53 protein-coding genes (2 of these 53 cut by a window edge) are annotated in these 57671 nt (G+C 72.6%); 37 read left to right on the top strand and 16 right to left on the bottom strand.

Annotation, left to right across the window (positions count from 1 at the left end; translation table 11 throughout):
* Positions 1-87: the end of a 4'-phosphopantetheinyl transferase family protein gene (locus tag ABD332_RS34140; protein ID WP_344506552.1), read on the top strand. Its footprint begins 636 nt before the window's first position; the window shows 87 of its 723 coding nt (coding positions 637-723); its start codon lies beyond the left edge, outside the window; it ends in the stop codon at positions 85-87.
* 70 nt (positions 88-157) lie between these two features.
* Here the strand turns inward: ABD332_RS34140 and ABD332_RS34135 are convergent, their stop codons facing one another.
* Positions 158-877 carry an AfsR/SARP family transcriptional regulator gene (locus ABD332_RS34135; RefSeq protein ID WP_344506550.1) on the bottom strand — a complete coding sequence of 240 codons (720 nt, stop codon included), beginning with the start codon at positions 875-877 and terminating at the stop codon, positions 158-160.
* A 172-nt stretch (positions 878-1049) separates the two neighbouring features.
* Between ABD332_RS34135 and ABD332_RS34130 the strand changes: the two genes are divergently transcribed.
* The 4 genes from ABD332_RS34130 (at position 1050) to ABD332_RS34115 (ending at position 4169) form a co-directional block, all read left to right on the top strand.
* Positions 1050-1568 carry a TlpA family protein disulfide reductase gene (locus tag ABD332_RS34130; protein ID WP_344506548.1) on the top strand — a complete coding sequence of 173 codons (519 nt, stop codon included), beginning with the start codon at positions 1050-1052 and terminating at the stop codon, positions 1566-1568.
* Positions 1561-3366, top strand: a complete 1806-nt coding sequence (locus tag ABD332_RS34125) for an ABC transporter ATP-binding protein (protein WP_344506546.1) — start codon at positions 1561-1563, stop codon at positions 3364-3366. The genes ABD332_RS34130 and ABD332_RS34125 overlap by 8 nt, the downstream gene beginning before the upstream one ends.
* Positions 3367-3501: 135 nt before the next feature.
* Positions 3502-3984, top strand: a complete 483-nt coding sequence (locus ABD332_RS34120; RefSeq protein ID WP_344506545.1) for a S26 family signal peptidase — start codon at positions 3502-3504, stop codon at positions 3982-3984.
* The gene (locus tag ABD332_RS34115) at positions 3981-4169 is read left to right on the top strand and encodes a hypothetical protein (protein ID WP_344506544.1); all 189 of its coding nucleotides are present in this window, start codon (positions 3981-3983) and stop codon (positions 4167-4169) included. The genes ABD332_RS34120 and ABD332_RS34115 overlap by 4 nt, the downstream gene beginning before the upstream one ends.
* 82 nt (positions 4170-4251) lie before the next feature.
* Here the strand turns inward: ABD332_RS34115 and ABD332_RS34110 are convergent, their stop codons facing one another.
* The gene (locus ABD332_RS34110; protein WP_344506542.1) at positions 4252-4992 is read right to left on the bottom strand and encodes a rhomboid family intramembrane serine protease; all 741 of its coding nucleotides are present in this window, start codon (positions 4990-4992) and stop codon (positions 4252-4254) included.
* A 110-nt stretch (positions 4993-5102) separates the two neighbouring features.
* On the opposite strand from ABD332_RS34110, the gene ABD332_RS34105 reads away from it, so the two are divergent.
* Genes ABD332_RS34105 through ABD332_RS34095 form a run of 3 tightly spaced genes read left to right on the top strand, consistent with a single transcriptional unit; the run spans position 5103 to position 12555 of the window.
* Entirely contained in the window at positions 5103-10049 is a 4947-nt protein-coding gene (locus ABD332_RS34105) for a type I polyketide synthase (protein WP_344506540.1), read from the top strand.
* The gene (locus ABD332_RS34100) at positions 10046-11794 is read left to right on the top strand and encodes a fatty acyl-AMP ligase (protein ID WP_344506538.1); all 1749 of its coding nucleotides are present in this window, start codon (positions 10046-10048) and stop codon (positions 11792-11794) included. The genes ABD332_RS34105 and ABD332_RS34100 overlap by 4 nt, the downstream gene beginning before the upstream one ends.
* Positions 11795-11811: 17 nt before the next feature.
* Positions 11812-12555, top strand: coding sequence for an HAD family hydrolase (locus tag ABD332_RS34095; protein WP_344506536.1), 744 nt, complete (start codon positions 11812-11814; stop codon positions 12553-12555).
* Positions 12556-12576: 21 nt separating this feature from the next.
* Here the strand turns inward: ABD332_RS34095 and ABD332_RS34090 are convergent, their stop codons facing one another.
* Complete coding sequence (locus ABD332_RS34090; protein ID WP_344506534.1) at positions 12577-13338, bottom strand: ABC transporter permease; 762 nt, start codon at positions 13336-13338, stop codon at positions 12577-12579.
* Complete coding sequence (locus ABD332_RS34085; protein ID WP_344506532.1) at positions 13335-14066, bottom strand: ABC transporter ATP-binding protein; 732 nt, start codon at positions 14064-14066, stop codon at positions 13335-13337. The genes ABD332_RS34090 and ABD332_RS34085 overlap by 4 nt, the downstream gene beginning before the upstream one ends.
* A 156-nt stretch (positions 14067-14222) precedes the next feature.
* Between ABD332_RS34085 and ABD332_RS34080 the strand changes: the two genes are divergently transcribed.
* The 3 genes from ABD332_RS34080 (at position 14223) to ABD332_RS34070 (ending at position 16735) form a co-directional block, all read left to right on the top strand.
* On the top strand, positions 14223-15596 hold the full coding sequence (locus ABD332_RS34080) for a sensor histidine kinase (protein WP_344506530.1): 1374 nt from the start codon (positions 14223-14225) through the stop codon (positions 15594-15596).
* 159 nt (positions 15597-15755) lie between these two features.
* Positions 15756-16058, top strand: coding sequence for a hypothetical protein (locus tag ABD332_RS34075; protein WP_344506528.1), 303 nt, complete (start codon positions 15756-15758; stop codon positions 16056-16058).
* Positions 16055-16735 (top strand): response regulator, encoded by a 681-nt coding sequence (locus tag ABD332_RS34070; protein ID WP_344506526.1) that lies wholly within the window; start codon positions 16055-16057, stop codon positions 16733-16735. The genes ABD332_RS34075 and ABD332_RS34070 overlap by 4 nt, the downstream gene beginning before the upstream one ends.
* Before the next feature lie 466 nt (positions 16736-17201).
* Here ABD332_RS34070 and ABD332_RS34065 read toward each other — a convergent pair whose 3' ends face one another.
* Together ABD332_RS34065 and ABD332_RS34060 are read right to left on the bottom strand one after the other, a co-directional pair.
* Positions 17202-19988, bottom strand: coding sequence for an FtsX-like permease family protein (locus ABD332_RS34065; protein WP_344506524.1), 2787 nt, complete (start codon positions 19986-19988; stop codon positions 17202-17204).
* Positions 19989-20281: 293 nt separating this feature from the next.
* Complete coding sequence (locus tag ABD332_RS34060) at positions 20282-20734, bottom strand: S26 family signal peptidase (RefSeq protein ID WP_344506522.1); 453 nt, start codon at positions 20732-20734, stop codon at positions 20282-20284.
* 65 nt (positions 20735-20799) lie between these two features.
* Here ABD332_RS34060 and ABD332_RS34055 point away from each other — a divergent pair, with 65 nt between their 5' ends.
* The 6 genes from ABD332_RS34055 (at position 20800) to ABD332_RS34030 (ending at position 25691) form a co-directional block, all read left to right on the top strand.
* Positions 20800-21372 (top strand): MauE/DoxX family redox-associated membrane protein, encoded by a 573-nt coding sequence (locus tag ABD332_RS34055; RefSeq protein ID WP_344506520.1) that lies wholly within the window; start codon positions 20800-20802, stop codon positions 21370-21372.
* Complete coding sequence (locus ABD332_RS34050) at positions 21369-21884, top strand: thioredoxin domain-containing protein (RefSeq protein WP_344506518.1); 516 nt, start codon at positions 21369-21371, stop codon at positions 21882-21884. Before ABD332_RS34055 ends, ABD332_RS34050 begins: the two co-directional genes overlap by 4 nt.
* Positions 21881-23680, top strand: a complete 1800-nt coding sequence (locus ABD332_RS34045) for an ABC transporter ATP-binding protein (RefSeq protein ID WP_344506516.1) — start codon at positions 21881-21883, stop codon at positions 23678-23680. The genes ABD332_RS34050 and ABD332_RS34045 overlap by 4 nt, the downstream gene beginning before the upstream one ends.
* The gene (locus ABD332_RS34040; RefSeq protein WP_344506514.1) at positions 23677-24432 is read left to right on the top strand and encodes an AfsR/SARP family transcriptional regulator; all 756 of its coding nucleotides are present in this window, start codon (positions 23677-23679) and stop codon (positions 24430-24432) included. Before ABD332_RS34045 ends, ABD332_RS34040 begins: the two co-directional genes overlap by 4 nt.
* 75 nt (positions 24433-24507) lie before the next feature.
* A complete protein-coding gene (locus tag ABD332_RS34035; RefSeq protein ID WP_344506513.1) occupies positions 24508-24732 on the top strand; it encodes a hypothetical protein in 225 nt (74 codons plus the stop codon).
* 167 nt (positions 24733-24899) lie between these two features.
* Positions 24900-25691 (top strand): PH domain-containing protein, encoded by a 792-nt coding sequence (locus ABD332_RS34030; protein ID WP_344506512.1) that lies wholly within the window; start codon positions 24900-24902, stop codon positions 25689-25691.
* A 51-nt stretch (positions 25692-25742) separates the two neighbouring features.
* On the opposite strand, the gene ABD332_RS34025 is transcribed toward ABD332_RS34030, so the two are convergent.
* Entirely contained in the window at positions 25743-26288 is a 546-nt protein-coding gene (locus ABD332_RS34025; RefSeq protein WP_344506511.1) for a hypothetical protein, read from the bottom strand.
* A gap of 362 nt (positions 26289-26650) precedes the next feature.
* On the opposite strand from ABD332_RS34025, the gene ABD332_RS34020 reads away from it, so the two are divergent.
* A complete protein-coding gene (locus ABD332_RS34020) occupies positions 26651-30169 on the top strand; it encodes a M28 family peptidase (protein WP_344506509.1) in 3519 nt (1172 codons plus the stop codon).
* A 144-nt stretch (positions 30170-30313) separates the two neighbouring features.
* Positions 30314-31774, top strand: coding sequence for a M28 family peptidase (locus ABD332_RS34015; RefSeq protein ID WP_344506507.1), 1461 nt, complete (start codon positions 30314-30316; stop codon positions 31772-31774).
* A gap of 60 nt (positions 31775-31834) precedes the next feature.
* On the opposite strand, the gene ABD332_RS34010 is transcribed toward ABD332_RS34015, so the two are convergent.
* Positions 31835-32227 (bottom strand): hypothetical protein, encoded by a 393-nt coding sequence (locus tag ABD332_RS34010; protein ID WP_344506505.1) that lies wholly within the window; start codon positions 32225-32227, stop codon positions 31835-31837.
* A 687-nt stretch (positions 32228-32914) separates the two neighbouring features.
* On the opposite strand from ABD332_RS34010, the gene ABD332_RS34005 reads away from it, so the two are divergent.
* The 3 genes from ABD332_RS34005 to ABD332_RS33995 all read left to right on the top strand — a co-directional run bounded on the left by ABD332_RS34005 (position 32915) and on the right by ABD332_RS33995 (position 36730).
* Positions 32915-34000: a GH12 family glycosyl hydrolase domain-containing protein gene (locus ABD332_RS34005; RefSeq protein WP_344506503.1), complete on the top strand. Its 1086-nt coding sequence runs from the start codon at positions 32915-32917 to the stop codon at positions 33998-34000.
* Positions 34001-34308: 308 nt separating this feature from the next.
* Positions 34309-34860: a DUF1062 domain-containing protein gene (locus ABD332_RS34000; protein ID WP_344506501.1), complete on the top strand. Its 552-nt coding sequence runs from the start codon at positions 34309-34311 to the stop codon at positions 34858-34860.
* A gap of 454 nt (positions 34861-35314) precedes the next feature.
* On the top strand, positions 35315-36730 hold the full coding sequence (locus tag ABD332_RS33995) for a hypothetical protein (RefSeq protein WP_344506500.1): 1416 nt from the start codon (positions 35315-35317) through the stop codon (positions 36728-36730).
* Between the two features lie 12 nt (positions 36731-36742).
* Here the strand turns inward: ABD332_RS33995 and ABD332_RS33990 are convergent, their stop codons facing one another.
* Positions 36743-37675: a hypothetical protein gene (locus ABD332_RS33990; protein ID WP_344506499.1), complete on the bottom strand. Its 933-nt coding sequence runs from the start codon at positions 37673-37675 to the stop codon at positions 36743-36745.
* Between the two features lie 373 nt (positions 37676-38048).
* Between ABD332_RS33990 and ABD332_RS33985 the strand changes: the two genes are divergently transcribed.
* Positions 38049-39188 (top strand): hypothetical protein, encoded by a 1140-nt coding sequence (locus ABD332_RS33985; protein ID WP_344506497.1) that lies wholly within the window; start codon positions 38049-38051, stop codon positions 39186-39188.
* A 66-nt stretch (positions 39189-39254) separates the two neighbouring features.
* Here ABD332_RS33985 and ABD332_RS33980 read toward each other — a convergent pair whose 3' ends face one another.
* Positions 39255-41003 (bottom strand): protein kinase domain-containing protein, encoded by a 1749-nt coding sequence (locus ABD332_RS33980; protein ID WP_344506495.1) that lies wholly within the window; start codon positions 41001-41003, stop codon positions 39255-39257.
* Positions 41004-41143: 140 nt separating this feature from the next.
* Here ABD332_RS33980 and ABD332_RS33975 point away from each other — a divergent pair, with 140 nt between their 5' ends.
* The 8 genes from ABD332_RS33975 (at position 41144) to ABD332_RS33940 (ending at position 45771) form a co-directional block, all read left to right on the top strand.
* Positions 41144-41827, top strand: coding sequence for an FHA domain-containing protein (locus ABD332_RS33975; RefSeq protein WP_344506493.1), 684 nt, complete (start codon positions 41144-41146; stop codon positions 41825-41827).
* A 194-nt stretch (positions 41828-42021) separates the two neighbouring features.
* Complete coding sequence (locus tag ABD332_RS33970) at positions 42022-42288, top strand: hypothetical protein (RefSeq protein WP_344506491.1); 267 nt, start codon at positions 42022-42024, stop codon at positions 42286-42288.
* Positions 42288-42515, top strand: coding sequence for a hypothetical protein (locus ABD332_RS33965; protein WP_344506489.1), 228 nt, complete (start codon positions 42288-42290; stop codon positions 42513-42515). The genes ABD332_RS33970 and ABD332_RS33965 overlap by 1 nt, the downstream gene beginning before the upstream one ends.
* A 100-nt stretch (positions 42516-42615) precedes the next feature.
* Positions 42616-42906 carry a WXG100 family type VII secretion target gene (locus ABD332_RS33960; protein ID WP_344506488.1) on the top strand — a complete coding sequence of 97 codons (291 nt, stop codon included), beginning with the start codon at positions 42616-42618 and terminating at the stop codon, positions 42904-42906.
* 7 nt (positions 42907-42913) lie between these two features.
* A complete protein-coding gene (locus ABD332_RS33955) occupies positions 42914-43189 on the top strand; it encodes a hypothetical protein (protein ID WP_344506487.1) in 276 nt (91 codons plus the stop codon).
* The gene (locus tag ABD332_RS33950; RefSeq protein WP_344506485.1) at positions 43186-44313 is read left to right on the top strand and encodes a WXG100 family type VII secretion target; all 1128 of its coding nucleotides are present in this window, start codon (positions 43186-43188) and stop codon (positions 44311-44313) included. Before ABD332_RS33955 ends, ABD332_RS33950 begins: the two co-directional genes overlap by 4 nt.
* A complete protein-coding gene (locus ABD332_RS33945; RefSeq protein ID WP_344506483.1) occupies positions 44310-44912 on the top strand; it encodes a hypothetical protein in 603 nt (200 codons plus the stop codon). Before ABD332_RS33950 ends, ABD332_RS33945 begins: the two co-directional genes overlap by 4 nt.
* 43 nt (positions 44913-44955) lie before the next feature.
* Positions 44956-45771 carry a hypothetical protein gene (locus ABD332_RS33940; RefSeq protein WP_344506481.1) on the top strand — a complete coding sequence of 272 codons (816 nt, stop codon included), beginning with the start codon at positions 44956-44958 and terminating at the stop codon, positions 45769-45771.
* 92 nt (positions 45772-45863) lie between these two features.
* Here ABD332_RS33940 and ABD332_RS33935 read toward each other — a convergent pair whose 3' ends face one another.
* The 4 genes from ABD332_RS33935 to ABD332_RS33920 form a co-directional block, all read right to left on the bottom strand.
* Complete coding sequence (locus ABD332_RS33935; protein ID WP_344506479.1) at positions 45864-47255, bottom strand: MFS transporter; 1392 nt, start codon at positions 47253-47255, stop codon at positions 45864-45866.
* Between the two features lie 81 nt (positions 47256-47336).
* Positions 47337-48437 carry a hypothetical protein gene (locus ABD332_RS33930; RefSeq protein ID WP_344506477.1) on the bottom strand — a complete coding sequence of 367 codons (1101 nt, stop codon included), beginning with the start codon at positions 48435-48437 and terminating at the stop codon, positions 47337-47339.
* Between the two features lie 213 nt (positions 48438-48650).
* Complete coding sequence (locus tag ABD332_RS33925) at positions 48651-49325, bottom strand: cytidylate kinase family protein (RefSeq protein ID WP_344506476.1); 675 nt, start codon at positions 49323-49325, stop codon at positions 48651-48653.
* 168 nt (positions 49326-49493) lie between these two features.
* Positions 49494-50528, bottom strand: a complete 1035-nt coding sequence (locus ABD332_RS33920; protein WP_344506474.1) for an AI-2E family transporter — start codon at positions 50526-50528, stop codon at positions 49494-49496.
* Between the two features lie 533 nt (positions 50529-51061).
* On the opposite strand from ABD332_RS33920, the gene ABD332_RS33915 reads away from it, so the two are divergent.
* The 3 genes from ABD332_RS33915 (at position 51062) to ABD332_RS33905 (ending at position 54211) form a co-directional block, all read left to right on the top strand.
* Positions 51062-51943: a helix-turn-helix transcriptional regulator gene (locus ABD332_RS33915; protein WP_344506472.1), complete on the top strand. Its 882-nt coding sequence runs from the start codon at positions 51062-51064 to the stop codon at positions 51941-51943.
* 161 nt (positions 51944-52104) lie between these two features.
* Positions 52105-53139: a zinc-binding dehydrogenase gene (locus tag ABD332_RS33910; RefSeq protein WP_344506470.1), complete on the top strand. Its 1035-nt coding sequence runs from the start codon at positions 52105-52107 to the stop codon at positions 53137-53139.
* Positions 53140-53194: 55 nt separating this feature from the next.
* Positions 53195-54211 carry an aldo/keto reductase gene (locus ABD332_RS33905; protein WP_344506468.1) on the top strand — a complete coding sequence of 339 codons (1017 nt, stop codon included), beginning with the start codon at positions 53195-53197 and terminating at the stop codon, positions 54209-54211.
* On the opposite strand, the gene ABD332_RS33900 is transcribed toward ABD332_RS33905, so the two are convergent.
* Positions 54197-55738, bottom strand: coding sequence for an MFS transporter (locus tag ABD332_RS33900; RefSeq protein WP_344506467.1), 1542 nt, complete (start codon positions 55736-55738; stop codon positions 54197-54199). The two genes, ABD332_RS33905 and ABD332_RS33900, sit on opposite strands and share 15 nt — an antisense overlap.
* Positions 55739-55844: 106 nt before the next feature.
* Between ABD332_RS33900 and ABD332_RS33895 the strand changes: the two genes are divergently transcribed.
* The 3 genes from ABD332_RS33895 (at position 55845) to ABD332_RS33885 (ending at position 57305) form a co-directional block, all read left to right on the top strand.
* Positions 55845-56414: a TetR/AcrR family transcriptional regulator gene (locus ABD332_RS33895; RefSeq protein ID WP_344506465.1), complete on the top strand. Its 570-nt coding sequence runs from the start codon at positions 55845-55847 to the stop codon at positions 56412-56414.
* Positions 56415-56555: 141 nt separating this feature from the next.
* Positions 56556-56879 carry a GYD domain-containing protein gene (locus ABD332_RS33890; RefSeq protein WP_344506463.1) on the top strand — a complete coding sequence of 108 codons (324 nt, stop codon included), beginning with the start codon at positions 56556-56558 and terminating at the stop codon, positions 56877-56879.
* A gap of 102 nt (positions 56880-56981) precedes the next feature.
* The gene (locus tag ABD332_RS33885) at positions 56982-57305 is read left to right on the top strand and encodes a GYD domain-containing protein (RefSeq protein ID WP_344506461.1); all 324 of its coding nucleotides are present in this window, start codon (positions 56982-56984) and stop codon (positions 57303-57305) included.
* A gap of 67 nt (positions 57306-57372) precedes the next feature.
* Here ABD332_RS33885 and ABD332_RS33880 read toward each other — a convergent pair whose 3' ends face one another.
* Positions 57373-57671, bottom strand: partial view of a LamG domain-containing protein gene (locus ABD332_RS33880; RefSeq protein ID WP_344506459.1) — the 3' portion only. Its footprint extends 4279 nt past the window's final position; the window shows 299 of its 4578 coding nt (coding positions 4280-4578); its start codon lies off the right edge, out of view; it ends in the stop codon at positions 57373-57375.

The raw sequence follows: 57671 nt of genomic DNA, 5'->3' as shown, positions 1-57671 counted from the left end.
GGGTTCGCCGGCCGCTGGCTCGTCGACCGCGGCCTGGTCCTCACCGGCATCGCGGTCCCCGCCCACCGGCCCGCCTACGCCACCTGACCGCCGGCGTGCTCCACGGCCGGTGCTCTGGCCGGTGACTGCTCGTGCGTGCCGGCCGGCGGCACAAGCTTCACGGGGTCGCGCGCCGGCCGTCGACGAGGTCCTGGACGGGGCCGCTGCGCAGGATCCGGGTGTGCACCTCGCGCAGGCCCCAGCCCGGCTGCACACCGAGCTCGGTGTGCAGGTAGCGCCATGACCGCCGGTACACCTCCAGCGCATCGGCCTGCCGGCCGGCCCGGTAGTAGGCCAGCATCAGCAGTTCGGCAAGCCGCTCCCGGGTCGGCTGCTGCGCGGTCAGCTCGGTGAGCTCGGCCGCGACCTGGTCGTTTCGGCCGCACTGCAGGTCGGCCTGGGCCCGCAGCTCGATGGCCAGGGACCGTCGCTCCTCCAGGGCGAGGCCGACGCGGGCCCGCAGGTCGTCGCCGGCGACGTCGGCGAGCAGCGGGCCGCGCCACAGGGTGAGGGCCCGGGCGAGCGCGTCGGCGCGGTGGGCCGGGTCAGGCAGGGCCCGGGCCCGGTCGATCTCCGCGACGAACCGGTGCACGTCGACGCGTTGCGGGTCGACGTCGATGCGGTAGCCGGTGCTGTGCGTGACGATCTGCACGTCGTGCGGGCGCAGCCGGGACCGCAGGCGTGCGACGTAGGTGTGAACGGTCCGCCGTGCCCGCTCCGGCGGGTCGTCGTCCCACAGCAGTCCCTGGAGCCGGCTCATGCGCAGCACCCCGCAGGTCGCCTCCAGCAGGAGCAGCCCGAGCAGGCATCGCTCGCCGCGCCGCGGACCGAGGTCCACGGGTCTGCCACGATGCTCGATCTGTACCGGTCCGAGCAGCCGGAAATGCAGTTCGCCCCCGTGCGAATCCACCAATCTGCCCCCCGCGTGACGCCTGGTAGGAATCTGGTAACAGACCTTACTGATTCTTGCTGCAGCCATCCAGAGTCTTCGACGTCATGGAGGAGCAGCGATGCCCTACCTGGCCGCGGCCACCGTCCTCGCCTGCCTGCTCGGCGCGTTCAACCTGCTGTTGACGCTCGGCATCGTGCGCCGGTTGCGCGCCATGACCGGGGCCACCGCCGCGCACGCGCCGCAGGTCGTGGCAAGTCCGGGCGAGACACCGGAGCCGTTCCAGGCCACCACCGTCGACGGCGAGGAGCTGCGGGGCACCCCGAGCGGACTGGTCGGCTTCTTCAGCCCCGACTGTCCGGCGTGCACCGAGCGGCTGCCCGAGTTCGTCGCCTACGCCACCGCGGTCGGCCGGCAGCGCGTGCTCGCCGTGCTCATCGGCGAGCCGCACGAGCTCGGCGGGCTCACCGCCGATCTGCGCGACGTGGCCCGCGTCACCACCGAACCGGTGTTCGGGCCCGTGGCGACGGCGTTCGCGGTCACCGGGTACCCGGCGGTGGCGTTGCTGGACGACACCGGTGCCGTCACCCACAGCGGTACCGACTTCCGCTCTTTCCCGCGCGTGCCGGCCCGTGTCTGAGGTACGCGCCGGCGACGTCACGGAGGCGCTGCGAATGGGGCTGCGGGCGGCCCCGAGCGCGGTCCTGGCCATGGCGGGTGCAGCGCTGGGGGCCGGCGTCGGGCCGGTCGTGCTGGCCTGGCTGACCCGCGACCTGCTGGACCGGCTCGTCGCCGGAGCCGTCCCGCTGGTGCTCGCCTTCGCCGTCGCCGGGATCGGAGTGGCGCTGGCGTCCGTCCCGCCCGTCATGCAGTACACCTCGAACGAGCTCGACCGCCGACTCAGCCTCTGCGCGCAGGAGCGGCTGTTCTCCGCGCTGCAACGGCACGTCGGGCTGCAGCGGCTGGAGGATCCCACGTTCCAGGACCGGGTCCAGTTGGCCGGCACCGCGGGCCGTTCGGCGCCGGCACAGGTGGTGAGCGGATCGCTCGGCCTGCTGTCGTCGGTGGCGGCGCTCGCAGGGTTCCTGGCAACCCTGATCGTGCTGAGCCCGATCGTGGCAGCCGTCGTCGTGGCGGCGTCGGCGCCGGCGGTGGTGGCGCACCTGCGGCTCGGCCGGCGGCACGCGGCCGTCGTCACCGGCTCCGGCCACGCCCAGCGCCGGCAGCTGTTCTACGCACGGCTGCTCACCACGGCGGAGGCAGCCAAGGAGGTCCGGCTCTTCGGGCTCGGCGACTTCTTCCGCGGGCGGATGCTGGCCGACCTGGGGTCGGTGAACGCGGCCGAGCGGCGGGTGGACCGCAGCCGGTTGCGCACGCAGGTGCTGCTCGGCGCGCTCGGTGCGGTGGTCGCCGGCGGTGGCCTGGTCTGGCTCACCAGGCAGGCCGCCACGGGGGCGTACACGGTCGGTGACCTGACCGTGTTCGTGGTCGCGGTGGCCGGCGTGCAGGCCGCCGTTGCCCAGGGCATCGCGCAGGTCGCCGCGATGCTGGAGGCGCAGTTGCTCTTCGCGCACTTCCTGTTCGTCGTGCGTTCGGCACCGCTCGCCGGTACCCCGGAAGCAGCCCTGCGGCCAGCGCCACTGCGGGACGGGATCGTCGTGCACGATGTCTGGTTCCGCTACAGCGACGATCACGACTGGGTGCTGCGCGGGGTCGACCTCCGCATCCCGCAGGGCGCCGCCGTCGCGCTGGTCGGGCTCAACGGCGCCGGCAAGAGCACGCTGGTCAAGCTGCTGTGCCGGTTCCACGAGCCGACCCGCGGCCGGATCACCTGGGATGGCGTCGACCTGCGCGACCTCGACCCGGAGCTGCTGCGCCGGCGGATGGCCGTCGTGTTCCAGGACTTCCAGGACTACGACCTGCCCGCCCGGGAAAACGTCGGCGTCGGCGACGTGCGCCGGTTGGACGACCTGCCACGGATCACCGCCGCGGCCCGGCTCGCCGGCGTGCACGCGACCCTGGCGGCGCTGCCGGACGGGTACGACACGCCGCTGACCCGGCTGTTCTTCTGGGCCGGCGACACCGGCGACCCGAGGCTCGGCGTCCGGCTCTCCGGCGGGCAGTGGCAGCGGGTCGCGCTGGCCCGGGCACTGCTGCGCGACGACAGCGACCTCATGATCCTCGACGAGCCCAGCTCGGGCCTGGACGCGGAGGCCGAGGCGGAGATCCACCGGACGCTGCGCGCGCACCGGGCCGGCCGGGCCACCCTGCTCATCTCGCACCGGCTGAGCACCCTGCGCGACGCGAACGTCGTCGCGGTGCTCGACGGGGGACGCGTCGCGGAACTCGGCTCGCACGACGAACTGATGCGCGCCGACGGGCGGTACGCGCGGCTGTTCCGCCTGCAGGCGCAGGGCTACCAGCTGGAGCCGGCATGAGCGGGCCGGAGCGCAGCGGAGGGCTGCGAATCGGGATCACAGGGTGGAGCTCAGGCCGGCGCCGGAGCGCAGCGGAGGTGACGGCATGAGCGGGCAGCACAGCGGCCCGGTCCGCCCATCAGCGGAGGCGGCGGCATGAGCTACGCGGTGGCGGTGGCGCTCGCGGCGGGCCTGTGGTTCGTCGCCCGCCGGCTGTTCGGCGTGGTCGTCGTCGCCGGGCGCAGCATGGAGCCGTCGCTGTGGGCGGGCGACCGGCTGCTCGTCGCGCGGTACGGCAGAGCCGTGCCCGGGCGGCTCGTGGTGTTGCAGGGACCGCACGGCCCGATGGTGAAGCGGGTCGCCGCGCTGCCCGGCCAACGGTCGCCCTGGCAGGCCGGCGCGGTCGTGCCGGCCGGTCACCTGCTCGTCCTGGGCGACAACGCGGTGCTCAGCCACGACTCCCGCCAGCTGGGCCCGCTGCCCACCGCCGCGGTCCGCGGTTTCGTGCTGCGCCGGCTCACCGCCGCGCACCCCGTCGGCCGCGTACCGCGCGGGCCCGACGCCGAAGACTCCGGCCCGCGGGCCGGAACGGCGGGGGCGTCCGCTCCCGCCGTCGTCACCGACCTGGAGGAACCATGACCCGAATCGTCCGCCTGGCCGCCGACCGGCTCCTGGCCGGCCTGCTGCCCACCAGCACAGCCAGCGCGTCCTGCCTCCCGCAGTCGTACTGCGAGCCCTGCCCCAACTCGGGCGGCCGCAAGCGGCGGGTGAACATCATGGCCGACTGCTCGGTGAGCTACGGCACCTGTCTGCTCAGCTGCTGACCCGACCGCGTCGCGACGGCCGGTCCGACCCCGGGCACCCGGGGCCGGACCGGCCGGTCCGATCAGTGCCCGGCGACTCGGATCACGGGCGGCGGGGCGCGGGCGCCGGGCGGTCGTCGGTGACACGGCCGGCCCGGTGGCGGGGCGGGAAGAGCAGCAGGCCGGCGACGGCGCCGCAGAGCAGGGCGATGCCGTGCTGGTCCGGCCGGGCGGCGAGCGCACCGGCGCCGACCAGCGCGGCGAGGCCCGCGGCGAACGCGATCCCGGTGTAGCGGTCCCGGCGCAGCAGGATGCTCATCACCACCAGGACGACGGTCGGGGCCACGGTCGCGCCGACGACCCCGCCGAAGCCGAGCCCGGCCACGCACGCCACGTAGTACGGCACCACGAACGCGTGCGGGCGGGTCGCCGCGCCGGGGCGCAGGAGCAGCAGCGTCGCCAGGGCGCCGGCGAGGCCGCAGACGGCGAGGGAGTTGCCGGAGCCGGTCGGGTCCAGCCGCTCGCCGAAGGCCTCACCGGCCAGCCCGACCCCTATGTACAGCACGAGCCAGCGCAACGTGCCGAACCGGCGCTCGGCGATGACGCCGACGACGACCAGTGAACCGATGTTGAACAGGATCTGGCCCCAGCCCGAACCCTGCACGAGCAGCGGCGTGAACCACCGCCACCACTCGCCGTCGTGCAGCGCCGGGTAGTTGCGCCGGAACCGTTCCAGGACGTCGGGGTCGTTGAGCTGGGCCGCGGCACCGAGCGTGGTGATCAACGCGACGACCACGGTGGCGATCGGCAGGCCCGCGCGGCGGCGGGTTTCGACGGCGGTCACTACTCATACGCTACCGGTCGCGTGCTCGTCCCTCTCGGCGCGCTCGGCGAACTAGGCGTTCTCTTAACCGCGATCGCCGATGCTTCTGTACCGAGCATGGGAGGCGAGACGTGCAACCAGTGACGCAGGCGGACGTCGAGGCGTGGATCCTGCGCCACGTCGCGGAGAAGGTCGGCGCGGGCACGGTGGAGCCCGACGCGGTGCTCGCCGACCTCGGCCTGTCCTCCCGCGACGCCCTGGTGCTGCTCGGCGACCTGCAGCAGCTGCTGGGCCGGCCCGTCGAGGCGACCGTCTTCTGGCAGTACCCGACGGCGCGGCTGCTGGCCCGCCACCTCACCGGTACCGGCGAACCCGTGGCGGCGCTCGAACGCACGGCGAAACCCGAGGTGAACGAGCCGATCGCCGTAATCGGCATGGGCTGCCGCTTCCCGGGCGCCACCGGCCCCGACGCGTTCTGGCGGCTGCTGGAGACCGGCACCGACGCCGTCGGCGGCGACGTGCCCGGCCACCCGCCGCTCGGCCGCCCGCACGGGCTGCTCACCGACGTCGACCAGTTCGACGCGGAGTTCTTCGCCGTCTCCGGCAAGGAGGCCGGGCACGTCGACCCGCAGCACCGGCTGCTGCTCGAGGTCGCGTGGGAGACCCTGGAGGACGCGGGGGTCGTGCCGGCGAGCCTGGCCGGCACCCGCACCGGCGTGTTCGTCGGCATCAGTGGCAGCGACTACGGCCGGCTCATCGCCCGCGAGCCGCACCTGCACACCCCGTACTCCGGGACCGGCCAGGCGCTGAGCGTCGCGGCGAACCGCATCTCCTACGCGCTGGACCTCAAGGGCCCCAGCGTCGCCGTCGACACCGCCTGCTCATCCTCGCTGGTGGCGCTGCACATGGCCTGCCGCAGCCTGCGCCTCGGCGAGTCCGAGACCGCGCTCGCCGGCGGCGTCAACCTGCTGCTGGACACCGACGGCACCGACGTCTTCGAGCAGGCCGGCATGATGGCCGCCGACGGGCGGTGCAAGACCTTCGACGCCGCCGCCGACGGCTACGTCCGCGCCGAGGGCTGCGGCCTGGTGCTGCTCAAACGCCTCGACGCGGCGGTCCGCGACGGCGACCGGATCCTCGCCGTCGTCCGCGGGTCCGCGGTCAACCAGGACGGCCGCAGCAACGGCCTCACCGCCCCGCACGGCGGCGCCCAGCAGGACGTCCTCCGCGACGCCCTGCACGACGCGGGCCTCGCGCCCGGCGACGTCGACTACGTCGAGGCGCACGGCACCGGCACCCCGCTCGGCGACCCGATCGAGGCGGCCGCGCTCACCGCCGTCCTCGGCGACGGCCGGCCCGCGAGCGAGCCGCTGATGCTCGGCTCGGTGAAGACCAACATCGGCCACGCCGAGGCCGCGGCCGGCATCGCCGGGGTGCTCAAGGTCGTGCTGATGCTGCGGCACGAGCACGTGCCGGCCCACCTGCACCTGCGCGAACGCAACCCGCGCATCCCCGCGGACGCGCCGCTGACCGTGCCGTCCACCGGGCAGCCGTGGCGGCCGCGGCGCGGCACCCTCACCGCCGGCGTCAGCTCGTTCGGGTTCGGCGGCACCAACGCCCACGTCATCCTCCAGGCCGCGCCGGCCCCGGCGAAGCCGCCCGCGAACAAGGGCAACGTCCGCACCTCGCACCTGGTCACCGTCAGCGCCAAGACACCGGCGGCGGTCGCCGCGCTCGCCGCCCGGTACGCGACCCGCCTCGAACAGCGGCCCGCCCCTTCGCTCGCCGACCTCACCGCCTCCGTCCACACCGGACGGTCACACTTCCGGCACCGGGTCGCGTTCGCCGCCCGTACCGGCGAAGAAGCCGCCGGACAGCTGCACCGGATCGCCTCGGGGACGGCCCACCAGGGCCTGCACCCCGGCGAGCGTCCGCCCGGCGGTCCCGGCGGCATCGCGTTCCTGTTCAGCGGGCAGGGGTCGCAGTACGCCGACATGGGCCGCCAGCTGTACGTGACGAACGCCGGCTTCCGCGCCACCCTCCTGGGCTGCGACGAGATCCTCCGGGACCTGATCGGCCGCAGTCTCCAGACGGTGCTGTTCCCGGAGCCAGCCGAGCGGCACCTGCTCGACGAGACGCGCTACACCCAACCGGCGCTGTTCTGCCTCCAGTACGCCCTGGCGCGGCTGTGGACCGGCTGGGGCGTGCACCCCGGCCACCTGCTGGGCCACAGCGTCGGCGAGCTCGCCGCCGCCTGCGTCGCCGGGGTCTTCGACCTCGAGGACGGGCTGCGGCTGGTCGCCGCCCGCGGCCGGCTCGTGCAGGAGCGCAGCGCACCCGGCGCGATGCTCGCCGCGTTCACCGGCGAGGACACGGTCCGGGCCGCGCTCGCCGCCGTCGCCGACCCGAGCCTGGCGATCGCCGCGGTCAACGCCGGCACAAACGTCACCGTCGCCGGCACCGCCGAGGCCGTCGCGGCCGTCGAGGCGCACCTGACCGCCGCGGGGGTGACGGTGCGGCCGGTGAAGTCCACGCTCGCGTTCCACTCGCCGATGATGGCCGCGGCCCGCGACGCCTTCGCTGACGTCGCCGCCGCCGTGACCTACGGGGCACCGCGGATCCCGCTGGTCAGCGACCTGGACGGCCGGCTCTTCGACGACGAGTACCGCCCCGACGCGGCGTACTGGACCAGGCACCTCACCTCGACGATCCGCTACGCCGACGGCGTGCGCAGGCTGGCCGAGGCCGGCTGCACCACGTTCGTCGAGGTCGGACCCGGTCAGGTGCTGCTCGGCGCCGGTCGCCGGGTGGTGTCCGGCGCCCGGTGGCTGCCGTCGCTGCGCACCGGCGCGGAGGACGGCGACGTGCTCACCGATTCGCTCGCCCAGCTGTACGCCGCCGGGCACGACCTCGACTGGGCCGCCTTCCACGACGGGTTCCGCCGCCGGCGGGTCGACCTGCCCACCTACCCGTTCCAGCGCAGACGGTTCTGGCTGCCCACGGCGACCCTGCCGAAGCCCGCACCGGCATCGATCCCCGTCCAGAGAGGGGCTGAGGAGCACGTGGCACAACCGACGTCGGCAGGAGCGGACGCCCGCGTCCTGGCGGAGCTGGGCCAGGTGGTGACGACGCTGCTGGAGTCCGACGCGCCGATCGACCCGGACATGTCGTTCCTGGAGCTCGGCGCCGACTCCATGACGCTGTTCCACACGATCCAGAGCATCCAGCGCACCTACGAGGTGGTCATCCCGATCGGGATGCTGTTCGAGGAGGTGAACACGCTGCGGCGGCTGGCGGGGTACATCGTGCGCAACGCCCCGGCCGCGGTGCTGGCCCTGCGTGAGCCGCCCCCGCCCGCCGTGCCGGCCCCGCTGCCCCTGATCAGCCCGCCGTCTGCCGCCGCGGTGCTGCCGCCGGTCGCGCCGGGTGGGGGCAGCGCCGTCGACCGGTTCCTCGACGTCCACGCGCAGGTGATGGATCAGGCGTACGAGCTGATCCGCCGCCGCCAGCCCGGCGCCGCGCCTTCCGCAGCACCCGCGTTGCCCGCGCCTTCTGTAGCACCCGCGTTGCCCGCGCCCGCGCCGGCCGCGCCGGTTGAGCAGGCGGTGCAGCGCACGGCGATCCCGGCGGCGCCGCAGGGGACGTTCGTCGCGTTCGGCCCCCGCACCGGCGGCGCCTCGCGGAAGCTCACCGACGCCCAGCGGGCCTTCATCGCCGAACTGTCCAGCGCGTACTGCGCCCGCACCGCCGGCTCCCGCGCCCAGGCCGCCGCCGAGCGGTTGGGCCACGCCGACGTCCGGCACGCGCCGCAGCCGTACCTCAACCTCAAGGAGACCCGCTACCCGATCGTGGTGGCCCGGTCCAACGGGGCCAGGGTGTGGGACGTCGACGGCAACGAGTACGTCGACCTCACCATGGGCTTCGGGGTGAACCTGTTCGGCCACAACGAGCCGTTCATCAACGAGGCCATCACCGCCCAGCTCGCCGACGGCATGCAGCTCGGGCCGCACTCGCCGCTGGTACCGGAGACGACCGACCTCATCAGGCGGCTGACCGGCAAGGAACGGGTCGTCTACTGCAACACCGGCTCCGAGGCGGTGATGGTGGCGGTCCGGCTGGCCCGGGCGGTCACCGGGCGGCACCGGATCGCGATGTTCGCGGGCGCCTACCACGGCACCGCCGACCCGATCCTGGCGCGGCAGGACGTCGAGGGCTCCTCCGGCGAGTCGGTGCCGATGGCGCCCGGCATCCCGCCGGAGGTCAGCGCCAACGCGCTCGTGCTGCCCTACGGCGACCCGGCGTCGCTGCAGGTGCTGCGGGAGCGGGTGCACGAGCTCGCCGCGGTGATCGTCGAGCCGGTGCAGAGCCGCCGCCCCGACATCCAGCCGGTCGAGTTCCTGCGCGAGGTCCGCCGGATCACCGCCGACGCCGGCACCCCGTTCGTCTTCGACGAGGTCATCACCGGGTTCCGGATGCACCCGAACGGCGCCCAGGGTCTCTTCGGCATCGCCGCCGACATCACCACCTACGGCAAGGTCGTCGGCGGCGGAATGCCGATCGGGGTGGTCGCCGGCGACGCGAAGTACCTCGACGCCATCGACGGCGGCGCCTGGGAGTTCGGCGACCAGCCGTACCCGCAGACGGTCCGCACCTTCTTCTCCGGCACGTTCTGCAAGCACCCGCTGTCGATGGCCGCCGCACGGGCGGTCCTGCGGGAGCTGGTCCGCCGCGGCCCGGCGCTGCAGGAGGAGCTCAACGCCAGGACCGAGGCCTTCGGCGCCCGCCTCGACGCGAGGTTCGAGGGCGCGGGCGTGCCGATCCGGGTCGCCCGGTTCGGTTCGCTGTTCCGGCTCCGGCTGGTCGAGGAGCCCGCGAACTCGGAGCGGTCCGAGATCTTCCACACGATGCTCGTCCACGACGGCCTGTACATCTGGGAGGGCCGCAACTGCTTCCTGTCCCTCGCCCACACCGACGAGGACCTGGACAGGATCGAGGCGGCCGTCGTGAAGGCCGCCGACGCGATGACCGCCAACGGGCTGTTCCCCGGCGCCCGGCTGATGCTGGCGGGCGCGCTGTGACGTCCCGGCACCCGATCCAGGTGCACGAGGGCGTCGGCACCCTCGTCGACCTGCTGCGCCACCAGGCCGCGAACAGGCCGGACCAGCCCGCCTGCACCGAGCTGGACAGCCACGGCGAGGAGGTGCTGACCCTCACCTACGCACAGCTGGAGGAGCGGGTCCGCGACACCGCGGCGCTGCTGCAGCAGACCGCGCAGCCGGGGGACCGGGCGATGCTGATGCTGCCCAACGGCGTCGACTTCGTCGTCGCGTTCTTCGCCTGCGCCTACGCGGGGCTCGTCGCGGTGCCGTCACCGGCCCCGGACGCGATCCACGGCGGGAAGCGGACCCTCGGCCGGCTCGGCGGGATCGTCAAGGACGCCGACCCCGCCGTGGTGCTCACCACCGCCGAGCACGCCGAGTCGTCGCTCGTCGCCGACCTCGGCAGCGTCGAGCCGATCGTCGTGGCCGACGTGCCGGAGGGCCTCGCCGGGCTGTGGCGCGACCCCGGGGTGCGGCCGTCGGATCCGGCGTTCCTGCAGTACACGTCGGGCTCCACGAGCGCGCCGAAGGGTGTCGTGCTCAGTCACGGCAACGTGCTGGCCAACGCCGCCGCCATCGCGGTCCTCGTCGAGGCGCCGGCCTGCGACCCCGCCGACTTCTGCGTCGTGAGCTGGCTGCCGGTCTTTCACGACATGGGTCTCGCCCAGCTGATCGGCGGCCTGTATCCGGGCGGCCGGGCCGTGCTGCTGCCGCCGATGGCGCTGCTCATGCGGCCGTTCGTCTGGCTGGACGCGATCAGCCGCTTCCGCGCCTGGGTCTCCTCCGCCCCGAACTTCGCCTACGAGCTGTGCGTCGCGAAGATCACCGAGGAGCAGAAGGCGCGGCTCGACCTGAGCCCGTGGCGGGTCGCGCTCAACGGCGCCGAGCCCGTGCGGCACGGCACGCTCACCGCGTTCATGTCGGCGTTCGCCGGGGCCGGGTTCAGCCCGGCGACGTTCCGGCCCTGCTACGGACTGGCGGAGGCGGTCGTGTACGTCAGCGGCGCCCGGCTCCCGGACGACGCCCGCCACGTCGACCTGGACGCCTCGGCGCTGGCGGAGCGCGGCGAGCTCGTCGCGGCGCGGCCGGGGCACCCGTCGCGGCAGGTCGTCGCGTGCGGACGCGTCCCGGCCAACCTCGACGTGAGGATCGTCGCCGCCGGTGTACCGGCTCCGGAAGGCCTGGTGGGGGAGGTCTGGGTGGCCGGCGACAGCGTCTCCTCCGGCTACTGGCGGCAGCCGGAGGCGACCGAGGCCCGTTTCGGCGGCACGCTCGAGGACCGTCCCGGCGTCGGCTTCCTGAAGACCGGCGACCTCGGGTTCCTGCGCGACGGGCAGCTCTACGTCCTGGGCCGCATCGACGACCTGATCATCGTGGACGGGCGCAACCACTACCCGAGCGACATCGAGCGCACCGTCAGCGCCGCACACCCGGCGGTCGGCCCGGACTGCGTGGCGGCGTTCCAGTACGGCGACGACGGCCGGCTCGGCGTCGTCGCCGAGACCGCTCGCCAGGTCCGGGTCTCGCGGGTGCCGGGCGGCGACGGCGTCGCGTTCGACGAGGTGGTCGCCGCGGTCCGCCGGGCGGTCGCCGACGAGCACCAGCTGCACGTCGCGTCGGTGACCCTGCTGCGCCCCGGCGGCCTGCCCCGCACCACCAGCGGCAAGGTCCAGCGCAAGCGGAGCCGCGAGCTGCTGCCCGACGGCGGGCCCAAGGCGTGGTGACCGGTACCGTACTGCCGATGCGCACCTTGTTCGACACGCCTTCCACGTACAGCACCGACCCCGCCGCGCAGGCAGGTCCGGTGCCGCCGGTGCAGGCGGTGCTCTTCGACTTCGCCAACACGATCTTCCACATGATCGACGCCCAGCAGTGGCTGCGGCTGATCGCCGCCGACACCGGCCGGGCTTCTCTGCTGGACGACCCGGCCGTGCTCGCGGCGGCGCTCACCGATCTCGCCGCCGCCTACCAGCTGCCGGAGGTCCTCGCCGTGCAGGCGGGCCGCGACCTGTCCGCCGACCGGCACCGCTCGGCGATGCTCGCCTGGTTCGCCGCGGTGCCGTTCCTGCGCGGTCACGAGGCGGCCGCGCACGCCCGGATGATCCACACCGAGTCGTGGGTGCCCTACCAGGACACCGGCTTCGTCCTGCGCGGGCTGCGTTCGCGCGGTGTCCGGGTCGGGGTGGTCAGCGACATCGCCTGGGACATCCGGGCGCACGTCGCGCACTTCGGCCTCGGCGACCTCGTCGACACGTACGCGCTGTCTTACGAGGCCGGCCGGGAGAAGCCCGACCCGGAGCTGTTCCGCAAGGCGTGCGCGGACCTCGGCGCCGACCCCCGGGCGACGCTGATGGTCGGCGACAACCCTGTCCGCGACGGCGGCGCCTCCGCCGCCGGGCTGCGCTGTTTCATCCTGCCGGCGGAGCACCGCACCGGAGACCGCGGTCTGGCTCCGGTCCTGGACCTGGTGCCCACGGTGCGGTGACCGCTTTGTGGTATTGGTCGCCTATGAGTCCCTGCGGGCTCGGAACCAACCCAGGCTGAGCGCCAGCGTCAGGTAGAGGGCCAGGTCCGCGTACGCCATCCGCAGCGACGGCAGCCTCGGCTTCGCCGCGGTCGCGTGGACCTGGCCGACGACGTCGCCGGCGTTGGACAGCAGCAGCCGGGACGGCAGGTAGGACCAGCTTTCGAGGGCCCGCGCCGCGCCGTACGCGAGGAACACCACGGCGAACAGGGTGGCGATGGCGGCCGCGTGCTGGCGCAGCAGGGCACCCAGACCGAAGCCGACCATGGTGATCACGAACAGGTACAGCCCGGCGCTGCTCACCGCCCGCAGCACGCCCGGGTCGCCGAGGCGCACACCCAGGCCGTGCCGGTCCAGGAGGGTCTGGCCGAGCAGGAACGTCCCGAACGCCAGCGCCTCGCCGAGCACCAGCGTGACGCCGCCCGTGACCAGCAGCTTCGCCAGCAGCGCGACACCCCGCCGCGGGGTGGCGGCCAGCGTCGGCACGATCGTGCCGGACGCGTGCTCGGTCGTCACCGCGAGCACGCCGAGCACGCCGAACGCCAGCTGCGCGAACGTCAGCCCGCCGAACGCGGCGCCGACGGCGTCGAACGCGGCCCGGTCCGACGCCGGCACGGTGCCGATCGTGCCGGTGACGCACAGCCCGACGGCGAGGACCGCCGCGGCGGCGACCGCCAGCCACGTCGACCGGACCGACCACAGCTTGATCCACTCCGCGTGGGCCGTGCGGCGCAGCACCGTCATCGCGCGCCTCCCTGCTTCGCGCGGTACTGCGTCGACGCTGCGGTGACGGCGAAGTACGCGTCCTCGAGGGTGGCGTGGCCGCGGGTGAGCTCCTGGATGCTCTGGTCGGCCAGGAGCCGGCCGGCGCCGATGACGAGCAGATGGTCGGCGACGAGGGCCATCTCCGTGATGAGGTGGCTGGACACCAGCAGCGTGCGGCCCTCGGCGGCGAGGTCGCGCAGCAGCGTCCGGAACCAGTGCACGCCCTCCGGGTCCAGGCCGTTGACCGGCTCGTCGAGAATGAGGACCGGCGGGTCGCCGAGCAGCGCGGCGGCGATGCCGAGGCGCTGGCGCATGCCGAGGGAGTAGCCCCGCACGCGCCGCCCGGCGACCGCTTCCAGGCCGGTCCGGCCGAGGACCTCACCGACGCGGTGCTTCGGCAGCCCGTTGCTGGCGGCGAGCCACCGCAGGTGCGCGTGCGCGGTCCGGCCGCCGTGCACGGTCGCCGCGTCCAGCAGCGCACCGACCTCGCGCAGCGGCGTCTCCATCAGCCGGAGCGACCGGCCGTCGAACGTGACCCGCCCTGCCGTCGGCGTGGTCAGGCCGAGCAGCATCCGGATGGTGGTGGACTTGCCCGCGCCGTTGGGGCCGAGGAACCCGGTGACCCGGCCCGGCCGCACGTCGAACGTCACCGCGTCCACGACGGTGCTGCCGCCGTAGCGTTTGCTCAACTGTCGAACCTCGATCATGCCGTCGACGATCGCAGCGGGCAGCCGCGGTGTCGTCTGCCGCTCGTACCCCCACCGCGCGGGCTACCGCACCAGCCGAATGGCCGGGTTGTCTGCCGCGCGGCATACACCCTGGGGAGGACGACGGTGGCGGGTGCCGGTCGTACGCTCGGCGACATGACCACCGAGCTGCGCCCGCCGCTGCGGCATCGGCTGCGGCCCTGGCACTGGCTCGTTGTCGATGTCGTCGCCGCGCTGCTGTATGCCGTTCCCGCCGGCGGCATCATCGCGGTGAAGGCCGACCCGGGGTGGCTTGCCGTCGCCGCGCTGGCGGTGTCGTGCGGGGTCCTGCCCCTCGCGCGCCGGTTCCCGCTGACCGCGTCGCTGGCCGCCCTCGCGGTGTTCTGGCTCAGCCCGCTGTCGAGCCGGCTCGGGTGGATGGCGCTTGTACCGGCCGCGTATGCGCTGTACCGGGTGGCGGAGCGGCACCGCGGGCGGACGGCCGTCCTCGCGCTCGTGGCCGGCCTGACCGGTCCCGTGGCGACGGCACTGCCCGGGTTCCGGCACGTCGGCGGCGTCCTGCCGTTCGCGCTGCTGCTCGTCGCGGCGTGGCTGGTCGGCTTCATGGTGCACCAGCACCGTCGGTATACCGAGGAGCTGCTGCGGCACCGGGCCCGGCAGGCGGACGCCGAGCTGGAGCGGGCGGCCCGCCGCAGCGCCGACGAGCGGTTGCGCATCGCCCGCGAGCTGCACGACGTCGTGGCCCACAGCATGAGCGTGATCACGGTGCAGGCCACGTACGGCCGGCTGATGCTGGACCGCGAGCCGGCGAAGGCGTCCGACGCGCTCGCGGCGATCGAGACCACCGGCCGGGAGTCCCTCGCGGAGCTGCGACGGGTGCTCGGCGCGCTGCGTGACGAGCGGCCCGCCGCGACCGCGCCCGCACCCGGCCTGCCCGACCTGCCACGCCTGGCGGCGCAGACCGAGGCGGCCGGCGTGCGCGTGGACCTCGCGGTGACCGGCGACCCGCGCCCGCTCGGCGCCGGCCTGGAGCTGACCGTGTACCGGATCGTGCAGGAGGCCCTGACCAACGTCATCCGTCACGCCGCGGCGACCCGCGCGCGGGTCTCGGTCGCCTACACCGGCGCCGAGGTCACCGTCGAGGTCACCGACGACGGCCGGGGCGCCGAGGAGGTCCTGGACCCTGCCGCCGACGGACACGGGTTGAGCGGCATGCGCGAGCGCGCGGCCCTGTTCGGCGGCACCCTGTCCACCGCCTCGCCCCCGTTAGGAGGCTTCATGGTCCGCGCCGCCCTGCCGATACCGGCAGACGCCGTCCCGGACGCCGCCGCACGTGCCCGGCCGGGCGTGCCGGCGGGTGCCGGGCCGTGCCTGGCGGCGGGCACCGGGCTGGGCGTGGCGACGGGCACCGGGCCGGGCGTGGCGGCGGGCACCCGGCTGGGCGTGGCGGCGGGTGCCGGGCCGGTGACGGCTGCGGAGGCCGCGACGGATGCGGCGGCAGGGACGTTGACGGACACGGTGGCACGGTGACCGAGGCCCGGGTGGTGGCCGCAGTAAGGACGCATCCCGTCCTGCTGCTGCCGCCGCCGGTGCCGGCCTGCGTGCCGGTTGAGGGTGTGGCCGTGTCGACGGCGACCGTGATGGACGTGGCGGGGAGGGGCTGCCTTCGTGCCGCCTGAGGGCGCGGCCGTGGTGGCGGCGACGACCGTGATGGATGTGGCGGGGGAGGAGGTTGCCTGCGTGCCGGCTGAGGGCGCGGCAGCGGCGGCGGCGACCGTGCTGGCCGCGGGCGGAAAGGAGGTTGCCTGCGTGATGGTTGAGGGCGCGGCCGTGGTGGCGGCGACGACCGTGATGGATGTGGCGGGAGAGGAGGTTGCCTGCGTGCCGGCTGAGGACGCGGCAGTGGTCGTGGCGATGCTGACGGGTGCGGCGGCGCGGTCTGAGGGTGCGGCGGCGGTGGCGGGGATGTTGACGGGTGCGGCGGCGCGGTGAACGAGGTCCGGGTGGTCGTCGCCGACGACCAGGCGCTCGTTCGCGTCGGGCTGTGCGGCATCGTGGCGACCGGCGACGGCCTGACCGTGGTCGGCGAGGCGGCCGACGGGCTGGCGGCCGTCGACGTCGTCACCCGGCTGGCGCCCGACGTGGTGCTCATGGACATCCGCATGCCCGTCCTGGACGGCATCGAGGCGACCCGCAGGATCACCGCTTCGACGGCCAGCCGCGTGCTGATCCTGACGACGTTCGACCTCGACGAGTACGTCTACGGCGCGCTGCGCGCGGGGGCCAGCGGCTTCCTGCTCAAGGACGCGCCGCCGGAGGACCTGCACGCGGCGATCAGGGTCATCGCGGCCGGCGACGCCCTCCTGGCGCCCGGTGTGACCCGCCGCCTGATCGCCACCTTCGCCGCATCGTCCGCCGCCTCCGTGGATCCCGCCCCCGTGCCGCCGGGGCCGAGACCGGCGCCCGACCCGCTCGGCGGCCTGACCGACCGCGAGCGGCAGGTGCTCGCCCTGGTCGCCGAGGGGCTCACCAACGCCGAGATCGGGCTACGCCTGCACATCACCGCCGGCACCGCCAAGACCCACGTGGCCCGGCTGCTGCACAAGCTCGACGCCCGCGACCGCATCCAGCTGGTCATCATCGCGCACCGCGCCGGCCTGGCTCCCTGAAGCCGTGCCCTGATCCGCATCCAGAACGACCCGGCGGCGCGGTCACTCCTCGGCCAGGAGCTGGGCGATCGGCTGTCGGTGGAGGATCACGATCGGCACCGCACCGGCGACCGCGGCCTGGCCTCGATCCTGGACCTGGTCCCCTCCACCCGTTGAGCCGGCCCGAGCGGGCCTGTGACCGAGCCTGGGCCACTGACACCGTCGGCGACGACCCCGCTGTCTACGACCACAGGGATGACGACGCTGAGTGGCAGTTTGTCGTGGCCGGTCTGGCGGCATTGAGGCCGATGGCACGCTGGCCTACATCGCATCCGACGCGGGCAGCCCGAGCGCGTTCATCACCCTCGGCGCCAGCACACGGTCCACGAACCCTGTCTTCGAGTCCGTCGTCGGATTGTCGTGGCACCGGCCGGCTGCCTACCGACGGTGAGTCGACCTGAGCTGCGGGAAGGCCTTGTCAGCGCGGTCACTCCTCGGCCAGGAGCTGGGCGATGGGCAGGCGACGGAGGATTGCGATCGGTACCGTCGCGGCGACCGCGGACACGGCGACGCCCGCGGTGAGGGCGGTCGCCGCGCACCACACCAGTGGTGCGGTGAGCGCGCCGGCGAACAGGGCCGCGGCGCCCAGTCCGAGGCCCGCGCCGGTGGCGCCGCCGAGCACGCCGATGGCGACGGCCTCGGTGACGACGAGGCGGCGCAGCAGGCCGTCGTGCCAGCCGGCGGCGCCGAGCAGGGCCAGTTCGCCGGAGCGCTCGGAGACGCCGAGGAACAGCACGTCGGCGACGGACGCGATGCCGAGCACGATGGTGATGGCGACGGCGAGGTAGTCGACGGTGCGGGCCTGCACCGCGATCGCCTCGCCGAGGAGTGTGCCGACGACCGCGCCGCGGAACGCGAAGGTGATGGCCAGCAGCATGGTGAGCGCGGCGACGCCGATGGCGAGGCTGCCGGCGCCCAGGGCGGCCCGGCCCGGTGTCCGTGCGAGGTAGGATAGGGCGAGGCCGGTGACCCGCCGTGGGCTGCGGCGCCGGGCGGAGGGTGCCGACACGGCGGGCCGGACGGCCACCGCGGGGTCCGGTCTGGCCGCGCGCAGCGCCGGCCACAGCCCCGCCGCGACGGCCAGGAGCAGCGCGACGGGGATCGCCAGCAGGGCGCGGAGCCAGCCGATGTCGAGCCCGAACGCCGCGGCCAGCGGCACGGCGAGCAGGGTCCCAGCGACGCCGGCGGCCAGGCCGATGCCGGTGATCTCGGTGAGGAGGAGTTGGAGCAGCTGTCTTCGGCTCCAGCCGAGGCAGGCGAGCACGCCGAGGTCGGTGCGCCGGGCGCGGGTGGCGGCGTTGGTGGCGTTGAGCACGGCGAGGGCGCACACGACGAGCACGAGGCCGGACAGCAGGACGCTCTTGCGGTCGGCCGCGCGGACCAGGACCGCCGCGACGCCCTTCTTGACCCACGGTTCGGACACGGCGAGGTCCGGTCGCCCGAACTTGCCCGCGGGGTACTGGACGGTGACGCCGGTGGGTGAGCTGCCGAGGGTGATGTCGACCTGCAGCCCGGTGCGGCGGGCCAGCTGCTCGGCGACGAGCCGGACCCGTTCGCGGTCGGCGGCGCCCATGCCGACGGTGCCGGCGAGCCGGACCCGCACCATGCTGATCGGGGCCGCGCGGTTGAGCTGGTACTCGGGGTACTCCGGTTTCGTGCCGTACCCATCGGGGCCGAAGACGACCGGCAGCGCACCCATCGTCGTCAGCATCAGCGGCGGCTGGCTGAGCAGTCCGCTGACGTTGGCGTTCGGCTCCAGGCGCCGGCCGTTCAGGGCTTTGCGGGATGCGTCGTCGGCACCCTCGGCTCCGGGGTTGAAGTACGTGTCCATCGGGACGGCGGAGAGCGCGCCGCCCAGCCGCACCCGGGACGGGTCGAAGGTGCCGACGGCGTCGAGCGCGACGTCCGGCATGGCGATGTCGCCGGGTTGGATGTCGTGCTCGGCGGTGATGTTCGGGTGTGCGGCGACGGCGCCCCGCACGCCGGTGTCGGCGAACTCCATCGGCACGGGGTGGCCGCTGTCGCCGGCGTCGGCGCCGAGCCCCCAGATCTTGAGGTCGTAGGGGACCGGCTCGGTCCGCAGGCCGTCGCCGGCGGGGGTCGTCCTGGCGGGTCCGACGGTCCAGAACCGGTCCAGCCACAGCGTGTTGGACACCGCCATGTCGTCGGGACCGCTCTGGAAGGGGTGGCGCAGCCGGTCGACCATGTCCTGGTACGGCCCGTCGATCGGGACCGTCCGGGTCGCGACCCGGGTGCCCGGTTGGCCGTCCAGCGCGGCGCGGAGGCCGCGGTTGTCGGTGCCGGCCCGGACCAGCTCGACGGACGCGCCGCCGAGCCGTTGGATCTGCAGTTCGAGCTGAGCGTCGAGCTGCGGCTTGTCGGCGACGAGGATCGGCAGCGAGTCGTAGGGGTAGGGCATGCCGTCGAGCCGGCGCTGGGCGGGCTGCTCGCCGGCGGTGAAGTACCTGCCCGAGGTGACCGCGGTGTCGAGCCCGGCGAGGGCGGCCTCGGCCGCAGGGTCGACGGCAGCCATCAGGAACGGCACCGACCAGGCGAGGGTGACCACCGGCGCGACCGGGTTGCCGAACACGTCGCGGGAGCCGGGCCCGCCGACGCAGGTGAGCGAGGAGCGGCCTGGCAGGTCGGTCGGGTCGATGAAGTCCCGCTCGCCCACGGACTGCACGACGGGGCAGACCGGCTGGCGGCCGCCGCCCGGGTCGACCTCCTCGGCGGGTGGGACGCCTTCGCCGCTGCGCATCTCGCTGAGCTGCTTCTGGTGCAGCACGTTGCGGGTCGAGTACAGGTAGGCCGCGCCGTCCGGGATGCGCGACAGGCCGGCGTCGGTGACCCAGGTCGGCTGCACCTTGATCACCTGCCGTTCGGCGGCCGGGTCGAGGTCGGCGCCGAGCTGCACGGTGACGGGGACGGTCCGGATGACGTAGCCGATGACGGCGACGGGTGCGGCGACGGCGACGCCAGGCACGTTCTGGATCTGGTGCCATTGCTCGACGGTGATGCCCCCGCGCAGGCCGGCGAGCTGACCTGACTGCACCAGGTTGCGCTGCTGTTCCAGGGGCAGGACGCTGCCGGTCGGGCGGATGAGGATGTCGTACGCGGGGCGGAAGTTGGCCTCGACGGTGCCGCCGGCGTCGAGCCGGGCCGTGACGGCGGCCGCGGTCAGCAGGGTGAAGCCGACCACCGCGACGGTGATCATCGAAAGCAGGGCAATAGACCGCCGTAAGCGGACCCGCCATTGCGACGCGGCCATGCCAAGCATCGATTGCCCCCGTCCTCGTGCTCCCTTCGGCATGTTATCGCTCACACCATTGGTGTCAATCACGCTCGCCCTCGCGACAACGAGATTGTCTGGTTAGACATTGACACCCAACGAGGGAAGGTGTTGCATGGCGGCCAATGATGTGAGCGATCACATCACAACATCATGATTGGAGTCGGGCGTTGCCACGGGGGAGCTGGCGGCCCGCCGTCCTGTCCGGCTGTTGCCGGTCAGCGGCCGGCCGTCCGAAGGTCTGCAACCACCACACCGACGACGAGCCGCAGCGGCAGGAAGCCCCAGGCGCGCGAGTCGATGCTGTCCGCGTCGTCGCCGAGCACCACCACCGCATCCTCGGGCACCAGGTCCGGACTCTGCGTGCCGAGTGCCGGGCGCACGGCCGCCGGCACCGCGTCGCCGGGCAGCGCGGCGAGGCGCTTCACGAGATAGTCGCTGCGGTGTGCCGCCAACGTGGCGGCCTCGGCCGCCACGTCGCCTTGACGCAGCACCACCACCATGCCGGCGGCCGGCCGGCGCCGGCGGCTGACCAGGACGCGGTCGCCGTCGTGGTAGGTCGGCGCCATGCTGCCGCCGCAGACCGTCACCACCAGCAGCGACCGCCGCGCGACAACGACGCCGGCGGCCAGCAGCAGGACCACGCAGCCGGCCAGGGTTGCCAGCACCATTCGTGGAGTATCGACGGATTTATCCGGACCTGTCAACGAACCGCGGGCGCCCGGGCCGGTCGGCCATGCTCGTCGCGTTAGTGCTCGTGCCCCTCGGCGCGCTCGCTGTGTCGGCCGCGGCCAAGGTGCGCAGCCGCGCCGCGTTCACCGGGTTCGCCGCCGCGACGGCGGACCTCGGCCGCCTGCCGGCCCGGCTCGCGGCACCCGCCGCCACCGCCGTGGTCCTCGCCGAAGCGGTCCTCGCGGCGGCGCTCACCGGCGCGCTGCTCGCGCCGCGGGTCCTTGCCGCACCCGCGCTCGCCGGTGCCGCGGTCATGTTCGCCGCGTTCGCCGCGGTCCTTGCCCGGGCGCTCGCCGGCGGCACCGCCGCCGCCTGTCACTGCTTCGGGCCGTCCCGGGCGCGAGTCGCGCGCCGGCACGTGATCCGCGCCGGCGTCCTCGCCGTCGAGGCCGCCACCGCCGGCGCCGTCGCCGTGTCGGCGCCGGACCTGCTCGACCCGGCCGGTTGGTCCGCCGCCGGCCTGCTCGTCAACGGCTGTTCCGCGGTCGCCGCGGTCGCCGCCGTGGTGCACCTCGACACCCTCGCCTGGCTGCTGCGCCGCCCCGGGCAGCCACGCCGACCCCTGGAGGAACCGTGACCCTGCTGTACGCCCTCGTCGCCGTGCTGACCGTCGCGGTCGCGGTCGACCTGCTGCTCACCACCGCCGTGATCCGCCGGCTGCGCGCCATCGAGGAGCACCGCGACCCCGGCCCCGCGGCGGTCGGGCCGCCGCTCGGCAGCGCCCTGCCCGCCGGGCAGGTCGACAGGATCACCGGCCGGACCAGCGGTCCGCTGTTGCTCGCGTTCTTCTCCACGACCTGCAAGTACTGCCCGGACCAGGCCGACCGGCTCGCCCGCCGCGCCACCGACCTGCGGCGCGACGGTGTGCAGATCCTGTCCGTGGTGACGACCACGCCCGGCGAGGACGTCGCCGCGCTCGCCACCGTGCTGCGGCCTGCCGGGCAGGTCGTCACCGAACCGGGACCCGGCGAGCTCATGGTGGCCTTCGGCGTCCTTGGCACACCGACGTTCCTGTACTACGACGACGGCGGCATCCTGGCCGCGAGCGGCACCACCGTCGACGACCTCCGGTTGCCGGTGCGGCCGTGAACGAGCCCGGACCGGTGCGACTGTTCGCCATGGCCGCCGCGCTGTACCTGCGATCGGCCCCGGCGGCCGCGGCGCTGCGGATCGCGGCCATGCTCATCGGGGGCGGCGCGCCCGTCGTCGTCGCCTGGTGCACCAAGCTGCTGCTCGACCAGCTCAGCGTCGGCGGGTCACACCTCGCCTGGCCGGTCGCCGGGATCGCCGGCACCGCCGCGGCCTGGGCGGTCGCCGGGCACGCCGGGCGGTACGCGGAGCAGGAGATCGCGCGCCGGGTCACCCTACGGACCCAGGTCGAGCTGTTCACCGCCGTGTCGCGCCCGGCCGGGCTGGCGGAGCTCGAAAACCCGGACTTCCACAACCGGCTGCAGCTCGCCCGTCAGGCGAGCCAGATCGCTCCCGCCCAGCTGACCGGGTCGGTGCTGTCCACCGCGCAGGCCGCCGTCACGCTGACCGGCTTCACCGCGACGCTCGTCGCCGGGTCACCGCTGGTCGCCGTGCTGGTGGTCGCCTCGGCGGTGCCGGCCCTGATCGCCCAGCTCCGGCTCAGCCGGCACCGCAGCGACACGCTGGTGCGGATCACGCCCGGCGTGCGCCGCCAGGTCTTCTACGCCGAGCTGCTGCTGGACATGCGAGCCGCCAAGGAGATCCGGCTGTACGGCCTGGCCACCTTCTTCCGGACCCGCATGCTCACCGAGCTGCGCGGTGCGCAGGCGGCGGAGCGCGGCACCGACCGGCTGGCCCTGCGCGTCGACGGGAGCCTGGCGCTGCTCGGTGGGATGGTGTCGGCCGCGGCGCTCGCCGTGCTGGTCGGCAGGGTCGCCGCCGGGCACGGCACGGTCGGGGACCTGTCCGTGCTCGTCGCCGCCCTGGCCGCGCTGCAGGGCACCCTCGCCGGTGTCGTCGCGGAGCTAGCCGCCGCGGGGGAGTGCCTGACACTGTTCCGGCACTACGTCGCCGTGACCTCCGCCGGCGCGGCCGATCCGGTGCCGGCCGCCGCGCCGTCCGACGGCGACGTGCCCACCATCGAGTTCCGTGACGTGTGGTTCCGGTACGGCGAGCGGCATGACTGGATCCTGCGGGGCGCGTCGTTCACCGTCCGCGCCGGACGGTCGCTCGCCCTCGTCGGCGACAACGGCGCCGGAAAGTCCACGGTGGTCAAGCTGCTGTGCGGCTTCTACCCGCCGACCCGCGGCACGATCCTGTGGGACGGCACCGACATCACCCGCCTCGACCCGGCCCGGCTGCGCGAGCGGATGAGCGCCGTGTTCCAGGACTACATGGCCTACGAGTTCACCGCCGCCGACAACATCGCCGTCGGCGACCTCACCGCCGCCGGCGACCTGCCCAGGCTGCGCGCCGCCGCGGCAGAGGCAGGCATCGACGAGGCGCTGCAACGCCTTCCGCTCGGGTACGCCACCCCGCTCACCAGAGCCTTCGGCGAGTCCGACGCCCAATCCGGCGTCGTCCTCTCCGGCGGGCAGTGGCAGCGGCTCGCCCTCGCCCGGGCGGTCCTGCGCGACCGCGCCGGCCTGCTCATCCTCGACGAGCCGTCGGCCGGGCTCGACGTGCACGCCGAACACGAGGTCCACCGGCGGATGGCGGCGCTGCGCGGCCGGCGGACCTGCCTGCTCATCTCGCACCGCCTCAACGCCGTCCGCGACGCCGACACGATCGCCGTCCTCGCCGGCGGTGTCGTCGTCGAGCACGGCGACCACGCGGCGCTGATGCGGGCGGACGGGAGGTACGCGGCGATGTTCCGGCTCCAGGCGGGCGGCTACCAGATGGAGCCCGCCCCATGATCGCCATCGGCCTGCTCGGCCCGATCGAGATCCGTGTCGACGGCCAGGCGGTGCCGGTCGGCGGCCCGGGGCGCCGCGCGATCACCGCCGCCCTCGCGCTGGAGCGCGGTGCCGTCGTGCCCGTGCACCAGCTCGTCGACTCGATCTGGCCCGACGCGCCGCCGGCCACCGCGGTCACGAAGGTCCAGGGCCACATCTGGGCCCTGCGCCGCGAGCTCGCCCGTGCCGGCGGCTGCCCGGCGAGCGGGGCGCTGCAGACCCAGGCACCCGGGTACCGCCTCGACGCCGGCACCGCGCGCACCGACCTGGCGACCTTTACCGGCCTGACCGCCGAGGCCGCCCGCCATCCCGGACCGGACGGCGCCGCGACCCGGATCGGCCTGCTGCAGCGCGCGCTGGAGCTGTGGCGCGGCCCGGCGTTCGGTGACGTGCCCGCCCCGGCCATCCAGGCCGCCGCGGCCGGGCTGGAGGAGCGGCGGATGTGCGCGCTCGAGGACCTGGCCGAGGCGCTGCTGGCACTGCGGCGCTACGACGAGGCGGTCAGCACCATGGACGCACTCGTGCTGCGGCAACCCTTCCGCGAGCGGGCCTGGGAATGCCTGATGCGCGGCCATCTCGGCGGTGGGCGCCCGGCGGCCGCGCTCGGCGCCTACCACGAGATCCGGCGGCTCTTCGCCGACGAGCTCGGCATCGTCCCGGGGCAGCGGCTCCGGACGCTCGCCGGGGCGATCCAACGCGACCAGGGCCGTTAGCGAAACGTTAACGGCCGCCGTGACGGTCAACTCGGCCGGCACCGTGTCGGACCATCGAAGGGAGTGGCATCGGCCATGACGAAGACCCTCACCCGCCTCGGCGACCGCATGCTCACCGCGCTCCTGCCGGGCGCCAAGGCGTCGGCGTGCGTCGGCGACCAGGCCGGCTACTGCGTCTACCGCTACACCGGGTGCGGCGGCAGCCAGTGCTACCAGTACTACCAGTGCGGCGCCTACTGCCGCGTCTACCAGGGCGGCGTCGGCGGCCAGCTGATCAACAGCTGGAAGGGCTGCTGCTGATCGCGGCGTCACGGGCACGGACGTGGGCGGCCTGCGATCGGCAGGCTGCCCACCGCACTGTCCGCCGGACGTGCGCCGCATCGCCGATGTCGCTGAACGTGAGCAGGATTGCTTCCTGAGCCGTTCGGAGGCTGTCTGCGCCCCGGGTGACCACTTACGATCCGGGCATGCCGCTCGCCTGGAGGGTCACCGCCACTGTCGTGGCCTCGGCGGGGTTCGCTGCGGTCTGGGTGCACAGGTTCGTGCTGCAGGCGATGTTCTGGCGGATCGAGCCCGCGTCGACCGGCATCTGGGTGAGCCTCGGAACGGCCGGGGTCGCCCTGCTCGGCCCGCTGCTGGTGTACCTGTGGCTGACCCGCCGGCAGCTGCGCGCACCGGCGACGTTCCAGCGCGACGGGGCCGCGTTCGTCGCTCCCGGCTCGCCGGTGCTGCCCGGCTTCCTGGCGATCGCGCTGATGTCGCAGGCGGCGAACACGTTTCCGTTCGACAGGGTGCCGGGCACGGACCGGATCGGCCTGCCCACCGACCCGGTCCTGCAGGGGTTCATCGCCCTCCCCGCACTGATGGTCCTCGCCGCGCTCGCGCTGCTGTGGCTGCCCGGTGCCGGGCTGCGGCTGACCCCGGCCGGAGTCACCGTGCGGAACGTCTTCCGGACGCACGACATCCGGTGGGACGACCTGCTGCCCGGCGGTCCGCATCCGGGGCGGTGGACGGTCCGGCTGCTGCACCGCGGCCCGGACGGTGTCGCGCGTTCGCGCCGCATCGCGGTGTTCCGGCTGCACGTCAACACCGTCTTCCTGACCACCGTGCTGCGCCACTACGCCGAGCGCCCGGAGCACCGTGCCGACATCGGCACCCAGACCGAGCTCGACCGCCTCGGGACCGGCTTCCAGCAATGGAAGGTGCAGCCGGCCGTCCGTGGCGGGCGCCCGTTCCAGCCGCCCGTCACCCCGGCATGACGCGAACCTGGGGCAGTGTGTCGAAGTTGGGCGTGCGGTCTGCCCTGTCGACTACGGCGTGGCGGCGGCGGACGCCGTGACGGCGGGGCCGCTCGGCGACGGGGTGGCGGTTCCGTAGGCGTTGTAGATCCGCGTGGCGTAGGCCTCCACGTCCCAGGAGGTGACGGTGGACTCCGCGTCGAAGATCACGGTGTAGGGGCCGAGGTCGCGGTCGCCGTCGTGGACGAGGGGTGGGAACGATGTCCTGTCGATCTGCCATTTGCCGGTGCAGTGCGGCTTCAACGTGTTGCGGAAGCGCTTCCCGCGCACGCTGAACAGCAGGGCGCCGGTGCCGTCGCACCGGGCCCGGAAGCGGTAGTCCCATCCGGCGGGCCACGGAACCTCGGGCATCGGGTGCTCCAGCATGATGCCTTCGAGGTGCAGGGAGTCGGTCATCGTCGAGTGCCACTCGCCGACCAGCACCTCATAGGACTCGGGTGTCTGATCCGGCACCGGCGGCTGCACCTTCTTCCTGGCGCAGGCGGTCAGCGCGGCGAGTGCGACAAGCACCGCCAGGTTCCCCGACACGACACGTTGCGCGATCCCCCGGACATGCACAACACGAGATCGTACTGGGCGGCCGCCACCCCGCCCTCGACCCCGAGATCCGCGAGCGGCGCCATGCCGTGGAGTGCGGCATCAACCGGCGCAAATGCCGCCGCGGTGCCGGCGCCCGCCGGCGCTCACCAGGCCCCTCGCCGGTCCGCGGCCAGCGGCCCATTTGCCGGTGTCTCTTGACGGGGTGCCTGGTCATCCCCTTGAATGCTGGGTGTTACTGAACTAGTAACAGGAGTTAACCACCTTGTTGCGCCGTACCTCGGGCGGACCTGGTGCAGGCAGAACCCCCATCTGTCATCCCGGTCCGGGTCGGGCGGCCACCGCCGCTCCAGCCGCCGGACCGGTCGTCAAGAGGAGCCAATGTGAGACGCACACTCGCGCTGCGCGGGGGCGTGACGGTCGCCGCCGCCGTCGCCGTCGTGCTGGCCGCCACCATGGTGACGGCCGCCGCGACCCGCCCGCCGGACCCCGGCCCGCCCCAGAAGGCCGCCGTCGCGCCTGAGGTGGCCGCCGAGCAGTTCCTCGGCGCCGAGCCCGCCAAGGTGCACCGGTCGCCGGAGGACCGCTTCGACCGCAGGTCGGTCGTGCGGCAGGAGGGGCTGCGGTACGTGTCGTACGAGCGCACCCACCGTGGCCTGCCGGTCCGGGGCGGCGACTTCGTCGTCGTCACCGACGCCGACGGCACGGTGCTGAGCGTCAACGGCGCACAGGAGACCGCGCTCGACGTCACGACCACCGCCAAGATCGATGCCGTCAAGGCGACGGAAGCCGCGAAGACGCAGCTGTCGAAGGTCACGACCGCCTACCCGCCCAGGCTGGTCGTCCTCGCCCGCGGCAAAGGCCGGCTCGCCTACGAGGTCGTCCTGGAGGGCACCGCCGCCGGCAAGCCCGGCAAGCTGCACGTCTACGTCGACGCCACGACCGGCGCCGCGCTGCCCGAGGAGACCTGGGACGAGGTCGTCGCCGCGACCGGCAACGGCTACTACAACGGCCAGGTCACCATCGACACGTCGGGCTCCGGCTCGTCGTACACGATGACCGACCCGAACCGGCCCGGGATCTCCTGCGGTGGTCAGGGCGGCACGCCCTACACCAAGACCACCAACACCTGGGGCAACGGGACGGGCACCAACCTGGAGACCGCCTGCGTCGACGTGATGTACGCCGTCGAGCAGGAGTGGGACATGCTCAGCAGCTGGCTGGGGCGCAACGGGATCAACGGCGCCGGCCGCGGCTACCCCGCCCGGGTCGGGCTGGCGGAGGTCAACGCGTACTGGAACGGCTCGTACACCAACTTCGGCCGCAACTCGGCCGGCACCGGCCAGGCGACCCCGATCGACGTCGTCGCGCACGAGTACGGCCACGCCATCTTCCAGACCACGCCCGGCGGCGCCGGCAGCGGCAACGAGAACGGCGGCCTCAACGAGTCGACCGGTGACATCTTCGGCGCGCTGACCGAGGCATACGCCAACAACCCGAACGACCCCGCGGACTACGACGTCGGCGAGGAGGTCAACCTCACCGGCTCCGGCCCGATCCGGTACATGTACAACCCGTCGCGGATCAGCGGGAACCCGAACTGCTACAGCAGCTCCATCCCGAGCACCGAGGTGCACGCCGCCGCCGGCCCGCAGAACCACTGGTTCTACCTCCTGGCGGAGGGCAGCAACCCGGGCGGCGGCAAGCCCACCAGCCCGACCTGCAACAACACGACCGTGACGGGCATCGGCATCCAGAAGGCCGGCCGGATCTTCCTCGGCGGGCTCAACCGCAAGACCACGGCCTGGAACCACGCCGCCGCCCGGCTGGCGACCGTCCGCGCCGCGGTCGAGCTGTACCCGAACAGCAACGCCGAATGCGCGACGGTCAAGGCCGCGTGGAGCGCCGTGAGCGTCAACGCCGCGGCCGGTGAGCCGGCGTGCCCGATCGGCGGTGGCAACGACTTCTCGGTCACGGTCAGCCCGACCTCGACCAGCGTCACCGCAGGCCAGGCCGCCACGGTCACCGTGAGCACGGCGGTCACCTCCGGCAGCGCGCAGAGCGTGGCGCTGTCCGCGAGCGGCCTGCCGGCCGGCGCGTCCGCCACGTTCACCCCGGCGACCGTCCAGTCGGGCGGCACGTCGAGCCTGCGGATCAGCACGGCGGCGAGCACGCCGGCAGGGTCCTACACCGTGACGATCCTCGGCGACGGGGTCAGTGCTGACCGGACGGCGACGCTCGGCCTCACCGTCACCGGCGGCGGCAACCCGGGCACCGCCCCGGACATCAGCGTCGGCAACGTGCGGGCGCACCTCACCCAGTTCCAGACGATCGCCACGAACAACGGCGGCAACCGGTACTCCGGCCGCGCCGGCTACACCGCCTCGCTGCAGTATGTCGAGCAGCGGCTGCAGGCGGCGGGCTACACCGTGACCCGGCAGACCTGCACGTCCTGCACGACCGGCTCGGTGAACCTCATCGCCGAGTGGCGCGGCGGTGACGCCAACCAGGTGCTCATGCTCGGCGCGCACCTCGACGGCGTCGCGGCCGGTCCCGGCATCAACGACAACGGCTCCGGCTCGGCGGTGCTGCTCGAGGTCGCCCTGGCCCTGGCGCAGCAGAACCCGACGATGACCAAGCGGGTCCGCTTCGGCTGGTGGTCCGACGAGGAGCAGGGCCTGCGCGGCTCCGCCTTCTACGTCAACCAGCTCCCGGCGACCGAACGCGCGAAGATCCGGGCGTACTGGAACTTCGACATGGTCGGCTCCCGTAACGCCGGCTACTTCATCAACAACATCACCACCACGGCGGCGCAGCCGCTGAAGGCCTACTACGACTCGATCGGCGTGCAGACCGAGGAGAACGTCGAGGGCGCCAACCGCTCCGACGACGCCTCGTTCCGCAACGCCGGCATCGCCTCCAGCGGCATCGCCGCGGGTGCCTCGGCCACCAAGACCACGGCCCAGGCGCAGAAGTGGGGCGGCACGGCCGGTGCGGCCTACGACTCCTGCTACCACAGCTCGTGCGACACGATCAGCAATGTCGCCGATGTACCGCTGGACCGCAGCGCCGACGCGGTGGCCTACGCGGTGTGGAACCAGGCGGTCGGCGGCCAGTCGTCCGACGACTTCAGCCTGTCGCTGAGCCCCACCTCGGGCTCGGTGACGCCCGGCGGGTCGGTGACCACGACGGTGGCCACGCAGGTGACGTCCGGCTCGGCGCAGACCGTGGCGCTGTCGGCGTCCGGGCTGCCGACCGGTGCCACCGCGGTGTTCACTCCGGCGTCGGTACAGGCGGGCTCCACGTCGACGCTGCGCATCAGCACCACCGCGTCGACCCCCGCCGGCACCTACACGGTGACGGTCCTCGGTGACGGGACCGCGGCCGACCGGACGGCGACGTTCACGCTCACCGTCGACGGCGGCGGGCAGGACACGTTCTCGCTGTCACTGAACCCGGCCTCGGGTTCGGTGCCGCCCGGCGGTTCCACGACGGTGACGGTCGGCACGCAGACCACGTCGGGCAACCCGCAGGCCGTCGCGCTGTCCGTCAGCGGGCTGCCGGCGGGCGCCACTGCGGCGTTCGACCCGGCGACGGTGCAGTCCGGCGGCGCGTCGACGCTGACGATCAGCACCACCGCGGCGACACCGGCGGGCACCTACACGCTCACCGTGCTCGGTGACGGCGCGTCGGTGGACCGGACCGCCACGTACACGCTGACCGTCACCGGCGGTGGCGGCGGCTGCTCGGGCGTGCCGACGTGGAGCGCCACGACCCCGTACGTCCCGGGTGACCGCGTGTCCTACAACGGCCGCCTGTGGAACAGCACCTGGTACTCGACCGGTGCCGAGCCGGGCGCGCCCGGCTCGTGGGCGGTCTGGACCGACGCCGGGGCCTGCTGACCCTGGCTCCTGACAGGTGGGTGCCCGGCTGCGGCGGGCACCCACCGCTGGTATGTCCAGGCTGATATGCCCTCGATCACTTGTGACGTCGGATCGAAGTATGCGAATCTCGCGCAACCCCTACTCCGATCGAGGAGCTCATTGATGAGACCCCGTTCAGCGGCGCTGACCCTGACCGCGTCCGCCGCACTCCTGCTCGTCGGCGCGGGCCTGGCGATCCCGGCCTTCGCCGCGCCGTCGGCCGGTGTCACGCCCGCGCTCGCCGCGGCGCCGGACATCGCCGTGGCGAACGTGCAGGCGCACCTGACCCAGCTGGGCTCCATCGCGTCCAGCAACGGCGGGACGCGCCGCAGCGGCACCGCCGGCTACACCGCCTCCGTCGCCTACATCAAGGGCAAGCTGCAGGCCGCCGGGTACACGGTGGCCGAGCAGACGTGCACCAGCTGCACGTACCGGGCGAACAACCTCATCGCCGACTGGCCGGGCGGCCCGAGTGACCAGATCACCATGTTCGGCGCCCACCTCGACAGCGTCGCGGCCGGCCCGGGCATCAACGACAACGGCTCCGGCTCGGCGACGCTGCTGGAGAACGCGCTGGTCCTCGCCCAGCAGAACCCGACCATGAGCCGGCACGTCCGCTTCGCCTGGTGGGCCGGCGAGGAGCAGGGCCTGCAGGGCTCCGCCTTCTACGCCAACGCCCTCACCAGCACCCAGCGCACGCAGATCAAGGCGTACTACAACTTCGACATGATCGGCTCGACCAACGGCGGCTACTTCATCAACCACATCACCTCCGCCGCCGCGGCGCCGATGAAAGCGTACTGGGACTCCCTCGGCCTGCAGCCGGAGGAGAACACCGAGGGCGCCGGCCGCTCCGACGACTACTCCTTCGAGCGCGTCGGCATCCCGACCTCCGGCTACGCCGCCGGCGCCAGCGCCCGCAAGACCTCCGCGCAGGCCGCGAAGTGGGGCGGCACCGCCAACAGCGCCTACGACTCCTGCTACCACCAGTCCTGCGACACCACCAGCAACATCAACGCCACGGTCCTGAACCGCGCCGCCGACGGCGTGGCCGCGACCATCTGGCAGACCTCGGTCGGCGGCTCCACCACCCCGCCGCCCACCACGCCCCCGCCGACCGGTGGCACCTGCAGCGGCCAGAAGCTGCTCAACCCCGGCTTCGAGTCCGGCGCCACCTCGTGGACCGGCACCAGCGGCGCCATCGGCCAGTGGGCCTCGCAGGGCCAGCCCGCCCGCACCGGCACGTACTCCGCCTGGCTGCTCGGCTACGGCTCCACCCACACCGAGTCCATCTCCCAGGCGGTCACCATCCCGGCGGGCTGCTCGGCGACCCTGACCTTCTACACGCACATCGACTCCGCCGAGACGACCACCACGGCGGCGTACGACAAGCTGACCATCACGGCCGGCTCGACCACCCTCGGCACGCTGTCCAACCTGAACAAGGCCTCCGGGTACGTCCTGCGCACGTACAGCCTGAACGCCTTCGCCGGCCAGACCGTCACCATCAAGTTCAACGGCACGGAGGACTCGTCGCTGCAGACGTCCTTCGTCATCGACGACACCGCCGTCACGGTCAGCTGACGACCTCCCGCGGAAGCCGCGACGCCCCGGTCGGACGACTGGGGCGTCGCGTGCTTGGTCTCAGGCCGGGCGCACCACCAGATCGACCTGCTCCGGCCCGAGCGGGACGTCGAAGTAGGCATCGATGATGTACGTGCCCGGCTCCAGCTCGACGTGCATCGTGACCTCCGGGCTCCGCTCGACGTCCCCGACGACCAGCCGGCCGGACGCCACCGTGAGCGCCACGGAGGCGAACGGTGTCCGGCCGTCGCCGTGACCGGGCCGGTCCCGCCAGACCCGGACCGTCACGTCGGCGAACTGCATGTGCTCGACACTGAACACGACCACGTCACCCCCGGCGACGAACTGCCACCCGGCGGGCAGCTGCTCGGGCAGGCTCTCGAACGTGCAGCCGGCGTCCGACACGACCAGCAGACCCCACCCGTAGGGCGCGGTTCCCTGCCTGATCAACATCGAGGCCACCGCCCCGCGGCACACGCTGCTGCCTCGCAGCCGGAGAAGTCGCTCATGATCCGCATTGTCGCGCGGGCGCCTCGCCCGGTGGGAAGCGGCTCGGTGACGGTGGCGCGCCTCGATGCCGCCAAGGGGCACGGGCGATGCTGTCCGCTCAGGACGTGTCCTGTCTGCCGAGCCGGCCTGATCTCCATCGCCGCCGTCATCTGGGTCCGGTGATCGACAGGACCGGCTACCTGTCGGGCCTCGGCTCTCGACTCTTCGCCCCCTCGACTCTTCGCCCCCTCGGCTTCTCGGCCCCTCGGCCCCTCGGCTTCTCGGCCCCTCGGCTTCCCCGCGCAGACGTTGGTCAATGCCCCGGAATGTACCTTTTGGGGAATCGACGCTGCGCGATCCGCCTACATTTCAGAGATCCACTTGGGGGTGGATTGCGCACCGTCCATGGAACGAAGGCCGCAAATGCGGGCATTGATCAATGTCTGTGCAGGAGCCGTGTCGAAGGTGGGCGCGTGGGCGCCAGGCCCGAAATCCGCGCTGCTGGCGATGTACCTTTCACCACCCACCGACCCCGCTAAGCAGCGACAATGATAAATATCGTGCTGTTCCTTCGCGTGTCGGCGGAAGGCTGCCTAGCGTCCGCATGCAGGAGCGTTCCCGTCGCTCCATCGACGCAGGCAAGGAGGCAGCATGAGAAACACGCTGCGCGCCGCCGCCGCGACCGGTCTGCTCGCCGCAGCAGGCATGGTGGCGCTGGTGGGTTCCGCCCAGCCGGCCCTCGCCGACACGCAGATCTGTGAGACCTACGGGTCCACGACGATCGGCGGCCGGTACGTGGTCATGAACAACAACTGGGGCAACAGCGCGACCCAGTGCATCAACGTGACGAGCACGGGCTTCTCGATCTCGCAGATCAACGCGAACAAGCCCACCAACGGGGCACCGGCGTCCTATCCCGCCATCTACGTCGGCTGCCACTACAGCAACTGCTCGCCGGGCACCAACCTGCCGATGCAGATCAGCGCGATCAGCTCCGCGCAGACCAGCATCTCGTACAGCTACGTCGGCGGCACGTACGACGCGGCGTACGACATCTGGATGGACCCCACCCCGAAGACCAACGGCGTCAACGCGACCGAGATCATGATCTGGTTCAACCGCCAGGGCTCGATCCAGCCGGTCGGCAGCCGCGTCGGCAGCGCGTCCATCGCCGGCCGCACCTGGGAGGTCTGGCAGGGCAACAACGGCGGCAACGACGTGGTGTCCTACGTCGCGCCGTCGCCGATCAGCAGCTGGAGCTTCGACGCGAAGGCGTTCATCAACGACGTCATCAGCCGGGGCAAGGCGACCACCTCGTGGTACCTGACGAGCATGCAGGCCGGCTTCGAGCCGTGGATCGGCGGCCAGGGCCTCGCCGTCACCGCGTTCTCCGCCTCCATCAACGGCGGCGGTGGCGGTGGGGGCGGCGGTGGTGGCGGTGGCGGCACCGCCGGCTGCTCCGCCACGTACCGGACGACCAACAGCTGGCAGGGCGGCTTCCAGGGCGAGGTGACGGTGCGCAACACCGGCACGTCCGGCATCTCCAGCTGGAGCACCACCTGGTCCGGCGGCAGCGCCACGATCAGCAACCTGTGGAACGGCCGGGTCACGTCGACCTCGCCGGTCACCGTCCGCAACGAGACCTACAACGGCTCCCTCGGCGCGAACGCGACCACCACGTACGGCTTCACCGCCGGCGGCACCGCCCCGTCATCGGTGAGCTGCACCGCCGCCTGACCCTACTGAACCGAGGCCGGCTCCGCACCCGTGGCGGAGCCGGCCTTTCCGTCCTGTCCGAAAACCGTTTGAGCGCACCTGATGCGTGCTCGTAGGTTGCCTGTGGCCCGTCGCCGCGAGGACAGAGGACAACCGCATGACCCCGCCCGCTCTGTAGACCTGACGCTCTTCCGCTCGCCTCCAGGCCGACCTTCCCGTCGGTCCCGCCGGGCTGCCCACGTGCGCCCGCGCACGCAGCGTTCGAGGCCGCGCTTCCGGCCTCGGGTCAGGTCTTCAGAGAGATCATCATGTCGTCACAACCTCATACCGTGCTGTCCTGGACCGTCCGCCGGACCAGGCTGCCGCTGCTGTCGCTGCGGTGCCTGGACTGCCGGTCGGAGTCCGCCACCACCGGCGAGGGCAGGTTCCGCGTCAACGCCAACGGCAAGCTGCTGGACGTGTGGCTCCTCGTGCGGTGCGTGTCCTGCGACCGCACGAGCAAGCTCACCGTGCACGAGCGGACGCCGGTCAGATCCGTCGACCCTGCCCGGCTCGACGGGTTCCACACCAACGATCCGGACCTGGTGGCCGCCACGCTGCTGGATCCGCTGCTCGCCCGGCGCAACCGGTTCGCCCTGGACTGGCGGGACGCCTGGCGGCTGGACACGCCGCCGGCCCGCCCGGACGTGACATGGCCGGTCCAGGTGGAGGTCACGTTCGCCGACCCGGTCCCGGTACGTCCGGACCGGCTCATCGCCGAGCACCTCGGCCTCACCAGGTCCGAAGTACTGCACCGGGTCAAGAGCGACGTCTCGCTGCGCCGCCCGACGTCCACGGGCTTCACGTTCCTGGTGATGGGGGAGGCCGCCGTCCACGGCTGACCTTCTGACAACCGCCGCCGGGTCGCCCGCCCGGCGGCGGCAGCCGTCGCAGCTCAGCGGCAGGAGGTCAGCCGCCGCGACCGCTGCCACCGCCACAGCGGCGGCACCGCGAGGCGAGCAGCCCCGCCGCGTGAAACTGCCAGAGAAACGCCGGTCCCGAGACACCCCACGTCTCGCCGGCCGCAACGATCATCCGCATCCGCCCACCCCGTGTCCGATGTCGCGCCCTCATCGTCGGCATCGACCGGCGCCGCCTGCCACGGCCGCGACGCGACGCTTGAGCAACTCTTGCTGTCACATGAGGGCCCGCATCTTGAAGACGTGCGGCGACAGGCCGTTGATACATGGAGCGTGATTGACTTCCGATCAACAGGTCGCACACATTCGGACAGTCGGTGTGCTGACGGCTTCATACGGTGATGGAAACCCATCCACCGTTGTGAGGGGGAGCGCCATGCTGTCCGACTTCTACATCCCTGGCGGGTACAGCGCCAAGCACACCGACATCGTGTACTTCGACCGGGAGAGCACGAATCCCGGTGCGGTCGAGCGTGCAAAGCTGGAGGCGATCGGGCAGCTGCCCGCGGCCGCGGTCATCGACCTCATCGGGTTCGCGTCCGACGACGAGTACCACGACAAGCCCGACGAGCGGGCCGCGCTGATCGAGGGCCGGCTGAGCAACGTCGAGTTGGCGTTGGAGGAGGTCGCCGGCTGGTGGGGCGAGGTGCACAAGAAGATCGAACCCGCGAACAACGCCCCCGACGTCGACTCCCGCCGGCTGCGCCGGGTGACGGTGTCGGTGCGGACCGGCAAGCAGCAGCCGGCGACGGAGCTGGCACCACCGCACCGCAAGGCGCCCGCGTCGATCGGCAAGGCCCGGGCGACGGCGTACACGTACGCGGCGAAGACGGCCCTCGCGTTGCAGAAGGCCGGCCACGACGACTTGATCGCGGCGCTGGCGCGGCAGTTCTTCGGCGACGACGTCGACCTGCGGGACCTGGCCGAGCGGATGCGGAGGCTGGCGACGTTCATCTACTCGCTCGCCGAGTGGACCCCCGATGCGGACGAGCCGCCCGCGCCCCACTTCCGGTACATGGCGTACGGCGCCAGCAGGAAAGCGGCGACCGGCGGCCACGACGAGCATGCCCAGATCACCTTCGGACCGCAGTACGTCAAGGCGTCCGAACGGCAGCAGACATACACGTTCCTGCACGAGTCGTCCCACGCCGCCCTGCACACGAAGGACGTGTCGTACACGGCGCGGCGGCGGTTCTTCCTGTTGGACGGGCGGGACGCGCTGCGCAACGCCGACAGCGTCGCGCTGTTCGTCATGCTCGCGATGGACCCCGGCTTCAGCGAGCGGACGTTCGCGCCGCAGGACGGCTACACCGGACTGACGCAGCAGCAGACCGGCATCGCGAAGCGGACGATCGCCGACGTCGAGACCTGGCTGGGCCTGGCCGCACACCACGTCGACCACCTCTACCGAAGGGTCTGGCAGCGCCTGCTCAACCGCGGCGCCGTGGTCATCGACGAGAACGTCCGCGCCGCGGTCGCCAAGGCGTTCCCGGGCGCGCTGCAGGACACCCTCGCACGACCCGACGACATCGTCCTGACCGGCATCCACTGGCGGCTGAAGGAGATCCGCGGCCTCATGGACAGGTCCCTGCAGGTGGTCACGGCGGACAACCCGGCGGCGCTCAACCCGGGCGTCCTGGTGCTCCCGCCCCTCTTCTTCAACCTGAACCCCATGGACCGCCGGGAGGTCCTCATCAACCAGATGGCCGCCCAGGTGCCCGCGATCCCGTCGTACCACGCGCCGAGCTACGCCCACCTGGTCGTCCTCCTGGGCGAGCTGAAGCAGTTCTGACCGCCGACGGCCTCAGGACCACCTGACGACGGTGAGGCCGTTGCCGGCGGTGACCGGGCCGCGCAGCACCACACTGTCGTGCTCGCCGAGCAGGAGCGCGTCGCCGAGCGGTGCGTGGTGCTCGTAGGTGCCTTCGACCGCGAAGGTGTCCGGCCGATGCACCGTCACGCCGCCGCGGCGGCCCACCACGATCCTGCCCGCGCTGTCCGCGCCCAGCACCTCGACCGCGTCAGCGCCGATGGCCGCCTGCCGCAACGGCTGCAGCGTGTACGCGTCGAACGCCACGAGCTGCGTCGGCTTCACGTCCCACACGTTCGGCGCGCGGGCATCGTCCTCCCGGACCCCGCACAACGCCACGACCTCGTCGCCGACCAGAGCGGGAGCCGCGCCATGCGCCATGCTGTGCCGGGCGACGCAGCGTGCGGCCGCCACATCGAGATCGGACACCACCGCGTGGTACAAGGACCAGCCGCGTTGCCGGCCGTCGGGCAGCCGGTACACGAGCGCCGGCGCACCCATCCTGACCGTCTTGAGCACCGCGCCGTCCACCCGGGACACCAGCTTCATCGATCTGCCAAGGAATCCGGAGATCCCGAGTGCATCGCCGGACAGCGCCACCATGCGGCCCTGATACGTGCCCAGGCCCTTGCGGAGGTTCGCGGATGTCCGCGACAGTGAGGCCAGACTGATCCGGCAGAGACCGAACGTGGCCAAGGCCCACGCGCCGTCCTGGTGGCCGCTGTCGCCGTCGAAGACGACCGCGCGCAGGTCACCGGAGACGGCCTTGCCGACCCGGACGCTGCCGGTGAAGGCGTCGCACTGGTACAGCTTCCCGCCCGGCAGCGTGGACAGGACGCTCGCCGTGCCGGGCACCCGGACCAGGTTCGCCCCGTACCCATGCATCGATGTGACCGGCAGTTTCCACCGCAGCGTCTCGAACCGCACGAGGAGACTCTGACCGCCTAAGATCACCGAGTCAAATGCCGCTTGCGGCGCCGGACGAGCAGGGTGAATCGCCTCCATCCTAACGGCCGGTGGCGGTGCCGGTCACTCGGGTGAACGAACGCTGTCGATCCGGCGGGGGCCGGCCTATGGTTGCCGTCCGCGACATCGGCGATCGGTTCGGAGGTTTCCGCTGTACGTCAACGACGCCTTCCTCGCCCACCACTACAAGCCCGTCCGGGTCCGCCTTCGGGGGCTGGCCGTCAATCCCGCGCTGCCGGGGGAACTGCTGCTCCGCCTGCTCGACGAGCAGCTGACCGAGGTCGGGTTCGACCTGGAGGCACGGTCGGTCTGGACCGACGAGCAGCTCGACGTCATGGTCACGCACCCGCGGGTGGAGGTGCGCCGCGTGCTCGCGCAGGCGCACCACGTCCGGCCCGAGCAGCGTGACCGGCTCGTCGACGACCTGGACGACTTCGTGCGGCGGCTCCTCGCCGAAGGGCCGGCGCCCTTCCGGCTCTGGATCGAGGAGCCGGAGCCGGCCCTGACGGTCCGGGGTTACGAGCGGCTCATCGAGCGGATGCCGAGAGCCGTGGACCTGATCGAGGGCAGCCCGTACGTGCCACGCGAGTTGCGTGAGCGGCTCTGGCCGGCCGGGCCCAGTCTCGTCCCGGAGAAGGAGCCGCTGACCCGCGCCGCGGCCGAGATGATGGTCGCCGCCGACCGCCCGTACACCCGTGCACAGGCCGCGGCGCACCCGGACCTGCCGGCCGACCTCGTCGAGCGGCTCGCCGCCGACCCCGACCACGGGGTCCGGCTGGCCGTGTCCATGCGGCCCGAGCTGACCGAGGAGCAGCGCGCGGCGATCGACTACCGGGTCGGGCCGGAGGACCGGATCTGGCCGGCGGAGTGGGCGCGCCGCACCCGCGACCCGCAGATGCAGCGGCGCTGCGCGGCGTCGGCGCACATCGGCCTGCGGCGCAGCATCGCGCTGAACAAGCACCTGGCGGCGGACCTCGTCGCCGTGCTCGCCGGGGACGCGGACTTCGCCGTCCGGCTCCTGCTGTGCGAGACCCACGCGGCGGTGGCGGCCGAGACCGTGATCGCCACGTTCCTGGAGGCGCGGACGATGACCAAGGAGCGGCTGCTGCAGCATCCGGCGATCCGGCGGGACAGCCTGGCGCACCTCGCCGAGGACCCCGATCCGTGCCGCCGGGCGTTCACCGTCTACGACCGCGCGGTGCCCGCCGACGTCATCGAACGGTTGAGCCACGACCCGGAGCCGGTCGTGCGCGGCTGGTGCGCCGACGATGCCCGCCTGTCACCGGGTCGGGTGCTCGACCTGTTCGACGACCCGGTCAGTACCGGAGGGGCCGCCGCCAACCCGAGGCTGGCGGTGACGGCCATGCGGAAGATCATCGACGACGCCGCGAGCCTGCACGACGAGCAGCCGCCCAAGGACATGACGGTCTACCTGGGCAACTGGTCACCGGACAACCTGCCGACCGGCGACTGAGCCCCGGGCAGGAACACAAAGGGGGCGGCGCTCAACGGTGAGCGCCGCCCCTTGCCGGAACAAACGTCAGGACTCGAAGACCTTCGGGTCGCCGACGACGGCCTGGGCCTGGTACATCTGGCCGGTGAACACGACCCGCAGCCGCAGGCAGCCGGTGACGGTGACCTTCAGGTCCTCCGGGTGGCCGAGGGTGACCTGCTTGTCGAACACGGACGTGTTGTCGGCGAAGACCTGGACCCGGATCGGGACGTTCGGCTTGCTGTGGTCCTCGATGCCGACGATGCCGGTCAGGGTCGTGTACTTGCGGGACAGGTTGATGTCGATCGTCGCCTCGACGACCCTGGTCGTGCCGTTGTTGCAGCAGCTGAAGCCGCTGGACCAGCCGCTCACCGACTTCTTGCCGTTGATGTCGATGTCGGTGGCGGTGTAGTACATGTCGGTGTGGCCGGCGATGAAGCCGGCCTCGTATGCGGCGTTGCCGGACAGCCGCAGGCCGAAGGCGGCGCCCTCGTTGAAGCTGGGCGACACCGACGGGTCCGCCGAGGCGGACGCGGGCGACGACGCTTCGTCGGTGAGCGCCGCCTTGGTGCCGGTCGGGCTCGGCGGGGCGGCCGCCGTCGTCGGTGCCGGGTTCGCCGCGCCGGCCGTCGTGGCGGTCGCGGTGCCCTTCGCCGAGTTGTCGGACGGGTCGTCGCCGCCGCTCATCCCGTAGGCGACGGCACCGCCGGCCAGGGCGAGCACGACCGCGGCCGCCGCGACGGCGATGACGACCGTGCGCCGGCGGCCACCGCCACCGGTCGGGGCGGGCACGGGCGCGCGCAGCGGCGACACGCCGGCCATCGGCGGCGGCATGAACGTGCCGGTCGCGGTCTGGTCCGCGGCCGCGAACGTCGGCGGCAGCATGCCCAGCCCGCCGCCGGACTCGGTGACCTGCGACAGGGTGTCGGTGAGCGAGCCGAGCCAGACCCGCAGGTTCGGCGGGCGGTGCGTGGGCGGCGCGGCCAGGGCCTGCATGAGCTGGTTGACCAGCGCGGGCCGGCGGGCGCTGATCGGGTTGGTGCGCAGCCGCTGGTCGACCGCGGCCAGGTCGGGGCCGCCGTGCGGGCCGACCGGCGGGGGCTCGCCGAGGATGGTGTGCACGACGGTCGCGGCGAACGCGAACCGGTCCGCCGCAGGTGACGTGCGCCCGTCCGGGCCGAAGAGCTCCGGCGCCGCGTACGGGCGGCTCCGCCCGACCCTGCCGCCGCCGTCGGTGAGGCGGGTCAGGCCGAGGTCGACCAGTACCGTGGACCCGTCCGGGCGGATCACGATGTTGCTGGGCTTGACGTCGCCGTGCGCGACCGGCACCGCCGTCTGCGCGCCGGAGTGCATCTCGTCGAGGGCGGAGGCGACGGTGGTCAGCGTCCGCAGCCGGGCCGACACGCTCGCGTCCGGGTGCTCGTCGAGCCACTCGCGCATGGTGACGCCCTCGATGTGGTCCATGACGACGTACCGCATGGCGCCCGCCGGTGCGGTCCCGGCGCGGTGCCGCGGCGGACCGGTGAACACCTCCAGGACCCGGACCAGCCCGGGGTGGCTGATGCTGCGCAGCAGGTGACCGTGCCGGACCCAGTCCTCCTCGGAGTCCTGGCTGTAGTTCTGACCAGGGACGCCCGCGGGGAGGATCTTCACCGCGACGTTCCGGCGGCCCTCGGCCGACAGCGGCAGGATCGCGGTCCAGACCTCGCCCTCGGCGCCGCCGCCGAGACAGCTGATCAGCTGGTACGTCTCCGGCGCCGACTGCGGTCCGACCCAGAACCGGTCGTCATCGGTCATTGTGCAACTCCCCAGGGGCTTCTGTGGTCAGCGTCAGACACCGTTTCATGCGCTTGTCCTACTGCAAAGGCACATCCGGATCGCAATCGATGACCGACCGGCCCAGTCGCGCACCTGGCCGGTTTGTCAGAGTGCTCGGCATGACCGCTGCGATCCAGGTGCTGTGCCGCGACCGCGACGGCGTGCTGCACAGCGGCCCGCCCCACCCCGTCACCCCCGGCGAGGCGGTGCTCGTCGGCCGGGAGGGCGACCTGGCGCTCGGCGTCGAGCCAGCCGACCCGAAGGTGTCGCGGCGGGCGGTGGAGGTCACCCGGACGGGGTCCGGCTGGCGGGTCGACGTCACCAACCGCAACGGCGTCGTCGTCCACCCGTGGGGCCAGCCGCCCGGGCTCGCCCCGGCGAGCAGCGTGCACGTGTGGCCACGGGTCGCGTTGCGCGTCGCCGGCCGGCCGGAGCTGCAGCACTGGGTGCTGCTGACCGACGACGCGCTGCGGGTGCCGCGGCCCGTGCCGGTGCCCGGCACGTCGCTGACCGAGACCGCGGACCAGCCGAGGCCGCTGACCTGGCCGCAGGAGCAGGCGGTGCGGGAGCTGTTCGCCGAGCTGCTCGCCTGGCCGCCGCTGGTGCCGGCGACCCCGCTGCAGCTCAAGCAGGTCGGCACCCGGCTCGGGCTGAAGACCGAGACGGTGCAGCGGCGGCTGGAGGAGGTGCGCAAGAAGGCGGTCGCGCTCGGCCTGTCCCGCACCGGCTCGCTCACCGACCCGGAGTATCTGTACGTGCTGGTCCGCGCCGGCTACCTGGAGCCCGCCGGCGACGCCCGCTGAACGAGGCTGGATCACGGGACACAGCGTGCCCGGTCCGCGGCGGGCGCACGAGACTGCTGCACAGCAGTCTCGTGCCGGCGTGTGACCGCGTGGTGACCTGATCGGGCAACGCCGCTTGGGGCGCCGGGCTGGTCCGTCAGGAGGGGAGCCCGGCGCCCGACCCACGCGGCGACACCTCGGAGTAGGAGCACGCCATGCATTGGAGCGCATACGAAGTGTTCTCGGTCCTGTCCGGGATCGTCCTGATCGGACTGGCGCTGGTGCCGTCCATGAAGGCCAAGGACCGGGCCTGGTCGGCGCTGGGCGGGATCGCGTTCGCCGGCTACGGCTTCTACGTCGCCGGCCAGGACAGCGGCACCTGGACGTTCCCGGTCGTCATCTTCGTCATCCCGTTCGCGGCGGTGCTGTACCTGCTGGTCGCGAAGTTCGGCAAGGGCAGCACCGAGGACGGTGACCGGTGATGAGCGACGCACCCCGCACCCGGCCCGGCGCCGGCGACATCATCGGCCGGGTCATCTTCGGCGGCTTCTGGAGCGCGGTGACGCTCGGCGCGGTCATCTTCGCGTTCAGCAGCTTCTCCGGCGGCAACAGCGGCCCCGGCCTGGGCGCCCTCGTCATCGCCGTCCTCACCGGCCTGTACGCGCGGTACATCTTCCGCGGCGGCCGGATCCGGTTCCTGTTCTTCTGACCCCCCTCTTCGGACGGGGGAAGTCCGGCCGCGGGTCCGATGATCGGGCCCGCGGGCCGGGGCTACGGTAACCACTCTTCGACGAAAGGCAGTGACCCCGATGCCAGCCGGAACGTTCGACACGGCCGAGATCGCCAACCACGCCGCGCTCACCAGGCAGCGCGCCGCCGACCTGGAGCAGGCCGTCGCGAACCTGCGCGCCGCCGCCAGCCAGCTCGCCGCGGTCTGGACCGGCCCCGGCGCGCAGGCCTTCCAGAACACCCGCACCCAGTGGGAGAAGGCAGTCGTGCCGCTGCAGGAGACCCTCGACGCGATGGGGCAGGCGCTCGGTCAGGCGGGCACCGCGTACGAGAGCACCGAGAGCTCGATCGCCAAGGCCTTCGGCGGCTGAGCCGGCCGTGCGAGCCTCCTACGACACCACCGCGATGCGTGGCTGCGCCGATCAGCTCGACGCCGCCACCACCGCCCTGACCGCCCTCACCCGCCAGCTGACCGCGCTGCCGCGGCACGCGGTGCCCGACGTCGTCGACGGCGCCCTGGACCGGCTCGGCCGCCGCGGCGTCGACCTGATCGCCGACATCGTCGAGGAGAGCCACGCCCTCGTCGACGGGCTGCGGCAGGCCGCGCACGCCTACGACGAGGTCGACCGGGCGCTCATGAGGACGTTCCAGTGACCGCGCGGACGAGCACCCTGCTGCGCGGCGGCGACCCGGCCCCCGGCGACCCGGCCGCGGTGCGTCGGCTGGTCCTGCAGCTGCGCGACGCCGTCGACCGGATCGGCGACGCCACGGCCCTCATCAGAGCGGTCGGCGCCGACGGTACGGTGTGGACCGGCGCCGCCGCGTCCGCCTTCACCACGCGGCGCACGCAGCTGCTGACCCGGCTCAACACCGCGTACTCCGCCTACGACGGCGCCGCCGACGCGTTGCAGCGCTGGCTGACCAGCCTCCAGCACGCCCAGGCGGAGGCGGCCGCGATCGTGGCGAAGGCACACGCGCTGCCACCCGCCGACGGGCACCCGTCGCCGGCGCTGGCCGCGCTCCAGCACGCCAGGGACCGCCTCGAGGCGCGCGCCCGCGCCGAGGCCCGCGCCTGCGCGCACGACGTGGAGGCCGCGACCGACGCCGTCGGGCAGTTCGCGCACGGGTTCTGGCAGCACGTGTCCGACGAGCTCACCAAGGACCTCCTCGCCGCCAACCACGTGCTGGAGAAGGCGAGCGCGCTGCTGGGCATGGCGGCGCTGCTGACCTGCTGGATCCCGTTCGCCGGGCAGGTGTTCGCGACCGCGGCGCTGGCCACCTCGGCGCTGCTGGTGGTGTCCGACGCGCTGCTGTTCGCCGGCGGCCACAAGTCCGGCAAGGAGCTGCTCGTCGACGCGGGCGGCCTGGCGCTCGGCGGCGCGGGCGGCGCGGCGAAGGGCGCCTTCGCGGCGGCCAAGGAGGCTTCCCTCTTCACGGCGGCGGCCAAGGAAGCTTCCGTCTTGCGGCACGCCGCCGATGACGCGGAGCTGCTCGGCGCGCTGGCGGGCGCGGCCCGGGCGAACTCGGCGGCGGGCGTCGCGTTCCGCTCGGCGGTGTTCGACACGGTGCACCCGATCCGGTCCGCGCAGGGCAGCATCATCGACGCTTCGGTGACCCGGCCGCTGTTCGACCTCGCCCAGCATTACCGGCCGATGACGCTGCTGGAGCAGTGGCGGCCGTCCGACGTCACGCAGCTGGTGTCCGGCGCGGTCGTCACCGCCGACACCGGCAACACCGTGCGCGAGTTCCGCCAGCAGATCCTGAGCGGGCAGCCGTGACCGGCTGGAGCACGTGGGCGGCGCCGCCGGTCAGCGTCGACCTGCCGCCCGGCTGGACCGTGCTGCGCACCGCCGACGACGACCTCGACGCGCAGGTGACCGCCCTCCTGCTGGCCCAGCTGCCCGACGACGCCGCGCCGCAGCTGCGGGCCGAGGTCGCCGAGCAGTGGCGGCAGGTCGCGCGGGTGTCCGCGGCGGCGGGCGCGGTCCTCGCCGGCTTCGGCGCCGCAGCCGACCCCGGCGCCGGCCAGCTGGTCAGCGCTTCTGTCCTGGTCGCGCCGCAGCGGTGGTACCGCAGCGACCCCGCCGAAACGGAGCTGCAAGGACCACGGGACCGGCTCCGGTCGCCGGCCGGTGCCATGGAGCGGGCGCTGCGCCTGGTCCGTGCCGCGAGCCCGCTCGGCTCCCTGGCGGAGGTCGTCGCCGAGTACACCGTCACCCCACCGACCGGTGACGCGTGGACGCTGGTGTTCCGCACGCCCGCGGTCCGGCATCTGGAGGAGCTCGTCGCGGTGTTCGACGCCGTCGCCGCGTCCCTCCGCGTCGCCGCGCCGCCCCCGCCGCCGCCCGACGAGGACGACGGCCCGGCATTCAGCTGAAACCGGCGTGCGTGCCGGCGGCCATGACCATTACCGTTCGCGGGTGGCATCGAACCTCGAATGCGTCGGTCTCGGCTTCGACGACCGCGACGACTTCCAGCGCTTCATCGCCGACGCGCTGCGTACCGCCGACGTGCTGGGGCGCGACGGCGACCTGACCGTCCACCGGTGGCAGGACCCGAGCGGTGCGCGCATCGTCGTCGCCACGAGGGGCCGGCAGATCGTGGAGTTCCTGCCGTCCTACGCCGGCACACCCGGCCCGCTGCTCGCCGACGTCCACAACGCCAACGACGAGGTCACAATCGCCGACGTCGTCGACAAGGACGGCGAGAAGGTCGGGATGCTCGCCGCCGAGTTCGAACAGCGACGGCTCCTGCCGACGGCACCGTCGGGCGGCCTGGCGACCGTCGTCGCCCTGGGCGTCGATGTGGCCGTCCACGCCGACGCCGCCGCGTTCGCCGCGTCCGACGACAGCCTGCTGAGCCCGCGCTCCTCCGACGACCCGGACGAGCCGCCCGCCCACTACGTCGAGAACGGCTGGCCGTGGCCGCCCCGCATGGCGGCGAGCTCGTTCATCTCGTACGGCGTCTTCGGCGCCCCCGAGAACGCCGAGGCCTACGCCCGCCTGAACGGCACGGTCCTGCACGCGGCCCGCAAGACCGTCGCGGCGACCGGCCAGCAGTTCATCACCGCCCGCGTGCAGTGCGGCGTCTTCGAGACCGACGTGTGCCTGCCCGCGGCGGCCGACACGCCCGACCCGGTCCCCGGCAACGTCATCGCCGGGACGGTCTTCCTCGTCGCGTCCCTGCCCCAGCTCCCGCCCCCGAGCAAGCGCGGCTTCCTCCCCTGGAGGCGCTGACGCTCTTCCGGGCGGTGATGTCGTGAAGGTGTCGTGCTGACCGTCGCTTGCTCAGAAGGATGCAGCGTTCTTGCCCATGTGATCCACAGGTCTCAAGCGTGTTCTTCCTCTTGTGCAATCGCCGCAGCCTTGGCGTGAGCGTCATCAGTCGGTGTCAAGGGCAGCCGGGTCGCGGCGACGACGCCAACGATCGCTACGACAGCCAGGACCGCGAACACCACGCTGAAGGCCAGCGTCGGAGACGACGCCAGGCCGGCCAGGACCGCGCCCGTCACCGCGACGCCCGTCACCGCCGCCACCTGCCGGACGGCGCTGAACATTCCCGAGGCCGCGCCGGCCGCCGCCGCATCCACAGATGCCATCGCGGCAACCGACAGAGGCGACCAGGCCACGGCATTCGCGACACCGAGCACCGCTGCCCCGAGCGTCATCCACCACGGGTTGACTTCCAGGACGACCACAAGTCCGATCAGCAGCAGACTTGCCGCCAGCAACGCCATCCCCAGGGTCGCCGGACGGCGTGGTCCCACCCGGTCCACCCATCGGCCGGCGGTGGGGGACAGCACGGCTGCCACAACTGCGTCCGGGGCCATCACCAAGGCTGCCTCCATCGGCCCGAGGCCCCGTACCTCCTGCAAGTACAGCATCGCCGGCAGCGCCATCGCGATGAAGGCCGTGCCCAGAGCCGCCATCGCAACGCTCGCCGCCCGGTATCCGGGCGAGCGGTAGAGTCCCAATGGCGCCAGGGCCGCAGGGCCCATCCGCCGCTCGTGGAACGCGAAGACGACCAGCAGCGCTGCCGCAACGGCGACTGCGGCAGCGATCGCGGGTGCCGAGATGTCACGCCAGGCGAGCAGCACCCAGACGAGAACCCCGAGTCCAGCCGTGCTCGTCACCGCCCCCAGCAGATCAAGGTGCGCGGCCCTACCTTGGCTGCGGGGAATCCACCGCCACCCCATGAGCAGTGCGACACCGCACAGCGGAACATTGACCCAGAAGATCCACCGCCACTCGAGGACCGCCGTCAACAGGCCCCCGAGGACCGGACCGAGGAGTGCGCCGGCCGCCGCGACAGAGCCCCACGCACCGAGAGCACGCCCGCGCTCGTCGGCGACGAACAGGCGGCGGATCAGCGTCAGCGGCTGAGGAGCCATCGCGGCCGCCGCGAGACCCTGCACAACCCTGAACAGAACGAGCCAGCCCACCGACGGCGCCATCCCACACAACGCCGAGGCCACCGCAAAGCCCGCCATCCCGATCAGGAACACGCGCTTGGGGTCGTACCGATCGCCAAGCCTCCCGGCGACGAGCAACGGGACCGAGAAGGCCAGCAGATACCCGGCAGTCACCCAGAACAGCCCGGCGACGTCCGGCTTGAGATCACTCTGGATGCTCGGGCTCGCGACCGCCACGATCGTCGTATCCAGCAAGATGACGAAGAACCCCGCAAGCAGAGCCGCAAGTCCCGCCCACCTGTTCGCCAATGATCCCCCCGCTTCTCCGCAGCGTTTCCTCGGGCATCCAAGCATGCAGCTGGAGCCTCGAGTCCTGGTAGCGGCCTTGGCCTACTGCATGGCGGTGGCAGGCGGGTGTTCGTACGACTCCGGGCAGCGAAAGACATATAAGTCGTAGCCGCGGCCGATCGACACGTCGGTGGGGACGGACGAGACGCCCGGCGGTTCCTCCACCGGCCTCCAACTGCCACCTGTTCCGTGCCATTCGCTGGAGGCGGCGGTGAACAGCAGCGTCATCGCGGTGCCGCACTCGACGCAGTCCATCGGATGCGGGTCGGTCAGTGACCAGTTCGCGAAACCACCCACCTTCCAGCCGGGCGCCAGGGACAAGTCGTACTGGTAGCTGAGCCCGGTGTCCTCTTCGTCTTCGTCGTCCTCGTCGTCCCCACCCCGGGCTTCGTCCTCCCACGCGGTGATCCGGGCACCCAGTTCCGCCGGCAGCAGGCCGCTGTACTGGTACTCGCGGATCTGCTCTGGATACACGACGCATGGGGTCGGCAGGTAGGCGCCGCTCACGACGGTCGGCTCAGGAGCCACGCTCAGCGGCCGCGTCACGTCGGCGCTGCGCCGCCAGTACAGCCGTACCCTCGGGTTGTAGCCCTCTTCCGGATGGTCGAGCGGGCACCACAGCACCTGCAACAGGTCAGCGTCGGCCGGGCCAGTGAAGTCGGGGACGTCCCGGCGGTACAGCTGCGCCACCGGCACCAGAGGAACCGACTCGTCGATGAGATCCTCCGGCTCGGAGAAGTCGTAGCGCGGCAGCTCCGCCCGCTCCTCGTCGGTCAGCTCGTACCGAGTGCCGCCCGCGGCCGCCCGAGCCTGCGCCGCCGCGTAGATCTCCCGGCTACGACGGACCATCGCCGGCGTCCGGAGATGGGAGACGTAATGACCCGCCCCGTCCGTGCATACCGGCCAAGGCTCATCAGCCGGCCACAGCAGCGGGCCGCCGACCGAACTGTCGGCGATCCCAGGGTTGCCGGGCCGGGGATGCAGCCGAGTCGCCGTCGCCGCATGCTCGGCCAGCTCAGGGAACAGTTCCGCGAGGTCCACCCGGCGCGGCGGCGTCGTGCGAGTCATGGCGATGATCGTAGGGCGCCTGACCATGCGGACGAAGCTCGCCTTCCTGGACGCCGACGAGCGGATCTCGAACATCGGCCGACGCGGACAGCGGTTCCCAGCGGGTTGCCGACTGCTCAATCCGAGAAGACGTCGAGCGGCCCGAGGCGCTCGGCCTCATGGAGGCAGCGGCCCTGCTTAAGGTCCGGGCGCCGTGCTGCGCCTGTGGCAACTCTCTGACCGCATCACCAACGAGATTCCCGGACAGCTCGACCTCTGGTGAACCGTTCGCGCCGAAGTCGGGTGCGGTCAGTGTGGTTGGGTTTCCCAGGCCGGCTGCTGGGGTTCGTCGTTGTGCACGATGATGTCGGCGTGGTGGGTCGGGCGGGCCGTGGCGAAGTACAACTGTTGGGCGGGGATGTAGCGCTCGCGCCAGCGCCGTTCGACGTCGGCCCGTGCTGACAACCGGTGGTCTCGGATGACGGCGCGTTCCACGGTCTTGTCGAGCGTCGTCGACACGAGGATGCGCAGTTCCCACCGATCGATCAGTTCCGGGCGCATGAGGAAGACACCGTCGAAGAGCAGCACGGCGTCGGCCGGGGCGGTCGTGACCGGCGGGGACAGCACGGTATCCGCGACGTGGTCATAGACCGCGGGTTGGAAGCGTCGATCTCCGCCCGGGCCGAGCGGGTCGAGCAGGACCCGGTTCAGCGCGTCGTTGTCGTGGGTGTCGAAGTAGCAGCCTTCGGCCGAGTACTCGCCGCGCGGATAGCGCTGTGCCCGGGGGAAGAGGAAGTCGTCGATCGTCGCTCGGATGACCTCGCGGCCCTGCGCGCGCAAGATGGCGGCCAGCTCGTCGGCGAGCGTGGTCTTGCCCGCGGCGGGCGGTCCGTCGACGGCGACCCGCGTCGGGTGCGTGACGGTGACGGACCCGACCGCCTCAGCCAGCCGGTCGAGCATCTCGTCGCGGGTACCTTGGTTCATGTCCGCCCCGTCCTGGTCTCACGAAGGTCGCCGTGTCGGGACGACCCTATGCGTGTCAGGCCGTTGGCGCTTGCCCATGCCAGAGTGACGCGGAAGTGGCTGCGGTCGTACGCGTAGCCGTCGGTGGGGTCGGACGAGACGTACGGCGGTTCGTTCACCGGTCCCCAGCTACGTTGCCGGGCCGGGTGGTGGCGGGTCGGCTGCGTCGGCCGCAGGAGGTGGCTCCCTCAGCAGTTCGATGCTGCGGGCCACGATCGCAGTCACCGGTGTGGCGAGCGCGAGGCCGGCGACGCCTGCCAGCGCGCCGCCGATCAGGGTGGCGAGGAGGATGACCGGTGGGCTCATGCGCAGCGTGGCGCCGAAGGCGATCGGGCTGACGAGGTTCTGGAGCAGGACGTTGGCGAAGACGACGACCAGGATCATCCAGAGTGCGGCCGATTGGCCGCCGCTGCCGAGGGCGATCAGCACGGCGAACAGGGCGGCGACGGCGGCGCCGAGGTAGGGGACGTACGCGCCGAGGAACGTGATGACCGCGATCGCGCCCACCAGCGGCACCTGCAGCAGCAGGGCGCCGAGGGCGACCACGGCGGCGTTGAACGCGCCGATGAGGGTCAGCCCGCCGTAGTAGCGGCGGACGACCATGGCGGCCCGGCCGAGCAGGCGCTGGCCCAGTTGTCCTGGCAGCGGGAGGTGGCCGGCGGCCCGGGCGGTGATGGCGTGGCCGTTCATGAGCAGGAAGAAGCAGACGAACAGCGCCACGAACAGGCCGAGCAGGACGTTGACGCTGGCGCCGAGCAGGTTGCTCAGTGCCGGCAGCAGGCCGGCCACGAGGATGTCACCCGACTGGTGCACGGACTGCCGGCCGGCCTCGGCGGCGTTGCCGTCGACTCCTGCCGAGTCGAGGATGCGGTGCAGCTGGCTGACGGCCGCGGTCAGGTTCCGGCTGATCTGTTCCCGCTGGCTCGCCACGCCCCACACGACCAGCACGATCGCGCCGGCGCCCAGCGCGACCACGAGCAGGAGCGTGGCGGCCGCGCCGGCAGCGCGGGGCACGCGGCGCCGCGCGAGGCCGTCGACGACCGGCAGGAACGCGATGGCCAGGAACAGCGCGACCAGCAGCGAGATCACGATGGGCCGCAGGATGACGAGCAGGAGGATCGCCCCGACCACCAGCAGCGCCATACCGACGAGCGCCCAAGCCACGGAGCCCACCGCCCGCAGGCGGTGCGACAACCGCTGTGACGGTGGGCGACGGGGTCCCGGTTGTTGATGCATGCGCTCGTTCGTGTGGCGTTGTGCTGAAGTCCTAGCTGCAAAGGTCATCGCTTCGTCGCCGGACCGCCTCGCTCTGAACGAGTGACGATACGAGTGACGATCGTGGCAGGGTGATGGCCGCGGCTCACTGAGGAGACGACCGACGGTCTCTCGTGTGAGCCTCGGTACGGTTTGATGAACTTGTGCTGGTGTCGTTGGGCATGCCGCATACGTTGTTCGCGCTGTCGGGCGAGCCGGGATGCGACGCGGAGCGACGCCACGGCGCAGGCGAACACGAGAGCCGCGAGGACCAGGACGCCCGTCAGGACCACCTTGACCACCTCAGCGGGTCGTCCCGGGCGGTGGCTGGGCCCGGGGATCGGCTACCACCAAATCTACTCGCGACCTGACCGGCGGCAGCTGGCGTTCGGGGTACTGGCAGAACCTCCCAGACCGGGCCCGGCGGTCGTAGCGTCGAGAGCGTGGACAGCCGAGCCGAGATCCGTGACTTCCTCACCACCCGCCGGGCCAAGGTCACGCCGGAGCAGGCGGGCCTGCCGGCCTACGGCGGGCACCGCCGGGTGCACGGGCTGCGCCGGGAGGAGGTGGCGTTGCTGGCCGGGGTGAGCGTCGACTATTACACCCGCCTCGAGCGCGGCAACCTCTCCGGTGTCTCCGATGGCGTCCTGGAAGCCGTGGCCCGGGCGTTGCAGCTCGACGATGCTGAACGGGCGCACCTGTTCGACCTGGCCCGCACGGCCAACACCACCGCCGCGAACACGCGCGGGCGGCGGCGTCCGACGTCGCAGCTGCGCCCGGTGGTGCAGCGGCTGCTGGACGCGATGACGATGGCGCCGGCGTACGTGCGCAACGGCCGCCTGGACGTGCTCGGCGCGAACGCGTTGGGTCGGGTGGTGTTCGCGCCGCTGTTCGACACGGCGGTGGCAACACCGAACATCGCCCGGTTCATCTTCCTGCACGCGGCGAGCCAGGAGTTCTACCGCGACTGGGAGACCCTCGCCGGGGACACGGTGGCGCTGCTGCGCGCCGAGGCCGGACGCGACCCGTATGACCGGGCGCTGACCGACCTGATCGGGGAGTTGTCCACCCGCAGCGATGTCTTCCGTACCTGGTGGGCCGCGCACAACGTGCGGCTGCACCGCTCCGGGGTCAAGCGCCTGCACCACCCGGAGGTCGGTGACCTGACCCTGGCCTATGAGTCCCTCGACCTGACCACCGACGTCGGGCTGCGGCTCAACGCCTACACGGCCGAACCCGGATCCGGCTCACAAGAGGCGCTGAACCTCCTCGCCAGCTGGACCGCGGCGCCGCACGAGCGGTCCGTCGCCCGCCCGGCCGACTGAGCACGCCGACTGACCACGCTGGCTGGGGGGTTCTGCCGGTACCTGGAACACCAGCCACTGCCACCTCGGCTTCGGTGCCGGTTGGATGGAAAGCACAGGGGTAGCGGTCACCGAGAGTGACGCATCGCGGCCATCGAACGGACATTCCGGAGGAAACAACCATGCGTGCAACCCTGATCTACGGTGCCGGTGACGTCCGGATCGAGACCGTGCCCGACCCGGAACTGCGCGAACCGAGCGACGCGATCGTCCGCGTCGTGCGCTCATGCATCTGCGGCAGCGACCTGTGGCCTTACGGGTCCCGGCCGGCCACCGGCGACGGCGAACGGATCGGCCACGAGTTCCTCGGCGTCGTCGAGGACGTCGGCCGCGACGTGTCCGGCCTGGCCGCCGGCGACCTGGTCGTGGCGCCGTTCGTATGGGCCGACAACACCTGCGACTTCTGCCGCGAAGGGCTGCAGACCTCCTGCCGGCACGGCGGGATGTGGGCCCGCGACGGGATCGACGGCGGCCAGGGCGAGGCGGTCCGCGTGCCGCAGGCGCAGGGCACCCTCGTCAAGCTGCCCGTCGGCGAGGACTCGGCGCTGCTGCCGTCGCTGCTGGCGCTGTCCGACGTGTTCCCGACCGGGCACCACTGCGCGGTCACCGCCGGCGTCGGCCCGCACACCTCGGTCACGGTGATCGGCGACGGCGCGGTCGGCCTGTCCGCGGTCCTCGCCGCGAAGCGGCTCGGTGCCGAGCGGATCATCCTGATGGGCCGGCACAAGGACCGCACCGACCTCGGCCGCGAGTTCGGCGCCACCGACGTCGTGGCCGAGCGCGGCGAGGAGGGCGTCGAGCGGGTCCGGGAGCTGACCGGCGGCGACGGCACCCACACGGTGCTGGAGTGCGTCGGGCTGCGCCCGGCGATCGAGACCGCGTTCGCCGTGGTCCGCGACGGCGGCACGGTCAGCCGGGTCGGCGCGCCGCAGTACCCCGACGTGCCCGCCGACTTCGGGGTGTTCTTCCGCAACATCACGCTCACCGGCGGGGTCGCCCCGGCCCGCGCCTACATCGACGAACTGCTGCCCGACGTCCTCGACGGCCGGGTCCAGCCGGGCAAGGTCTTCGACCGCACCGTCACCCTCGACCAGGTCCCTGACGGCTACCGGGCGATGGCCGACCGCAGCGCGCTGAAGGTGCTGATCCAGCCATGACCGGTTGATCGCGCCCTCCCATCTCCACATCGACAGCATCCCGAAAGGAACCACCGTGAAGCAGCGAACTCTCGGCACCGGCCTGACCGTCTCGGAGATCGGCTACGGCTGCATGAGTCTCACCGGCGCGTACGGCAACACCGGTGGCCCCGCGCGCCAGGACTCGATCGCGCTGATCCGTCGCGCCGCCGAGCTCGGCGTCACCTTCTTCGACACCGCCGAGGTGTACGGGCCCTTCAGCAACGAGGACATCGTCGGGGAGGCGCTGGAACCGCTGCGGGACCAGGTGAAGATCGCCACCAAGTTCGGGTTCGCCTTCGCCGAGAACGGGGTGGAGCCGGGCGGCCTGTGCAGCCGCCCGGACAGTATCCGCCAGGCGGTGGAGCATTCGCTGCGCCGGCTCCGCACCGACCACATCGACCTGTACTACCAGCACCGGGTCGACCCCGACGTGCCGATCGAGGACGTCGCCGGCACCGTCAAGGAACTGATCGAGGCCGGCAAGGTCCTGCACTTCGGCCTGTCCGAGGCCGCCGCCGCCACGATCCGCCGGGCGCACGCGGTGCAGCCGGTCACGGCCGTGCAGAGCGAGTACTCGATGTGGTGGCGCGACCGCGAGCAGGACACGATCCCCGTCCTGGCCGAGCTGGGCATCGGCCTGGTGCCGTACAGCCCGCTGGGCAAGGGCTTCCTGACCGGCACCATCGACACCACGACCACGTTCGCCGACAGCGACTTCCGTGGCCAGACGCCACGCTTCCAGGGCGAGGCACTCGCCGCCAACCTCGCCCTGGTCGACGTCCTCAACCAGATCGCCGCCAAGGCCGGAGCCACCCCTGCCCAGCTGGCACTGGCGTGGCTGCTGCACCAGCACCCCTGGATCGTGCCCATCCCCGGCACCAAGACCCTGCGGCGGCTGGAGGAGAACACGGCCGCCGCATCGGTGGAGCTCACCGCCGACCAGCTGGCCGACCTGCGGGCCGCGGCCGATCAGGTCAGCATCGTCGGAGCCCGGTACCCCGAGGCCCAGGACGCCATGACCAACCGCGACGCGCCACTACCGACCAGATAGCCCCGGCTGCCGGCTGGACGGCACGACCTTCCAGGCGATGACGGCGGCGACGACGAGCAGCGCGGCGGCGATCAACGAGGTGACCTGCATGCTCTGTGCGAAGGCGTCCCGGGCGGCGGCGAGGATCTGCTGCTGCCCGGCGCCGGCCAGGGACTGGCTGCCGGCGGCGAGGGATTCGGTGACCGCCGTCCGGGCGGGGTCCGACAGGCCGGACAGGTCGGGCAGGCCGCCGCGGTAGAACACCGCGTGCAGGGTGCCGAGCACCGCGATGCCGAGGGCGACGCCGAGCTCGTACGACATCTCGGAGATCGCTGACGCCGCCCCGGCCCGTTCGCGGGGGACCGCGCTCAGGACGGCGTCGGTGGCGGCGGTGTAGGCGATACCGATCCCGACACCGACCAGCACCAGCGCGAGTGCCAGCCCGAGGTAGCCGGTGAACCCCTCGGCGACCGCGAGCACGCCGAAGCCGGCCGCGGTGAGCAGCAACGACGCGCCCAGCGTCGCGCCGACGCCGAGGCGGGCGATGACGCGGACGGCGACGACCACGACCGCGATCGAGGCGAGGGTGCCGGGCAGCTCGCGCAGCCCGGCCTGCAGGGGCGAGTAGCCGCGGACGAGCTGCAGGTACTGGGAGAAGAAGAACAGCAGGCCGCTGAACGCGAACACCGCGACGAGCGAGGCGAGCACGGTGCCGGTGAACGCGGGCCTGGTGAACAGCGTGACGTCGATCAGCGGAGTGCGCAGCGCCCGCTGCCGGCGGACGAAGACGACCGCGGCGGCGGCACCGATGAGGACGGCGATCAGACCGGCGAGGTCGATGCCTGACGTGGCGCAGTGTTTGACCGCCCACACCAGCGGCACGATGGCGGCGATCGACAGCGCGGCGCTGAACGGGTCGAACCGGCCCGGTTCGGGATTGCGCGACTCCGGCACCAGCACGGCGACGCTGATCAGCACCAGCAGCATGATCGGCAGGTTGATGATGAACACCGAGCCCCACCAGTAGTGCTCCAGCAGCGCCCCGCCGACCAGCGGGCCGAGCGCCGCGCCGCCGGAGGCGCCCGCCGACCACACGGCGACCGCGCGCGTGCGCTGCCGGGGGTCGGTGAACATGTCGCGGATGATCGACAGCGTCGACGGCATCACGGTGGCCCCGGCGACGCCGAGCAGCGCACGGGCGGCGATCAGCCATCCTGCCGTCGGCGCGAACGCGGCGAGCGCCGACGCGGCGCCGAAGCCGGCGGCTCCGAGCAGCAGCAGCCGCTTACGGCCGATGCGGTCGGCGAGGGTGCCCATGCTGATGAGCAGGCCGGCGAGGGCGAAGGAGTAGACGTCGCCGATCCACAGCACCTGGCTGGAGCTGGCGGCCAGATCCGCGCTGAGGGCGGGCATCGCGAGCGCGAGCACGGTCCCGTCGACGGCCAGCAGGGTCACGGTCAGGGCGAGCGCCGCCAGCGCGGCCCACTGGCGGGAGCCGGCCTTCGCGGTCGGGGCGTCGGCGGTGCGCGTCGGTGAGGGGATCGCCATGCGCTCGACTGTACTGACCATTTGGTCGGCTGAGCAATCCAGATGGTCGGTTAGTATGCTGTCGGTACGGTGCGCCGCACCACACCGAGCTGTGGAGGACGTCTGCGTGGAGGCCCGGGGACGCAACACGGACAAGACGCGCCGGATGGTGCTGGACGCCGCCGCGAAGGTCGTCGGCACGCAGGGCGCCGGCGCCAGCGTCGACACGATCGCGCGGCACGCCGGGGTGTCGAAAGGCGGCGTCCTGCACCACTTCAAGTCCCGCGACCAGATGCTGCTGGCACTGGCGGAGGACCTGATCGAACAGTTCAGGGCGGCCGTCCACGCGGCGATCGACCCCCACGACAACGCACCGGGCCGCCTGGTTCGCGGCTATGTCAACGCGACCTTCGACGAGCTCGTCAGCGGCGACGGGAACTCCGAGTTCGCGGTCCTCGTCGCGACGCTGTTCAGCGTCCCCGGCGTCGACGAACTCCTGCGGCAGGACAGCAGACGGTGGGCGGACGCCTTCGACGCGGACGGCCTGCACCCGCAGCGAGCGCGCCTGATCATGCACGCGGCCGACGGCGCGTCCATCGCCGGCCTGTACGGGGGCGGCGACCTGGCTTCGCTGGAACAGTCCCGCCAGCTGCTGCTCGCACTGAGCCGCCAGGACGGCCCACTCATTGCACCGTGACAAGGCACCGTGACAAGGCGCCGTGACACGGCGCTGAGAACGCGCCCTCGGAAGGTTTGTGCCGCCGGTATGAGGAAATTTCGGCCTTGGTCGCAGGTGGCCGCCGGCAGCGGAAACGAACCTGGAAGAAGGTGAGTCGCGATGGCGAAGTACCTGTTCCGAAGTTCCTACACCACCGAAGGCGTTCGGGGCCTCCTCGACGAAGGTGGCAGCGGCCGCGTCAAGCAGACCGAGGAGTTGGTCGGCCGTCTCGGAGGCAGCGTGGAGTCGTACTACTTCGGCTTCGGCGCTGCGGACACCTACATCGTCGTGGAACTGCCCGACAACTCGACGGCCGCCGCGGTTCGCCTTGCCGTCACCGCCTCCGGGGCGGTCGAAACGGAGGTGATCGCACTGTTGACGCCGGACGAGATCGATCAGGCCACCCGGCAGAAGGTCGGCTACCGGCCGCCCGGCGCCCGGTAGGCCAGATACAGGACCGCTCTGTGGGGCATCGGCGCCAGGGCGCTTGTAGGGGCCGCATTGTCGTCCCGCTCCCGGCAACGAACCTGGAAGAAGGTGACAGACGTGGCGAAGTACCTGTTCCGAAGCGCGTACACCGCTGAAGGTGTTCAGGGCCTTCTCGACGAAGGTGGCAGCGGCCGGCTCAAGGAGTGTGAGCGACTGATCACCAGTCTCGGCGGCCACCTGGAGTCGTTCTACTTCGGCTTCGGCGGTGCGGACACGTACATCATCGCGGACCTGCCCGACAACGCGACGGCCGCCGCGTTCCGCCTTGCCGTCACCGCCTCCGGCGCGGTCGGCACGGAGACGGTCGTGCTGCTGACATCGGACGAGATCGATCATGCCACCCGGCAGAAGGTCGGCTACCGGGCACCCGGTGCCCGATAGGCAACTGGAGGCCGCCCGGCGGGGGACAGGGATGGATCACCTGACCGCCCCCGCCGAGCGCCGGCGGTCAGGTGCTGGAGAAGTACCCCAGGCAGTCCACCACCAGATGTGTGCTGCCGCTGCCGGCGTTGTAGAAGTCCGTGACCCCGCCGCCGGTCTTCGGCAGTGACAGTGCGGCGATCGTCTGGCCGGCGAACCAGTTGATGGTGGAGGCCGCGGGCGGGGTGGTGCCGCTGGCGTAGGCCACGGCGAACCCCGCGGTGGTTCCCTGGGTGACCGTGAAGTTCAGGACGAGGGTCGCGTCGTCGGCGATGACGTTGGGGCCCTGCCCGATGGACCGGACACCGAACGCGGCGACCGGGGTGT

The sequence above is a fragment of the Dactylosporangium maewongense genome, assembly GCF_039531485.1.
GTDB lineage: Bacteria > Actinomycetota > Actinomycetes > Mycobacteriales > Micromonosporaceae > Dactylosporangium > Dactylosporangium maewongense.
This window is presented reverse-complemented; position numbering and strand designations above follow the sequence as displayed.

Bases quoted from the DNA above. Each gene is read 5' to 3' on its own strand.
- ABD332_RS34130 (WP_344506548.1), top strand. From the start codon at position 1,050: ATGCCCTACCTGGCCGCGGCCACCGTCCTCGCCTGCCTGCTCGGCGCG.
- ABD332_RS34120 (WP_344506545.1), top strand. From the start codon at position 3,502: ATGAGCTACGCGGTGGCGGTGGCGCTCGCGGCGGGCCTGTGGTTCGTC.
- ABD332_RS34115 (WP_344506544.1), top strand. From the start codon at position 3,981: ATGACCCGAATCGTCCGCCTGGCCGCCGACCGGCTCCTGGCCGGCCTG.
- ABD332_RS34095 (WP_344506536.1), top strand. From the start codon at position 11,812: ATGCGCACCTTGTTCGACACGCCTTCCACGTACAGCACCGACCCCGCC.
- ABD332_RS34090 (WP_344506534.1), bottom strand. From the start codon at position 13,338: ATGACGGTGCTGCGCCGCACGGCCCACGCGGAGTGGATCAAGCTGTGG.
- ABD332_RS34085 (WP_344506532.1), bottom strand. From the start codon at position 14,066: ATGATCGAGGTTCGACAGTTGAGCAAACGCTACGGCGGCAGCACCGTC.
- ABD332_RS34080 (WP_344506530.1), top strand. From the start codon at position 14,223: ATGACCACCGAGCTGCGCCCGCCGCTGCGGCATCGGCTGCGGCCCTGG.
- ABD332_RS34065 (WP_344506524.1), bottom strand. From the start codon at position 19,988: ATGATCACCGTCGCGGTGGTCGGCTTCACCCTGCTGACCGCGGCCGCC.
- ABD332_RS34060 (WP_344506522.1), bottom strand. From the start codon at position 20,734: ATGGTGCTGGCAACCCTGGCCGGCTGCGTGGTCCTGCTGCTGGCCGCC.
- ABD332_RS34055 (WP_344506520.1), top strand. From the start codon at position 20,800: ATGCTCGTCGCGTTAGTGCTCGTGCCCCTCGGCGCGCTCGCTGTGTCG.
- ABD332_RS34040 (WP_344506514.1), top strand. From the start codon at position 23,677: ATGATCGCCATCGGCCTGCTCGGCCCGATCGAGATCCGTGTCGACGGC.
- ABD332_RS34035 (WP_344506513.1), top strand. From the start codon at position 24,508: ATGACGAAGACCCTCACCCGCCTCGGCGACCGCATGCTCACCGCGCTC.
- ABD332_RS34030 (WP_344506512.1), top strand. From the start codon at position 24,900: ATGCCGCTCGCCTGGAGGGTCACCGCCACTGTCGTGGCCTCGGCGGGG.
- ABD332_RS34015 (WP_344506507.1), top strand. From the start codon at position 30,314: ATGAGACCCCGTTCAGCGGCGCTGACCCTGACCGCGTCCGCCGCACTC.
- ABD332_RS34010 (WP_344506505.1), bottom strand. From the start codon at position 32,227: ATGTTGATCAGGCAGGGAACCGCGCCCTACGGGTGGGGTCTGCTGGTC.
- ABD332_RS34005 (WP_344506503.1), top strand. From the start codon at position 32,915: ATGAGAAACACGCTGCGCGCCGCCGCCGCGACCGGTCTGCTCGCCGCA.
- ABD332_RS33995 (WP_344506500.1), top strand. From the start codon at position 35,315: ATGCTGTCCGACTTCTACATCCCTGGCGGGTACAGCGCCAAGCACACC.
- ABD332_RS33985 (WP_344506497.1), top strand. From the start codon at position 38,049: ATGGTCACGCACCCGCGGGTGGAGGTGCGCCGCGTGCTCGCGCAGGCG.
- ABD332_RS33980 (WP_344506495.1), bottom strand. From the start codon at position 41,003: ATGACCGATGACGACCGGTTCTGGGTCGGACCGCAGTCGGCGCCGGAG.
- ABD332_RS33975 (WP_344506493.1), top strand. From the start codon at position 41,144: ATGACCGCTGCGATCCAGGTGCTGTGCCGCGACCGCGACGGCGTGCTG.
- ABD332_RS33970 (WP_344506491.1), top strand. From the start codon at position 42,022: ATGCATTGGAGCGCATACGAAGTGTTCTCGGTCCTGTCCGGGATCGTC.
- ABD332_RS33965 (WP_344506489.1), top strand. From the start codon at position 42,288: ATGAGCGACGCACCCCGCACCCGGCCCGGCGCCGGCGACATCATCGGC.
- ABD332_RS33960 (WP_344506488.1), top strand. From the start codon at position 42,616: ATGCCAGCCGGAACGTTCGACACGGCCGAGATCGCCAACCACGCCGCG.
- ABD332_RS33930 (WP_344506477.1), bottom strand. From the start codon at position 48,437: ATGTTCGAGATCCGCTCGTCGGCGTCCAGGAAGGCGAGCTTCGTCCGC.
- ABD332_RS33925 (WP_344506476.1), bottom strand. From the start codon at position 49,325: ATGAACCAAGGTACCCGCGACGAGATGCTCGACCGGCTGGCTGAGGCG.
- ABD332_RS33910 (WP_344506470.1), top strand. From the start codon at position 52,105: ATGCGTGCAACCCTGATCTACGGTGCCGGTGACGTCCGGATCGAGACC.
- ABD332_RS33900 (WP_344506467.1), bottom strand. From the start codon at position 55,738: ATGGCGATCCCCTCACCGACGCGCACCGCCGACGCCCCGACCGCGAAG.
- ABD332_RS33890 (WP_344506463.1), top strand. From the start codon at position 56,556: ATGGCGAAGTACCTGTTCCGAAGTTCCTACACCACCGAAGGCGTTCGG.